The organism is Gardnerella sp. DNF01205 (genome assembly GCF_049244135.1).
Lineage (GTDB): Bacteria > Actinomycetota > Actinomycetes > Actinomycetales > Bifidobacteriaceae > Bifidobacterium > Bifidobacterium leopoldii.
Genome location: NZ_CP058378.1, coordinates 691,109 through 748,779 on the forward strand (window position 1 = coordinate 691,109; position 57,671 = coordinate 748,779).

The 57,671-nt window shown below is 39.6% G+C and carries 37 protein-coding genes and 1 pseudogene (1 of these 38 cut by a window edge); 26 read left to right on the top strand and 12 right to left on the bottom strand.

Features of this window, described 5'->3' with window-relative positions:
* The first annotated feature begins 122 nt into the window (after nucleotides 1-122).
* From HXT47_RS03080 to sstT, 4 genes are all read left to right on the top strand, one after another.
* Nucleotides 123-713 (top strand): hypothetical protein, encoded by a 591-nt coding sequence (locus tag HXT47_RS03080; RefSeq protein ID WP_004107190.1) that lies wholly within the window; start codon nucleotides 123-125, stop codon nucleotides 711-713.
* 312 nt (nucleotides 714-1,025) lie between these two features.
* Nucleotides 1,026-2,333, top strand: coding sequence for an MFS transporter (locus tag HXT47_RS03085; RefSeq protein WP_421789342.1), 1,308 nt, complete (start codon nucleotides 1,026-1,028; stop codon nucleotides 2,331-2,333).
* 182 nt (nucleotides 2,334-2,515) lie between these two features.
* The gene (locus HXT47_RS03090) at nucleotides 2,516-8,755 is read left to right on the top strand and encodes a GA module (protein ID WP_421789344.1); all 6,240 of its coding nucleotides are present in this window, start codon (nucleotides 2,516-2,518) and stop codon (nucleotides 8,753-8,755) included.
* Nucleotides 8,756-9,182: 427 nt separating this feature from the next.
* Entirely contained in the window at nucleotides 9,183-10,439 is a 1,257-nt protein-coding gene (gene sstT, locus HXT47_RS03095; protein WP_174191535.1) for a serine/threonine transporter SstT, read from the top strand.
* A 168-nt stretch (nucleotides 10,440-10,607) separates the two neighbouring features.
* Here the strand turns inward: sstT and epsC are convergent, their stop codons facing one another.
* Together epsC and cysK are read right to left on the bottom strand one after the other, a co-directional pair.
* Nucleotides 10,608-11,447 (bottom strand): serine O-acetyltransferase EpsC, encoded by an 840-nt coding sequence (gene epsC / locus HXT47_RS03100; RefSeq protein ID WP_004119974.1) that lies wholly within the window; start codon nucleotides 11,445-11,447, stop codon nucleotides 10,608-10,610.
* A gap of 117 nt (nucleotides 11,448-11,564) precedes the next feature.
* Nucleotides 11,565-12,496, bottom strand: a pseudogene (gene cysK, locus HXT47_RS03105) (cysteine synthase A).
* A gap of 941 nt (nucleotides 12,497-13,437) precedes the next feature.
* On the opposite strand from cysK, the gene HXT47_RS03110 reads away from it, so the two are divergent.
* The 6 genes from HXT47_RS03110 (at nucleotide 13,438) to HXT47_RS03135 (ending at nucleotide 20,636) form a co-directional block, all read left to right on the top strand.
* Entirely contained in the window at nucleotides 13,438-15,012 is a 1,575-nt protein-coding gene (locus HXT47_RS03110) for an InlB B-repeat-containing protein (RefSeq protein WP_421789346.1), read from the top strand.
* A gap of 490 nt (nucleotides 15,013-15,502) precedes the next feature.
* The gene (locus HXT47_RS03115) at nucleotides 15,503-15,925 is read left to right on the top strand and encodes a GNAT family N-acetyltransferase (RefSeq protein ID WP_004119964.1); all 423 of its coding nucleotides are present in this window, start codon (nucleotides 15,503-15,505) and stop codon (nucleotides 15,923-15,925) included.
* A 129-nt stretch (nucleotides 15,926-16,054) separates the two neighbouring features.
* On the top strand, nucleotides 16,055-16,864 hold the full coding sequence (locus HXT47_RS03120; RefSeq protein WP_112928592.1) for a nucleoside phosphorylase: 810 nt from the start codon (nucleotides 16,055-16,057) through the stop codon (nucleotides 16,862-16,864).
* Between the two features lie 290 nt (nucleotides 16,865-17,154).
* Nucleotides 17,155-18,921, top strand: coding sequence for an ABC transporter ATP-binding protein (locus HXT47_RS03125; protein ID WP_004119962.1), 1,767 nt, complete (start codon nucleotides 17,155-17,157; stop codon nucleotides 18,919-18,921).
* A gap of 270 nt (nucleotides 18,922-19,191) precedes the next feature.
* Nucleotides 19,192-19,782, top strand: coding sequence for a type IV toxin-antitoxin system AbiEi family antitoxin domain-containing protein (locus HXT47_RS03130; RefSeq protein WP_004119958.1), 591 nt, complete (start codon nucleotides 19,192-19,194; stop codon nucleotides 19,780-19,782).
* Entirely contained in the window at nucleotides 19,779-20,636 is an 858-nt protein-coding gene (locus HXT47_RS03135; protein WP_410299442.1) for a nucleotidyl transferase AbiEii/AbiGii toxin family protein, read from the top strand. The genes HXT47_RS03130 and HXT47_RS03135 overlap by 4 nt, the downstream gene beginning before the upstream one ends.
* Before the next feature lie 216 nt (nucleotides 20,637-20,852).
* On the opposite strand, the gene HXT47_RS03140 is transcribed toward HXT47_RS03135, so the two are convergent.
* Nucleotides 20,853-22,193, bottom strand: coding sequence for a Na+/H+ antiporter family protein (locus tag HXT47_RS03140; RefSeq protein WP_032842528.1), 1,341 nt, complete (start codon nucleotides 22,191-22,193; stop codon nucleotides 20,853-20,855).
* A gap of 526 nt (nucleotides 22,194-22,719) precedes the next feature.
* Here HXT47_RS03140 and HXT47_RS03145 point away from each other — a divergent pair.
* From HXT47_RS03145 to HXT47_RS03155, 3 genes are all read left to right on the top strand, one after another.
* Nucleotides 22,720-23,487 (top strand): ATP-binding cassette domain-containing protein, encoded by a 768-nt coding sequence (locus HXT47_RS03145; RefSeq protein ID WP_004119947.1) that lies wholly within the window; start codon nucleotides 22,720-22,722, stop codon nucleotides 23,485-23,487.
* On the top strand, nucleotides 23,477-25,555 hold the full coding sequence (locus HXT47_RS03150) for a YhgE/Pip family protein (RefSeq protein WP_421789348.1): 2,079 nt from the start codon (nucleotides 23,477-23,479) through the stop codon (nucleotides 25,553-25,555). The genes HXT47_RS03145 and HXT47_RS03150 overlap by 11 nt, the downstream gene beginning before the upstream one ends.
* A gap of 163 nt (nucleotides 25,556-25,718) precedes the next feature.
* A complete protein-coding gene (locus tag HXT47_RS03155; protein WP_421789350.1) occupies nucleotides 25,719-26,891 on the top strand; it encodes a hypothetical protein in 1,173 nt (390 codons plus the stop codon).
* 178 nt (nucleotides 26,892-27,069) lie between these two features.
* Here the strand turns inward: HXT47_RS03155 and HXT47_RS03160 are convergent, their stop codons facing one another.
* Nucleotides 27,070-28,200 carry a 4-hydroxybutyrate dehydrogenase gene (locus tag HXT47_RS03160; protein ID WP_421789352.1) on the bottom strand — a complete coding sequence of 377 codons (1,131 nt, stop codon included), beginning with the start codon at nucleotides 28,198-28,200 and terminating at the stop codon, nucleotides 27,070-27,072.
* A gap of 192 nt (nucleotides 28,201-28,392) precedes the next feature.
* The gene (nox, locus tag HXT47_RS03165) at nucleotides 28,393-29,733 is read right to left on the bottom strand and encodes a H2O-forming NADH oxidase (RefSeq protein WP_421789354.1); all 1,341 of its coding nucleotides are present in this window, start codon (nucleotides 29,731-29,733) and stop codon (nucleotides 28,393-28,395) included.
* Nucleotides 29,734-30,212: 479 nt separating this feature from the next.
* Between nox and HXT47_RS03170 the strand changes: the two genes are divergently transcribed.
* Nucleotides 30,213-32,420, top strand: coding sequence for a DEAD/DEAH box helicase (locus tag HXT47_RS03170; RefSeq protein WP_004107155.1), 2,208 nt, complete (start codon nucleotides 30,213-30,215; stop codon nucleotides 32,418-32,420).
* A gap of 11 nt (nucleotides 32,421-32,431) precedes the next feature.
* On the opposite strand, the gene HXT47_RS03175 is transcribed toward HXT47_RS03170, so the two are convergent.
* Complete coding sequence (locus tag HXT47_RS03175; protein ID WP_004119931.1) at nucleotides 32,432-32,875, bottom strand: toxin-antitoxin system HicB family antitoxin; 444 nt, start codon at nucleotides 32,873-32,875, stop codon at nucleotides 32,432-32,434.
* A gap of 153 nt (nucleotides 32,876-33,028) precedes the next feature.
* Between HXT47_RS03175 and HXT47_RS03180 the strand changes: the two genes are divergently transcribed.
* From HXT47_RS03180 to HXT47_RS03200, 5 genes are all read left to right on the top strand, one after another.
* Nucleotides 33,029-33,766: a hypothetical protein gene (locus HXT47_RS03180; protein ID WP_174164079.1), complete on the top strand. Its 738-nt coding sequence runs from the start codon at nucleotides 33,029-33,031 to the stop codon at nucleotides 33,764-33,766.
* Complete coding sequence (locus HXT47_RS03185) at nucleotides 33,756-36,359, top strand: HAD-IC family P-type ATPase (RefSeq protein ID WP_421789356.1); 2,604 nt, start codon at nucleotides 33,756-33,758, stop codon at nucleotides 36,357-36,359. Before HXT47_RS03180 ends, HXT47_RS03185 begins: the two co-directional genes overlap by 11 nt.
* Before the next feature lie 85 nt (nucleotides 36,360-36,444).
* Complete coding sequence (locus HXT47_RS03190; RefSeq protein WP_421789390.1) at nucleotides 36,445-37,977, top strand: L-serine ammonia-lyase; 1,533 nt, start codon at nucleotides 36,445-36,447, stop codon at nucleotides 37,975-37,977.
* A 280-nt stretch (nucleotides 37,978-38,257) separates the two neighbouring features.
* The gene (locus HXT47_RS03195; protein ID WP_004107148.1) at nucleotides 38,258-38,665 is read left to right on the top strand and encodes an FKBP-type peptidyl-prolyl cis-trans isomerase; all 408 of its coding nucleotides are present in this window, start codon (nucleotides 38,258-38,260) and stop codon (nucleotides 38,663-38,665) included.
* A gap of 71 nt (nucleotides 38,666-38,736) precedes the next feature.
* Complete coding sequence (locus HXT47_RS03200) at nucleotides 38,737-39,216, top strand: GreA/GreB family elongation factor (protein WP_004107146.1); 480 nt, start codon at nucleotides 38,737-38,739, stop codon at nucleotides 39,214-39,216.
* 228 nt (nucleotides 39,217-39,444) lie between these two features.
* On the opposite strand, the gene lexA is transcribed toward HXT47_RS03200, so the two are convergent.
* Nucleotides 39,445-40,119 carry a transcriptional repressor LexA gene (lexA, locus tag HXT47_RS03205; RefSeq protein ID WP_100066613.1) on the bottom strand — a complete coding sequence of 225 codons (675 nt, stop codon included), beginning with the start codon at nucleotides 40,117-40,119 and terminating at the stop codon, nucleotides 39,445-39,447.
* 217 nt (nucleotides 40,120-40,336) lie between these two features.
* On the opposite strand from lexA, the gene HXT47_RS03210 reads away from it, so the two are divergent.
* Both HXT47_RS03210 and nrdR read left to right on the top strand, forming a co-directional pair.
* A complete protein-coding gene (locus HXT47_RS03210) occupies nucleotides 40,337-40,714 on the top strand; it encodes a LysM peptidoglycan-binding domain-containing protein (protein ID WP_421789358.1) in 378 nt (125 codons plus the stop codon).
* Nucleotides 40,715-40,945: 231 nt separating this feature from the next.
* The gene (gene nrdR / locus HXT47_RS03215; RefSeq protein ID WP_004119918.1) at nucleotides 40,946-41,401 is read left to right on the top strand and encodes a transcriptional regulator NrdR; all 456 of its coding nucleotides are present in this window, start codon (nucleotides 40,946-40,948) and stop codon (nucleotides 41,399-41,401) included.
* A 61-nt stretch (nucleotides 41,402-41,462) separates the two neighbouring features.
* Here the strand turns inward: nrdR and HXT47_RS03220 are convergent, their stop codons facing one another.
* Nucleotides 41,463-43,739, bottom strand: a complete 2,277-nt coding sequence (locus tag HXT47_RS03220) for a HelD family protein (protein WP_004119900.1) — start codon at nucleotides 43,737-43,739, stop codon at nucleotides 41,463-41,465.
* Between the two features lie 112 nt (nucleotides 43,740-43,851).
* Nucleotides 43,852-44,778 carry a hypothetical protein gene (locus HXT47_RS03225; protein WP_004119897.1) on the bottom strand — a complete coding sequence of 309 codons (927 nt, stop codon included), beginning with the start codon at nucleotides 44,776-44,778 and terminating at the stop codon, nucleotides 43,852-43,854.
* 250 nt (nucleotides 44,779-45,028) lie between these two features.
* Here HXT47_RS03225 and HXT47_RS03230 point away from each other — a divergent pair, with 250 nt between their 5' ends.
* Nucleotides 45,029-46,486, top strand: a complete 1,458-nt coding sequence (locus HXT47_RS03230; protein ID WP_004107137.1) for an MFS transporter — start codon at nucleotides 45,029-45,031, stop codon at nucleotides 46,484-46,486.
* Between the two features lie 142 nt (nucleotides 46,487-46,628).
* Here the strand turns inward: HXT47_RS03230 and hrpA are convergent, their stop codons facing one another.
* Together hrpA and HXT47_RS03240 are read right to left on the bottom strand one after the other, a co-directional pair.
* Nucleotides 46,629-50,714 carry an ATP-dependent RNA helicase HrpA gene (hrpA, locus tag HXT47_RS03235; protein WP_421789360.1) on the bottom strand — a complete coding sequence of 1,362 codons (4,086 nt, stop codon included), beginning with the start codon at nucleotides 50,712-50,714 and terminating at the stop codon, nucleotides 46,629-46,631.
* A 65-nt stretch (nucleotides 50,715-50,779) separates the two neighbouring features.
* On the bottom strand, nucleotides 50,780-51,481 hold the full coding sequence (locus HXT47_RS03240) for a class I SAM-dependent methyltransferase (protein WP_421789362.1): 702 nt from the start codon (nucleotides 51,479-51,481) through the stop codon (nucleotides 50,780-50,782).
* 264 nt (nucleotides 51,482-51,745) lie between these two features.
* Between HXT47_RS03240 and hflX the strand changes: the two genes are divergently transcribed.
* The 4 genes from hflX (at nucleotide 51,746) to HXT47_RS03260 (ending at nucleotide 56,372) form a co-directional block, all read left to right on the top strand.
* Nucleotides 51,746-53,200 (top strand): GTPase HflX, encoded by a 1,455-nt coding sequence (hflX, locus tag HXT47_RS03245; RefSeq protein ID WP_421789392.1) that lies wholly within the window; start codon nucleotides 51,746-51,748, stop codon nucleotides 53,198-53,200.
* A 140-nt stretch (nucleotides 53,201-53,340) separates the two neighbouring features.
* Nucleotides 53,341-54,303, top strand: coding sequence for an L-lactate dehydrogenase (locus HXT47_RS03250; protein WP_004107125.1), 963 nt, complete (start codon nucleotides 53,341-53,343; stop codon nucleotides 54,301-54,303).
* A gap of 124 nt (nucleotides 54,304-54,427) precedes the next feature.
* Nucleotides 54,428-55,912: a sensor histidine kinase gene (locus HXT47_RS03255; protein WP_415686937.1), complete on the top strand. Its 1,485-nt coding sequence runs from the start codon at nucleotides 54,428-54,430 to the stop codon at nucleotides 55,910-55,912.
* A 187-nt stretch (nucleotides 55,913-56,099) separates the two neighbouring features.
* Nucleotides 56,100-56,372, top strand: coding sequence for a WhiB family transcriptional regulator (locus HXT47_RS03260; RefSeq protein WP_421789364.1), 273 nt, complete (start codon nucleotides 56,100-56,102; stop codon nucleotides 56,370-56,372).
* Between the two features lie 7 nt (nucleotides 56,373-56,379).
* On the opposite strand, the gene HXT47_RS03265 is transcribed toward HXT47_RS03260, so the two are convergent.
* A protein-coding gene (locus HXT47_RS03265) for an FtsK/SpoIIIE domain-containing protein (RefSeq protein WP_421789394.1) crosses the window boundary here: on the bottom strand, nucleotides 56,380-57,671 show its 3' portion. The gene runs 532 nt beyond the window's last position; 1,292 of the gene's 1,824 nt are visible here — the last part of the coding sequence; its start codon lies beyond the right edge, outside the window — the gene reads right to left on this strand; its stop codon occupies nucleotides 56,380-56,382.

The following is a 57,671-nucleotide window of genomic DNA, read 5'->3' on the forward strand; positions in this document are numbered from 1 at the left end:
AAGATGATTTGTACTACGAGATGAATGAATATTGGGCAGATGATAGTGAATAACAGAGTGAAGATTGAACATGATAATCGTAGCTGCAATTAGGTAAAGATTAAGTTGTAGAGGAGGCATAAATGAAGCATATCAAGCATTATGCTTTTTTGACTGTGGTAGTTTGCATTATGTCACTTATTTCAGGTTGTAAGAATCAAAATAGTTTTAGCGATAATAATAGAGAAGTAAAAACAGAAAATAAAAAGTCTGCAAGGAATGAAAAACACTCAGAAAATAATGAAGATGTTGACTGGAAAGAGGTAAGTAAAAATGGTGTTGATGAAACTTTGCTCATAAAAAACATAGATGAAAAGGTTCTCACATATGTGGCTAAACAATTACAAAATCTATGCGATGAGATTGGTGAAAAGGGGATCAAAGATAAATACCATTGGCTGACAGGACAATGGTATAACGATGTAATATATTCTAAACAATACAAGAGTGTTGTGTCGTTGGGTAAAAAAGCAATGAAACCATTGTTCCTAATAATATATAAAAGCAAAGAGGCTGGAATGTATGAATGGGTTTGTAGTAAAGCTTTAGATGAAATATCTGGTTTTGATTTCTCGGGATTAAACAATGGCGTAGGCTGGAGTAATTCTAAAGAATTTTTAAAGGCATTTACCGATAAAATTATTGAACAAAAAATTAGCAAACAAAAAAATTAACAACTCTCTGTTTACAATTGTCTTGGACGCCTACTAGACAAGGTGAGACTGAGTATTATCAAGTCTCTTATTTGTGATTGCTAGTGGAGAAACTTGTAGTAGTTTTAGGATGGTTTCTCAGGGCTTTAGATGCAAATTTTGCTTTTTTTTTAAACGAGAGTATAGTGTTATCAAATTTGTCAAATAAGCTATTGGATTTGTGTAGTTTGTAGTGAATTATTTAAGTTGGATAGCAATTTGCAAGTAATCATGCGAGTAGTTATGTAAGTTTGCATTATTTTGAAAAAGTTTTTTAGGGGAGAGTTAGTTGCTGTGAAGACGATTTTTAGCAAAGATAATATTTTTATTCGTATGAGATCTATTAGTCCGGCATTGCGATGGGCGCTTGTTGGCTTTTGTTTTTCTATGCTCGGCAATCAGGCGTATGAAGGCTCGGTTTTGCCTTCGATTATTATTGTTGGCTTGCCGGCTTGGGTGATTGGTTTTCGTAAGACTTTTATGACGGTTGCCGATTTTCTTTCGCCATGCTCTGGTTGGATTGTTGATAAGCTTGGCGGTTTTCGCGCTCTTGCTATGACTGAAGGCGTAGAAGGCGTGCTCAGTTTGCTGCCGCTTCTTATGCTTGGCTCTCCAGCTTGGAAGTGGTCGCTTGTAGCTCTTTCTTGCGCATTGTTGATTACCGGGCAAGTGATTGATATCGCTAGCGAAGTTTTCGAGGTTGATGCTGCCGGCGGCAATGACGGCATGATTGTAAACTACAGCGGCATTGTAAGCGTTTTGGCGAGTGTTACAGGAACCTTGCTCGGCTCTCCGCTTGGATCTTGGATTGCAAGCTGGTCAATTCCTGCGGTTTTGATTTTCTCGTCCGTGACTTCTTTTGCGGCTTGTGCTACGCGATTTATTATGAAACAAGATATTTCGCAAGCGTCTTGCGTAGAAGAGGAAGCGTCGCAAGATGTAGAGAATGAATCGCAAGAAAATCAAGAAAAGCAAACGGAACTGGAAAATAAAGCAGATTCCAAATCTGCAGATAATCAATCTACTATTAAGAAATCTGCGAATCCATCGCTCAAGAGTAAAATCATGCTTCTTGCCGGATCTCTTTTGGTTGCTTTTATTCCTGCATGCTCTGTTTCTTATATTCTTCTTGGTCTTGGTAAGCAATATGGCTCTAAATCCTTAACAATACTGTATATTTTCAGTGGCGTAGGAAGCGTGCTTGCGTCCGTTTTATATGCGCATTCGTCTCAAAAACTCGGTTTAAGAAAAATAGCGGTTTTAGGAATTGTTGTGAGCTTGCTTGCTTATTGCTTTATGTTTAGTAGTCTTTTGCCAATAATGTGGGTTGCATTCTTCCTTGAATCGATTGGTGGAATGTTGTTGGTGGAGCCGATTATTGTTGCGCGTCAGATTCTGTTCAAAGGAAGTGCGCTCGCTAAGTTTTCTGGTTGGGCGCGCCTTGCGTTTGCGATTGGTGCTACTACTGGATCTTGGATTGGATTTGCATTCTCGTCTACGTTCCAATGGCATCTGTTGCCTATACTTGCGCTGATTTTTACTGCCGGTTTGCTGGCTGTTTTACCACAGTTGCCAAATACCAGCTATGCGGCGCTCGCATGATTATTTGTAATATTTAATATTGAATATAGTTGTGACCTTAATCACATGGTAGTTTTTGCCTATATTACTTGAATTATTACGCGGGGGGGGTATCCTTTGCTCTGTTAACAAGCTCTTTTACAAGATGTGAGTTTATGTCTGCAGAGCGAGTTGAAGAGAAAATATACAAGTGAGGACTGCTAATGGTTAAGAAAACACAAGCTGCTAAAAACGCTTTACATGTGTCTAAGAATTACGCGTATTTGAAGCCGAGTACACTTCGTTCAATGGCGAAAGAGATAAGTGGAACTCGTTTAGAAGCATGTAAGTCGTATGCGGTTTCACGTTTACCGAAAATTGCTGTGACTGCAACATTGGCAAGCTTGCTTGCTTGTGGTGCTGGTTTGCCAACTCATCAAGCTTGGGCTAATGGTTTTAATCTTCCTGATGGTAGCTATAGGTATGCGAATCGCGATTCTTCTACGCAAGTACAGAAATACGTGGATATTAGCGCAGTTCCTTGTGATAAGAATAAGGAAACTGATAAAGACAAGGCTGATAGGGCAACATTCGGTCAGTACTATAAGGTTGAGTACCAGTTTAATTCTCATGCTGAATGGTGGGGTGGTCGACCATTCTGGTGGGCGAGTGTGCCTAAGGGTGTTGAGATTGTAAACGGTAAAGTTACTTTGTACAAAGATGAACAGTTGACTGGTGGTTCTGTTTCTCAACAGGCAGGTGCAACATATACAAAGGATGCTTGGAATCAGTCTGTAAGCCGTTTCTGGTTTGATAATAATAAAGAGCAAGGTGCTGAATTTAAGAGTAACTGGGAAAGAATGACCGGTGAAGCCGGTGGCTATGACAAATCTGGTAATACTCTCGGTACTTCTAGGGAATATAAGGACGCTACTAGTGCCTTGATTATTAACTGGGAGAGTAGAGGCAATAGAAAGTCTAAGATTAGCTTTGTTATTCAGTTGAAAGATAAAACGAAGCCTTTGAAATTTGCTGCAGGTGTGTACCAGGTGATGGGCAACTGGCATTACACTGCTGGTAAGGTTGCGCTTGCGCCGACGTTGCCAAGATACTCACAAGAGTTGGAACTTACTTATCCTACTACTAAAGTAGAGGTTGATTCTTCGAAATATGGCAAGAACCTCACACAAGACGAAAAGAATAATGTTCTTACAAAGCTGTGGGAAGCTAATAAGAGTAATGTCGATGTGCTGAAAAAGCTTAACGGTATGCCGGAAGCTCCTACGAAAGAGGCTTTCAAGAAGGCTGTAAAAGTCAATAACGATGGTAGCGCAACGGTAACATACAAAGATAACTCTACGGATACTATTTCTAAGGAGAATCTGACTAAGCGTTATATTCCTTTTGCTGATAAGGTGAAAATTAACTATCCTACCAATTTAACTCCTGTTAAAAATACTTCTCAATTAAGCAAGGAAGAGAAACAAGCTGTAAAGAATGCTATTTTAGCAGCTAATACTGGTAAGCATATTAAAGATTTGACTGTTGATGCTAGTGGCAATGCGACTATTACTTTCACTGATAAGATTGGCACTCCTTCAACTAAAAAGCTTGAAGGCAAGTATCTTGTAAAGAAGCAGCGTTCACTTGCGGATAAGTTTACGCCATACTATCCAGTTCCAATGGCAGTTGGAAATCCACAAGGGTTGACTGTGAATGAGCAGGCGGAACTTGTGAAGAAAGTTTATGAAGCAAATAAAAATAAAGCTGACTTCATAGATGCAATTGGTAAGCCTAACAATCTAGAAGAAGCTAAGAAATCTATTACAGTAGATAATAAAGGCAACGTAACCATCACTTATAAAGATAATACTGCTGATTTTCCATCTACTGATAAGCTCGATGGCAGCAAGCTGGTGTATCAAGCGAAGAAGCTTAATGAGACCACTTACATTACGCTTCCAGCTCGTACAGCTGTAAAAGATGCTAAGGCAATTCAAGCCAATGAACAGTCAACTATTAGGCAAGCCATCTTAACAGCCAATAGTGGTCTTCAAAGCAAACTAAAAGGCAGTAATGAAAATAGTGCTATCACATTTGATAATGATAAGCATACTATGACTGTTAAGTTTAATGATGATTCAACTTCTACCTTCGACTATTCTGAGTTGGTATATACCAAAGGTAATCCAGAAAAGCCAACGCTTAAAACTGGTGTAAGTAAGAGTGGATATAAATATAACATCACAAAAATTGCTATTAATGATAAGGATAAACCGCAGGATGCTGATTGGAATAATTTTGCCCGTAGGTTTATTCAAGATAACTGGCAAGCAAAATCAGGACAAACTGCAATAACAGATACCTTTATTAACAGTCAAAGTGATCTCTTGCCTATGTTTAGCTCTCCTGATCCTACATCTACAGGTGGTATGAAACTTTATGCTTACAAAGATAAGTGGGACGTTAAAAATGGTTCAGGTCTTACTCTGTCTAATGGTCGTAGTGGTGATGGAATACTCTCTATTTATCATGGTGACAATGGAATTGAAGTGAAGAAACTTAGTGGCTGGAATCCTGGGACAGTGTTTACTCTTACTAAGGACGACTGCTTTGTATCTAATGCTGCTGCTCCTAATCCTGAAGAGCTTAAAAAGGAAGCTGAGAATCTTATTGACAAGATTCTTCAGAAGCATGGCTTGAGTAAGGATGAGATTGATAAGTTCAAGAAAGATCATCAGAACGATATTAACAAGATCACTAAGCCAGAAGATGTAGACAAGATTATTAAGTCTGCTGATGAGCATGGTAAAGATGAGAAGAAAAAGAAAGATGCTCAGAAGCAGATTGAGAATGCTACTAGTGGCTTAGATGAGAAAACTAAAAAAGAGCTTGAAAAGAAGATTGGTAATGAGACTGATCCTGAAAAGATCCGTAAGGCAATAAACGAGTTCCAAAAGGATCAGGATCAAAAGAAACAGGAAGAGCATAATAAGCAGCAGCAACAAGCTGATCAGCAGGCTGAGCAAGAAAAGCAACAGCAGCAGCAGAAAGATGATGCGAAGGTTGATACTGATATACAAACTCAGAATCAGCAAGAGCAGCAAGACACAGGCAAGGCTGAAGAAGCTAAGAAGAAAGCTGAGCTTGAGAAGCAAAAGCAGGCTGCTATTGATGAAATTAGCAAGAATGACAAACTTAAGCCTGGGGACAAAGAGCAGTTTATTAAGCAAGTTAATGATGCTCAGGATACTAATGGTGTAAATAAAGCCAAGAATGATGCTACGTTAAAAGGCAATCAGAATCAGACTGCTGCTGATAGCAGTAATAACGATGGTCTTGATGCTGCTAAGCAAACTGCTAAGGATACTATCGGTAAGCTTACGAACCTTACTTCAGAGCAAAAGCAGAAGTATCAGGGTGAAATTGATAGCGCTAAAGATCTTGATAAAGTTGCAGAGATTCTCAACAATGCTGAGTTTGAGGATGCTAAAGCTGCAGCTAAGAAGAAGATTGCTGAGCTGAAGAAGAATGGTAGTCTTACTGAAGATGAAGCTAATGGTTTAACCGGTCGCATTGACAATGCTAAGGATTTGCGAGAAGTTGAAGGTATTCTTGAGGAAGCTGAGCTAAAGAAAGCTAAAAAGGATGCTAAATCTGAAGTAGATAAGCTCACCAATCTTAACAAAGCTCAGAAGGATGCGCTTAAAGCAGAGATTGATGATATTGAAACTGACCCGACCAATGAGAATATGAAGACTATTGAGAAGGTCAAGACCGCTATCACTGCTGTTGTTACTAAGGCTAAAGAGCTTGACGGCAAGATGAAGTCGCTCAAGGATCTTGTGACTCTTGTTAATGGCCAGAAGTCTACTCTTACAGCAAAGCCTGATTATAAAGATAATAAGAAGACTGCTTTTGATAGTGCGTTCACGAATGCATCTACTCTTGTTGATGCAACTAAGGGTATGAATGCTGATGGTGCCAAGGTTGATGAGATTAAGAAGGCATTAGAAAAGGCTGTTCAGGATCTCGGTGGCAAAACTGTTGATAAGTCTGCGCTGCAAACACTTATTAACAATGATGCTGATTTCAAGAAGACGATTGCTTATATTAATGCAGATCAGACTAAGAAAATTACTTACAATGAAGCTATTGCTGATGGTAATGCAGTGCTTACTGATACTAATGCAACTGCTGAGAAAGTAGCTCAAGCTGTTGATGCTATCAATTCTGCTAAAGCTGCTCTTGATGGCAAAGTCAATATAACTGGACTTGAGCAGAAAGTTGCTGAGGCTAAGAAGCTGAAGAAGTCGACTAACCCTCAATCTGCTGGCGATGCTAAGTATGAGAATGCTTCTGAAGCAAAGAAGCAAGCTGTTGATTCTGCTTTGCAACAGGCTGATTCTGCTCTTGCTGATGCTAAATCTACAGCAACTCAAAAACCTGGTGAGGCTGCTAAGACTCCTGAGCAGAAGCAGAAAGCTGTTAATGATGCATTAACTGCGCTTACTAAGGCTGTTAACGAACTTGACGGTAATGACAAGACTCAATTGGTAGCAAAACTCTCAGAAGCAAAAGGTAAGAAGAGTGATATTTCTTATAAGAATGCTTCTGCTGAGAAGCAATCTGCTCTTGACAATGCTATAGCTTCTGCAGAAGGCATTGTAAAGAAAGCGGGTGCAACAGCAGATGAGATTACTCGCGCTATCACTGCTCTTAAGAATGCTGTTACTGGTTTAGATGGTCATGATGCTTCTGGTTTGCAGGCGGCTGTGACTGCTGCTGAGTCGAAGAAGAAGACTGTTGCTTACACGAATGCTTCTGATACTAAGAAGACTGCGTTTGATCAGGCTTTGCAAACTGCTCAGACTATTCTTGCTAAGAAGGGTGCAACAGAGAAAGAAATTTCTGATGCTGCTACTGCTCTTAAGAATGCTTCTAATGCTCTTAATGGAACTGTAGATACGTCTAAGTTGCAGGCTGAAATTAACAAAGCTGATTCTTTGAAGAAGTCCGTACAGTATACGAATGCTGTTCAGGATAAGAAATCTGAGTATGATACTGCTCTTACGAATGCTGAGTCTGCTCTTGCTGATGCGAAGAATGCTCAATCAATGAATAATCCTGAGCAGAAGCAGCAAGCTGTTAATGATGCGCTACAGCAACTTCAAACCGCAGCTGCTGCACTAAATGGTGTTGATATTGCTGATTTGCAAGCTGAGATTGCTCTTGAGAATAGTGTGAAAGAATCTGTAAAATACGCGTATGATACTGCTGAAAAGCAGCAAACATATAATAAGGCTTTGCAAGATGCGAAGGAGCTTATATCTAAGCTAGCTGATCCTGCTGGTAAGGGCGTGGAAGTTGCTGCTAAGTCTCAAGCAGATCGTCAAGCTCTTGTTAATACTGCGTTAAAGAATCTTAAGAATGCTAAAGATGCTTTGAATGGTGTTAATAAGACGGTATTGCAAGCTGAAGTTGATGATGATTCTCACTTTAGCAAGTCATTTGCCTACTTGCTTGGTGAAGCTCCTGATTTGGATGTATATAAGAAGGCGTTGGCTGAAGCTAAACGTGTGCTTGCTGATCCTAATGCTACCCAGGCTCAAGTTGATGCTGCGTTGAAGGATCTTCAGACTGCAAAGAACAGTATTGCGAATAAGTATAACGGTGCTGGAACCGGCAATATTGGTTCTGGTTCTGGAACAGGCAATGCCGGAACAGGTAATGCCGGAACAGGTAATGCCGGAACAGGTAATGCTGGAACTGGTAATGCTGGAACCGGCAATACAGGAACTGGTGATACTGGTTCTGGTTCTGAAGCTGGTCATGGTGTGAATGATAATGCGCCTACTACTGTGGATAAGGGTGAGTTGAATGTTCAGATTCAGGGTGCTGAGTCTGATTTGCAGCCTGGAAATGCTGGTAACGGTAACGCTGGTGCTGGTGCTAATACTGGTAATGCTGCCAACGTAGCTGGTAAAGCTGGTGCTGGCGTAAACTCGGGTAATGCAGGTAACGCTGCTAACACCAATGCTGCCAACGCTAACGCTAATAATGCTAATGGCGTAAATTCTGCTGTTGTGAATGCTGCTGTTGAGAATAATCCGGCTGTGAAGCAGGCGGATGCTCAAGTTGCTAAGGCTCAGGCTGCTCTTGATGCTGCTTTGGCTGAGGCTAAGAAGGTTGCTGCTGATCCTAACGCTACTCAGGCTCAGGTTGATGCTGCGGTTCAGAATCTTTCTGCTGCTCGTAAGGCTTTGGCTGCTGCTAAGGCTCATGCGGCTGATGTTCGTGCTTCTGTGCGTGCTCAGGTGTTGAAGAGTGGTAGTGTTGCTCAGCTTAGTAAGACTGGTAGTGACGTGTCTGTGTTTGGCTTGTTTGCTGCAACTCTTAGTGCTGCTGGTGCTGCGCTTTTCTCGGCTAAGCGTCGTGGTACTTCTCGTCATAGTAATAAGTAGGATATTTGCTAGCTGGTCTGGTTATTGCAGATCAGCTAGTTTTAGAGCTGCTTAATGTTTGCTTAATTGTATTCAGTAAGTTTGCTGAGTATTGGGTTAATTAGCATAATGAAGTTAATGTAAAATGTGCCTCACTTTGCGTCTTTCTTTACTACGCAAAGTGAGGAATTTTGCTATTTTAGTTTGCGATTACACGGGAAGTTATTGTTGCTTACTATATTTTAAGAGTTATCTTGCTTACAAAGCACTTATTGAAGCGTTTAGTCACTGAGTTGCTAAGTTATTGAAATATCGAAACATTAAAGCTTAACGATTTGCATATATATGCATCCTTATGTATAATCTTTAAAAAATAAAATCTTGCAAGTGCTAATACACGTAAAAGAGTATAAAACATTCTGCACAAATTACTATACAGGAGACTCTCATGCACAAGATTGTTCAAAAATGGAATAACATTGACCTTATTTTACGCATTGTAATTGGTCTTTTTCTCGGTGCTGCGCTTGGTATTTTTGTGCCAGCTCACGTCTATGTGCTAGATCTTATGGGAAAACTTTTCGTCAGTGCGCTTAAATCTGTTGCGCCAATTTTAGTATTTTGCCTAGTTATTGGTGCGCTTGCGCAAGCAAAAAGTGTTGGCAATATGAAATTGGTAATAGGGCTGTACGCGCTATCTACGTTTACTGCAAGCCTTGTAGCCGTATGTGCTGCTATGATTTTCCCTGTTGATTTTACTTTTGCTCATGTTGCAGCAGCCTCTTCGCCGTCTCCTCAAGGAATTGGTGAGGTGCTTAATTCACTTGTGCTAAATATTGTTGTTAATCCTGTAGACGCTCTCGTTAAAGGTAACTTTATTGGTATCCTCTTCTGGGCGATTGCTTTCGGCGTTGCTCTGCGATTAGCCGAGCCTTCTACAAAAGCATTTTTCGATAACGTTTCATCTGCTATTGGAAAAATTGTCCACTGGATTATTAACGCAGCACCTTTTGGCATTATGGGTCTTGTTTATACAACAGTTGCAAGTAACGGTCTTCGTATTTTTAGCGAGTATGGTTTCGTTATTGCTTTGTTAGTAGGCACTATGGCTGTTACTGCTTTGATTATTAATCCTATTTTGGTTTTCGTACTTACGCGTAAGAATCCGTATCCTCTTGTTTTTAGGACTTTGCGTGATTCTGGTGTTACAGCGTTCTTCATGCGTTCTTCTGCTGCGAACATTCCTGTGAATATGAATTTGTGCGAAAAGCTTGGATTTAACAAAGACAATTACTCTGTTTCAATACCGCTTGGTTCAACTATTAATATGAGCGGAGCTGCTATAACTATTTCTATCATGTCTTTGTGCGCTGCTCACACGCTTGGTATTCGCGTTGATATTCCAACGGCTGTGATTCTTTCTGTGCTTTCTGCAGTTTCTGCTGCAGGCGCATCTGGTGTAGCTGGTGGTTCGCTTTTGCTTATACCTCTTGCATGCTCGTCGTTTGGTATTTCAAACGATATCGCTATGCAAGTAGTTGCTATTGGTCTTATTATTGGTGTTATTCAGGATTCTTGCGAAACCGCACTTAACTCTTCCACAGATGTTCTCTTTACTGCGGTTGGTGAATATCGTATGTGGCAGCGTGCAGGTATTAAGTTTAAAATGGGCAGGGATCACGAGACTGTGCAACTTAAAAAGTAGCTGTTCTAGCTGTTGCTAGTTTTTGCTAAGTATTCTTGCTAGTGCGCGTTCTTACGTTTTTACGTTTTATGAGCGTGCACTTTTATTATATTTGGATGTTTATTGTAAATGAATCTAACGGATGTTCAAATAAAATAGTAGAAGTGGAATCAGTATTTTTAGCGCGCATTAGACTTTAGGGAAGTGGTAGGTTGTGTTTGCAGGAATGCTGCGGTTGATCCACGCGTTTGCTGCGATTATACTTCCGCTTCCTATTGTGGTTTCTCCGCCTAAGATTGTTGCGTTTGCGTAAATTACAACATTATTCCCAATATTTGGATGTCGCTTTCCACCTTTTATAGGATTTCCGTTCTCGTCTAGCGCAAAACTTTTTGCACCCAGCGTTACTCCTTGATAAAGCTTAACATGTTCGCCGATTACAGTTGTTTCGCCGATTACAATGCCAGTTCCGTGATCAATGCAAAAATATGCACCAATTTTTGCTCCTGGATGAATGTCAATTCCGGTTTTTCTATGAGCATATTCGCTCATAAGTCTAGGAATTAGTGGCACGTTAAGCTCGTAGAGTGCGTGAGCTGTGCGGTGAATAAGCATTGCGTAAAAACCTGGGTATGCGAGCGTGACTTCTACTTTGCTTGTGCAAGCAGGATCGCCTTCATATATTGCTTGAATATCTGTTAAAAGTAACTTTTTAATTGCAGGAAGTTTATGTATGAATTGATTGCAAGTTTCTTGAATTTTAATTGAGTTGCTTGTATAGGATTGAAGTTCGTGGAATATAATGCGTTCTATAGTGTCTAACGCGTTTGAAGTAACGGTATTCAAAGTAGCATTGAGTTGCGCAGTATCGTTACTTACATTGCGTGCATGCAACTCAGGCAAAAGTAACACCTGAGTTGCATGTATGAGCGCAATAATATTGTGATAGTTAGGTATGAATGTAGCTTGCCTTATGTCAGAATCATGAATTGAGTTGAGTTTGTTTATAAGGTCAAGATGCTCATTCATACATTAATCTCCAGTATTTTTTTGTTTTCTTTATTTTCTCGTTTTAATTACTAATTAATATTTGCACATATTATTTAATCAAAACTTGCGTGTTTATAGTAGTGCTACTAAATACAGTTAGTTTTCAAATAATGCAGTAGACAAGTATCTATCACCTGAATCTGGAAGTATTGCAACGATGGTTTTGCTTGCATTTTCTTCTCTTTTTGCTTCTTGGATTGCTGTCCAAACTGCAGCTCCAGACGAAATGCCTACGAGCACGCCTTCTTTTTGCTTATAAGCTTGCCGCTTTCAATTGCGTTTTCATTTGTTACATGAACAATACGATCGTAAATGTTTTGGTTGAGCACATCTGGCACGAATCCTGCACCGATTCCTTGAATCTTGTGCGCTCCTGGCTTGCCGCCTGCGAGCACAGGGGAGTCGGCTGGTTCTACTGCAATTACTTCAAGCTGCGGATTTTGCTCTTTTAAATATGTTCCTGTACCAGTAATTGTGCCGCCTGTTCCAACACCAGCAATGAGCATATCTACGTTTCCATCAGTGTCTTGCCAAATTTCTGGGCCGGTTGTGTTGTAGTGCGCGTGCACATTTGCTTGATTGGTAAACTGTCCTGGAGTCCACGCGTTTGGAGTGTTTTCAACGATTTCTTTCGCTTTTGCAATAGCGCCTTTCATTCCTTCTGTAGCAGGTGTGAGCACGAGTTCTGCCCCGTATGCTTTCATAAGTTTTCGGCGTTCAATAGACATGCTTTCTGGCATTACAATAATGCTTTTGTATCCTTTTGTTTGTGTAATCATTGCAAGACCAATGCCAGTGTTTCCAGAAGTTGGCTCAACAATTACTGAGCCTGGCTTAATTGTGCCTGTGGTTTCTGCTTCTTCAATCATCTGCTTTGCGATGCGGTCTTTTACGGAACCTGCTGGGTTGAAGTATTCGAGTTTTACGAGGATTTTTGCTGCTAGATTGTACTCTTTTTCAATGTGAGTAAGCTCCAGAAGTGGAGTGTGACCTACGAGTTCTTGCACGGACTTGTAGATGTTAGACATAATATTTCCCCTTACTTGTTTGTCTTGTTTAATTTAATTTGTTTAATTTTGTTTATTTTTAATTTTTAAAAAATAATTTTTTATTAATAAAGAGACTGTTGTTTATTAGTTGTTTCTAAAAATGCCATTTATCTGTTTAATATCTAATCCGTATTAAATTGTTATCTTTTCAACGTTTTATATTCGAATTTTGGCATAAAAAAAGAAACAGCGCGCTGTTTCTTAAATCGTAATTTGCTGTGTTCTAACGTAAATGCTTTTAACACAGGCTAGATGTTATGCACAGTTAGTGCTTGAAAACATCATTTCGATTAAGAAATGCGCAACAGCATACGTTACAACAACAATTTGTCATCATATTTGTATGATACATGTGCACTCCTTTACTCGTCGAAATGGTGATAAGTGGAAACTATAGCGAATGGATTTGCGTTTGTCAAACTTAATTTAAGTTCGCTAATCTTAATTTGTGCTTTATGATCCTATTTTATGTTTGCCAAACTTAATTTTAAGAAATTATATGTTACTTTCATGTATCTTCGTTATTGCTGCTTTTGAGAGTTGGTTGTTTAGCAGATTTGATAGTTTATTTGTGAGTTATCTTATACTGGAATTTGCTAAGTTTGTTTGTTATAATTGGCATGTTAGTTCGGTGACGGAAGTTGACAAACTGAGATCATGAAAAATATAATCCTCGACAGACAGACAGACAGACAGACAGACAGACAGACAGACAGACAGACAGACAGCGTGATGCTGTCTTTTTCGTAACATAATTTTTATCGTCTCACCACTCTATACATTGTTTATTTTGTATTGAAATAGGTTAGTGGTTCTGCATATTTACACGCATTTTTGGTTTTGCGTTTGCGCTATATAAATTTTCGAAATTTAATAAAAATTATTGTTACGATAATAGTTAGTTTGGCTGGAAATAAAAAATGAATAATAAAATAATAAAAAAAGTTATTAGTCTAGCAGTTGCTTTTGTAGCTACGATTGGACTTTTTGCTGGAACAGTGACAGCTCAGGCTGCTGGAGTGAATAATGCGAATAAGCAGCCGCTTCACATATCTATGAATTATGCAGAAACATTAGGAAAAGGTCATACAACACCTGGAGCACTTGGACAGCTTAGCTCTGACATGGAACGTATGTGGAAAGAACTTCCTATAACAGTTATCGATGGGCAAGGGCATGAACTTGAAGTTAAGAAAGAATTAAATGGTCACTGTGAACGTACTGTTGGCAATTTTGCAAACGGCGAAAAAGTAACAATTAAAGTTGATACTTCAAAGCTTCCTGATGACTATCATCTTTCCTGGGAGTCTGATTACACGTATCCTAAACCAATTAAAAATTATTCTCAGTTCCAAGTAGTTGTTGATAGTAGTATGCCTGTACGTATTTCTTTAGCTAAAATGAAGGTGAAATTTGACCTACAGGGAGGCAATATCAATGGTAATACCAAGAGTATTGTGAAATTTGTCAATAAGAATAACGGTGTTGATTTCCCATCTGATCCAACAAAAGATGATTTGGTGTTTGGCGGCTGGTTTACCGAGTTACCTAATACTGAATCTTATAAGAAACTTGGGATTGTAGGCAAACGCTACTACTGGAATAGCAAATCGCTGTTTTCTGATTATAGTTGCGACTGGATGAGTTATAACGACACTAATACAGACCCATTGTATGACGGCGTATTTTTACTTCGCGCACAGTGGAATGCGAAAGTTTCGTTTAATGCTAATGGTGGCACTTTTATTGACGGTAAAACTGAGAAAAGTGGTGCAATACGGCAAGGTAAGAGTATTAAAATGTTAGCTGCTCCTACGCGCGAAGATTATCAGTTCTTAAACTGGGTGGATGCTGCTGGTAAAACCTACAAGCCTGGTGAAGAATATACTTTGAATGCTAATACTGTGTTTACTGCCAAGTGGAAGCAGATTCGAAGCACGGTTACATTTAAGGATGGCGATAAGACTCAAACGGTAAAGGTGGAAACTGGTAAGGCTATTGATATGGATGTGTTAAAAGATCAGTCAATGCCTAAGAATCCAACTAAAGATGGCTACACGTTTAAAGAGTGGAATACTAAGGCGGATGGTAAAGGTACTGCGTTTACTGGTAAAACCATAGTAAATAGTGATACGACTGTATATGCCATCTTTACGAAGAATCTGAAACCAGCACCTACTCCAGATCCAATTTTGCCTGCACCTTTTGAGCCTGAATCAGGGATGGAGAATCCATTGTCAGTTCCTGAATCTCAAACTCCGGAGACTAAACAAGAGCTATCTCATGCGCCTAAGTCGGAGCATGAACATAATACAGCGCATGAATATGTGAAATCTCCTGTTGTTGAGCATAAGACTGAAAAGCATGTTCCAGATATGCCTAAAACTGGTGAGTCAGCTTCAGTTGTTGCGTTGATTTCTGCTTTAGGTTTTGCTATTGCTGGTTTCGCTGTTGTGCGATTGAGGAGAGTGTTTGAAGCAAAATCCGTAAGATAACTAGTGTTTACTTGCGTAAGTTGAAGTTTTACGCGCTTTTATAAGGCTTCGTAAAGTCTTATAAAGTAAATGAGGCGGCCTTGACTAGTTGATAGTTAAGGCCGTTTTGTTTACTGACACTTGTTTTTGTTTACTTATATAGCTGATAAGTAAACAAATTCGGGGAAGTGCTCTTGTTTTTATTTACTTGTGTACCCTCTAAATAAACAAATTCGGTGAGAAGCTCGCTAGTTAGATCTCTTACGAAACTCACGTTGGAGGTTCACAGTACTTCCAATCCAAGTGAGTTTTTGTATTGAAGGGAATTGAAATCCCAATGATTTCAATCTCGGTCAAAGCGCTATAGTAGTACACGAATGCACGGGTTGTCTTTGGTGCATTAAAGTCCTATGTTAAAAGAAGAGATAGGTGACTTGATATACTGAGCGATTACGCTAGAAAATTTAGGGTTTCAACGTTGATTGCACAGTATTCGGGGGTGTTATTGTCAATGAATTTAGCAGATGTTCAAATAAAAGAGTATGAAAAGTATAATAGCAAAGATATTTTAAGGTTGTATGATTCCGTTGGTTGGTCTGCGTACACAGATGATTTAGTTGCTTTGGAAAATGGTTTTAACAATTCGCTCAAGGTTTTAGCTGCATATAAAAGTGATGAGCTAGTTGGCATTGTTAGAGCTGTTGGCGACGGATATACGGTTGTTCTTATCCAGGATATCCTTGTTTTGCCTAAGCATCAAAGGCAGGGGATAGGGTCTGCTTTGTTAAAGGCGATTGTGGATTGTTATCCTAATGTTCGTCAAATTCAATTGACTACGGATTGTACTGAAAAAACTATTGCTTTTTATAAGTCAGCTGGCTTTATTGAGTTAGCAGAAATCGATTGCTGCGGTTTTATAAAAGACAGGACATGATGCAGAAAATATGATTCTCTAGTGGCCATTAAGTGCGAATTTGCAGCAATTGACCATTTTGTGATCTTTGCGTATTAATGTGTGTATTTGTATATAGGATTGAATGGTTTGTAAGATGGAGTTGATTATATGACAGAATATAATTTACCAATTTTAGAGTATGATTCCGATAAAAGTGCAGTTTTAATGCCAAAACACGATAATATTTCTGTTCAGCTTCCATCTAAAGCGGTTTTTGCTTTCTTAGGCGATGAAATTGATCAGTATGCTTTAAGTAGGAAAGCTATAATTGTAGCAAATTTTGAATCTGCAACTAAAAAATATCCGATATATGTTTTGGAAGAAAAAGTAGGAGATACAGTAAGAGAAAATACAAACAGCGCAGTAGAAGAAGAAACGCAAAAAATCTGCTTAGTACAGGCCCCGGTTGGCGCTCCGGCCGCTGTTCAGATCTTAGATTGGTTGATTTCTTACGGTGTTAGTGAAGTTGTTAGTGCTGGTTCTTGCGGATCGCTAGTTGATTATGCGGAAAACGTTTTTCTGGTTCCGTATAAAGCTTTAAGGGATGAGGGGACTTCTTATCATTATTTGCCTCCAAGTCGTTATGTTGATGTTTCAGAGCGTTCGAGGCATGCTATTTTGCAAACTTTGCAGGCGCATAATTTGCCTTATCATGAAGTTAAGACGTGGACTACGGATGGATTTTTCCGTGAAACTAAGACGAAAGTTGCTAACCGTAAGCAGGAGGGATGCGCGGTTGTTGAAATGGAGTGTTCTGCTTTAGCAGCTTGTGCGCAAATGCGCGAGATTGTTTGGGGTGAGATTCTTTATACTGCAGATACTTTGCATGATGTTGAAAATTATGATGAGCGCAATTGGGGTGGGGATTCTAAAGCGTATGCTCTTGAGCTTTGTATTGAAGCAGTGTTGCGCATTTGACACGTTTACGCTGATATCACGTATAAAACCATCGTTCTAATTTGATTTTTTTTTAACTCTATGCTTATTATTTCTAACAAGCATTACATGTAAGTGTGTTTAACCATTTATAGGTGTTGTCAAGTAGATAAGCATGAACAATCAGGATAAGTATGATAGTGTAGCTTTCAACGTTTTGTAGCGGGCGAATCGGCAAAACAGAAGCGAAAATGCTAGCTACGAAAATGCTATTAGATAGGAAATAGTAGAAATATCGAAAATAGCTATAAAGGAAGTGAGAGGTAGCGAGAATGAACAAAACTGACAATACAGCAAATCAGCAATCGTCCGCGAATCAGCAATCATCCAAACTGCATCCCGACGTAAAAAATTACGTAAAACTATTTTTCAAAGAAAACAAACTTGTAGCTTTTCTTTCGATGATAGTTTTTATTTCCTTGTCTATGATTTACACTGCTATTTCTTGGATTTTGCAAATTATTTTCGACTATATGGCAGGTAAAGGATCCTACTCTTTAACTACTATTTTGCTGCTTGTCGTTTCCTTTATGCTGGCAATCTCCCTGATTTTCGCGTTGAAGCGCAGTTCGTACCCTCGCTTTCTTGAAAAAGCAATGAATCAGTATAAAGAGTCTGTTATCAAGAAGCTTTTACAGAAGAGTTATAGTGATTTTTCGCTCGCGAATTCCGGCACGTATCTTTCTGTACTTACTAATGATTGCGAGCGTATTCAAGAAAAGTATTTGAAGAAGATTTTTGACTTTGTTCAAGACGTTCTTATGCTTGTAAGCTCTCTGGCTCTTATGATTTACTATAGTCCATTGCTCACTGTTATTGCTCTTATTATTTCTGTGCTTCCTATGGTGTGCTCGATCCTTACAGCTAGCGGAATTGCCACTCGAGAGGAGCAGGTTTCTAAGTCGAATGAGTCTTACACAGCTTTGACGAAGGATGTTTTGAATGGAGTTTCGGTTATTAAGAGTTTTAAGGCGGAGCAGGAGGTGATTAACCGTTATCAGAATCAGTCGATGGAGCTTGAGCATACGAAGAATCTTCGCGAAAAAACGATGACTACTGTTTCTGCTCTTGGAACGATTTCGAGCCTTGCAACTCAGCTTGGCGTGATGCTTGTTGGCGCTTGGATGGTTAATGCTCATGTTGGTGTTATTACTGCTGGAATGGTGTTAGCTTTCACCAATTTGATGAATGGTGTACTTCAGCCTATTGCAAGTCTTCCGCAAATGCTCGGCGAGATGAAGGGCGCTAAGAAGCTGATTAGCAAGATGGCCGATTATATGAGTAACGTTAAGGAAGATTCTGGCGAGATCATTGACGATTCTGTTAAAAACGTTGTTTTGCGCAATGTTTCGTACGCTTATGATGCGGATCATAAAGTCTTGAAAAATGTAAATCTAACTTTGCAAACTGGAAAATCTTACGCGATAGTAGGACCTTCTGGTGCTGGTAAGAGTAGTTTGATTAATCTGCTTATGGGCTACTACAAGGATTATGAAGGTAGTGTGAAGCTGGATAATCACGAGCTTAGTGATGTGAGCAAGAGTTCGCTTTACGATAAGACGACTCTTATGCAGCAGTCTGTGTTTATGTTTGATGCTTCGATTTTAGATAATATTACGCTTTTTAAGCCATTCCCTGATGTGGAAGTGGATCGTGTGATTCACTTGGCTGGTTTGGATGATTTGATTGCTGCTAAAGGCAAGGATTATCAGTGCGGCGAGAATGGTAGTCATCTTTCTGGCGGCGAAAAGCAGCGTATTGCTATTGCGCGAAGCCTGCTTAAAAGGTCCGAGATTCTGCTGGTTGATGAGGCTACGAGCGCGTTAGATAACGAGACAAGTGCGAACGTAACGCAGTCTATTTTGAATTTGCAAGGAATTCTTCGACTCGTGGTAACTCACCGCTTGGATGCCAATTCGCTTAAGCAATATGATGAGATTCTTGTGATGAAAAGCGGCGAGCTTATTGAGCGCGGAAGCTTTGAGGAGCTTATGAATCAAAAGGCTTACTTCTACTCGCTTTACACTGTGTCTATGTGAGGATGTTAATCTGGCTTGGGCTTGGCTTTCGTTTGGCTTGCGCTGAGCAATTTTAAGCTCAGTAGAGACACTGGTGCAGATTGCGTACTGCGCGATGTCTCTGTTTGGCACTAGTGGCCATTAGGTGCAAAATTGCGTTGTTTGGCTACTTTGTGATTGGTTAAATGTGGTTTGACTATTTACACTTTACGATTTGCTTGCGCATTTGATACGTTTATGCTGATATAATATATGAAATCAGTGTAAACGTATCATTAAGTAGGTGGGCAAATGTTAAAGGATCAATTGTGCAATTACATAGAGAAAAAGCAAGTTTTAAGCATTGATAGTGTCATCAAAGAACTTGGAATTAGCCCGTCTAGTGTTTATCGATTTATTAAAGATGAGAGCTTAGAACGCGTATCAAAAGGTGTTTACGTTAAGAGCAATTTGTGGAATGATGAAATGAATTTATTGTCAAAGCGCACATCTGTTGCTGTTTTTTCACATGAATCTGCCCTTCTTCTACATAATTTGACTGATAGAGAACCTTCTTCTTTAACAGTGACTGTTCCGTCAACTTATAATGCAAGTAGTCTAATTAAGACTGGTGTTAGGGTGTTTTATATAAAACCAGATTTTTTAGGAATTGGTAAGACGAATCTTATGTCGCTTGAAGGTAATCTTGTGCCTTCTTATGATTTAGAGCGCACAATTTGCGATATTTTGCGTTCTCGTTCTCAAATAGATGCACAGGTGGTATTTGGTGCGTTAAAAGCTTATGTTAAAAGAAAGGATAAGCGACTTGATATACTAAGCGATTACGCTAAAAAATTTAGGATTTCAAAGTTGATTTCACAATATTTGGGGGTGTTGTTATGAGAATGAAGGATGCTAATCAGCTTAAAGCAAAAATAAAGAATGTTGCACTCCAAAAGGGTGTAGATCCTCGCGTGCTAATGCGCGTATATATGATGGAGCGTTTTTTAGATCGTGTTTCTCGCTCGCGGTATAAAGACAATTTTGTTCTAAAAGGTGGAATGCTGATTTCTTATCTTGTTGGCGTAAATCTTCGTACAACAATGGATATTGATACAACTATGCAAAATATTTCTCTTAGTGAAGATGATGTGCGTATTTTTATATCAGATGTAATATCTATCAATATCGATGATGGTGTTAAATTTACGCTACAAACGCTTGATTCTATTATGCAAGAATCTGACTATCCAGGGGTTCGAGCTAGCCTAATTGCAGATTTTGATGGTACAAAAACTCCTGTTAAAATCGATATTTCAACTGGACATGCTATTACTCCATCTGCTATGGAAGCAGAATTGCCTTTAATGTTCTCAGAATCTATCTCTTTATTGACTTATCCAATTGCAACGATTTTAGCAGAAAAGTTGCAAACAATTCTTGTGAGGGAAGAATTTAACACGAGAATGCGAGATTTTTATGATTTGCATGCTCTTAGAGTGTCTCAAGGAGATAATGTCTTTAAGAAAGAAGAGATTGCTAAAGCTTTTTACGCTACTTCTCAAACGAGAAACACCCTTTATTTACTGAGTAACGTGAATGAAATTTTCGATAGGATTAAAGATAGTGAAGTGATGAGAATAAAGTGGAAGGATTACCAAAGGAAAGCACCTTGGGCTAAAAGTCTTTCTTGGGAAGAAATAATGCAAGATATGAATTTCTTTTTGATGTTCTTTCATAATGAGGTTGTAGCTTAAGTTATTTTATTATTTGAATGGCTTTTATTAAATCATCGGGAGACGTGCGATAGTGGCCAATCGTTGCGAATTTGCAGCGATTAGCTACTTTGCGATTGGTTGATTGGTGGTTAAAAATAAACGCCAGGGAGTTTATTCAACTCGACTGGCGTTTATTAGTCATTTGTGTTATTCGCTAGTTGCGTTTTTACTTGCTGTGTTTGCCAAAATAATCTGCTAAATAAACTGTGATATTACAATGCCGGCAGCCATAAGCGGAATATTGAAAATAAGGAATGTTGGAACGCAAGTATCCCAAATATGACTGTGCTGACCGTCTGCGTTTAAGCCGGAAGTAGGTCCAAGTGTGGTATCGGAAGCAGGGGAGCCTGCGTCGCCAAGAGCTGCAGCAGAAGACATAAGAAGAATCGTTGCAGGAGTGCTGAAACCAATGCTCTGGCACAGTGGCACGAACAAAACCGCAAGAATAGGAACCGTGCCAAACGAAGTACCAATGCCCATAGTCACAAGCAAACCAATAAGCGTAATAACAAATGCAGCAACAAGTTTGTTTTGTCCCATAGAAGCTACACCAAAGTTTACAAGCTCCTCAACTCCGCCTGTCGCTTGGATCACGTTAGCATATCCGCCCGCAATGAGCATCACAAACGCAATAAGACCCATGAGTTTTACGCCGCCAGTAAGCTGATTGTCAATGTCATTCCACTTTATTGCTCCAAAAATAATCATAGTTGCAAGACCTGCAATAGACGAAAGCGAAAGATCCTTACTAATAACTTGCACTACTACAACAACAATAATTGCGAGAATAGTCACATAATGGCGTAAATTAAGAGGTCCGACAACGGCGTCGGCGGCACGAGTGTCAGTTTCTGTAGTTTTGTATTCGCGAGGTTTCCTGTAGAGCACAAACACTGCAAAAAGTAGTGATGCAAACATCGCAAGACCTAAATACCAGTTCACAGCACTAACGTCTGCAACACTAACCTTCATGCCATTTTTAGAAAGATTTGTAGCAATAACAGTTTGGAAAATAAGACCAAAGCCAAATGGAATAGCAATATACGGAACTTCAAGACCAAAAGCAGTGCAGCATGCTGCAGCTCGACGGTCAAGCTTCATCTTATTCATAACTCTCAAAATAGGCGGAATAAGAATAGGAATATAAGCAATATGAACCGGCACAATATTTTGAGACATGCATGCAATAATAGTTAGTACCGCAAGTAGAGCGTACTTTTTCATGCCAATAATTGAGCTAATTTTTTTAGAAATAATTTGAGCTAAGCCTGTTGCAGTAATTGCTTCCGCAAAAGTTCCAAGCAAAATGTAAGCGAGAGCGGTTTGTGCGTTGGTGGAGAAACCGTCGCAAAGCAAAGCCATAATTGTGTGATTTCCGTCACCGAAAAGAGGAAGATGACCAGCAATGCCACCTGCAATGCAAGCTACTATCATTGATAGCAAAACATTAAGTTTTGCAAGACTAAGCGCGCATAGCACTACAACCGACACAATAACCGGATTAAATATAATATTTAAAATTTGCAAACCTAGCATGCCGTTCACCCCTTTAAATGCTTGAATTTTAATATATTGTTTGAAGCAATACGTTTTATTTCGTATTGCTTACGCTTGTATTTTTGCATATGTATTCTCACATATGTATTTCTTACATTTAGTAATTAAGGACAATATAGCATGGAAGTGTTTACAACATGTTTCTTAATTAAAGATGAAATATAAACAATTCAACAGAAAGATTGAAGTAGCTTAACAATTGTTTACCCAAAAGAGTACCCTAAGGTATCAGTGGTGAAGAATTAAGAATAATCACCAAATGTCCGGTTTTGCACCGTTTTATGCAGCATTGCAACGTGAGTTTATCGCTAAAAATAGCGATAAAGCAATGTGAAAAGTAAAAATTGTTTTGCTAATTGCGAAAATCTAAAAATAAACAACAAACACAAACAACAAAATTAAAAATTGAAAATTGGTTATTTAGAGTAAGGAGGAATGCCTGGCGCTCTAAGCAAAATTTAGATACTGCGTTGTGTCTAAGCAATAAGCGTCAAACATACAAATTATGCAAGAGGAACAAACGTTTTTAGAAGCTAAAGAATTAGGGTTAAAAAGATTTAGAAGATCGCCATTTTGGGATGTGTCGCTAAAAGTTGCACCTCATCAAATCGTTGCAATTTCAGGCGAACATGGTTCTGGAAAATCAGCTTTGCTGCTTGCATTATCTGGTTATATGAAATTCACTAATGGAATTCTTACTATTGCGGACGTAACTCTTCCTAATGATTTCCAAGAATCTCGACAATACGTTGGTTTGGGATTATTTAGCGGAATTAACGAATTTTATAAAACGCAAACAATAGAAGAAGTTCTTATGAGCGAGTTGAAACTAGCAGCGCGCTCGCCTCTATTTTTGAAGCAATACAAAAATGATGTTAAAAACCGTGAAGCTTTACAGCAGTACGCTTACAACGTGTTAGCTCAATGGAAAGTATTTTCTCCTCACGAAACAGCAATAGGAGAGTTGACTCCGTGCGAGCGCATGCGTTTGGCAATTGCGCTTGCTTTGTTAAAAAAGCCGTGGCTGCTATTTGTTGATGGAATTGAAACGGAGCTTACTAGCGAGCAAAGCGAATACCTATTTTCCGATATTCGCGCGTATGTTAGTAAAAATTACTGCTCTTGCCTTGTTGGAGTTTTGCAAAGTGAGTTAGAAAAGCAAGCTGATCAAGTCTTAAGACTAAGCCCAAATCATGGGGAATCAGAAAATTCTCATATTGATTCACAGCTTGGTATAAGTGAAGCAAATGGTGGTGAAAACAATGCGCGTTAATACTCTTTCTCTTGCATTTCGAGAGCTTAACAATACGTTGAAAGGAAAAGCTCGAAAGCTTGTTATTGGAACCGTAGCTTTGATTCCACTTTTATACGGATCGCTTTATTTGTGGGCATTTACTAATCCTTATAAGACTTTGAATACTGTTCCTGTAGCTGTTGTTGTTGAAGACAATGGTGCTGTGATTAACGGCAAAATGCGTAACATTGGAAACGAAATCAAAACTCGCTTAAAGAATCAAAAAGATGGTAGTGAGGGATTCCAATGGAATTTTGTAAATAGTGCTGAAGCGAATAAGGGGCTTAAAAATGGCAACTATTTTATGGTAGCAACCATTCCAGCTTCCTTCAGTAAGTGCATTGCTTCTGCGCAATATGAAACTCCTACTAAAGCAAAACTTCACGTAAAGTACGATCAGGCAAGTAATATGCTGGCTTCGCAAATTGGTAAAACTGCTTTCCATACTATGCGTAGCGAAATCAGCGAGGCGATTGCTCAAGAGTATTGGGAGAACATGTTTGCGAAAGTTAATTCTGCTTCTGATTCTCTTGGTGACGCAGTAAATGGTGCTGGTGCTTTGCATGAAGGCTCAAAATCTTTGCAAAATGGAGTAAATAAGCTTGCAGATGGATCTAGTCAACTTTCACAATCTTTGCGAAAACTTCAAGGCGGATTAAGTGAGCTTCAAAAAGGAGCGAATACTCTTTCTAAAGCAAATACTCGAAGTAAAGCAGGGGCGCAATATCTTGCTCAAAAAACGCAAGATTTAGCAAACGGAGCTCAACAATTAAGCAAAGGAACTCAAAAACTATCGGCAGCAACAAGCGAATTTTACGATGGTGCGCAAAAGCTTTCTGCTTCTAGTAGTGAATTAGAGGAACGCGTTAAGGCTGGAAATGCTGAAACAAAAGCACAAATTATGGGTCTTCTTATGAAAGCGCAAGATCCTAGAGTTACTAAGGAAGACGTGCTCGCTAGTTTGCAAGGTTTAGCTGGAGGATTAAGTGAGAATTCTGATCTTCTAGAAACAAATCTTTCTGCTTTAAGCGCTGGAGCAGACAAGCTTTCTGCTGGAAGTTTGCAAATAAAGGGCGGAGCTGACGCAATATCTCAAGGTGTTGAAGCTGTTAATACTGGCTCAAATAAGCTTGCTGCTGGAGCGAATAGTCTTGCTGAAGGTTTGGCTCAAGTAAGTAACGGTAGCGAGAAACTAAATAATGGTGTGAATGCAGCTGCACAAGGTTCAGCGAAAATAGTGAACGGTTCTGATCAGCTTAATTCCGGAGCTAAGAAGCTATCGGATAATACTCCAAAGCTGGTTGAAGGCGCAAAAAAGTTGCATGACGGGCTTAAGAATTCTCAAAAGTCTGGAAAAATCAACAATATCGTGCAAAAAAGTAAGATGATGAGCGCGCCGGTTTCCTTGGAAGAACACGAGTATTCTCACGTTGAAAATTACGGAACAGGTTTCGCTCCTTACTTTATTTCCATCGGACTTTGGGTCGGTGCTCTTATGGCAACCTTTGTTTTGAGAGTTATGGATAGGCGAGCGATACTAAATGGCATGAATCCGCTTAAGAGTGCGCTTATTAGCTTAACGCCGTTTGTGATTATGGGCGTTGTACAAGCTGTAATTCTTATGGGCGTAGTGCACGTTGTGTTAAAGTTGCAAATTGACAACGTTCTTGCGTTCTACGGTCTTGGAATTATTGCATCCATAATGTTTATGGCAATAATGCAAATGATTATGGTGGTGTTCCACATACCAGGGCGAATAGTTGCAATTGTGCTGCTTATGTTGCAAATCACAAGCTCTGCAGGAACATTCCCAGTTCAAATGACGCCGGCATTCTTTAGAGCTGTTCACCCATATTTGCCAATGACGTACTCGATTATGGGGTTGCGTCAAGCAATGGCTGGAAAGAACAGTGGCGAAATAGTTTTCGGCATTGAAATGCTTGTGCTTTTCGGCGTGATTGCGATTGCTATAACAAGCATCGTTGCGCGCATGAAGCGTACTGTAACGATGTTTGATTTGCATCCTGTGATAACGCTTGAGGCGTAAGCGTCGTTTATCTAATACTAACCTGCGTAAGAGTGAATAGCTTTTGCGCAGGCTTTTTATATTTAAGTAGCCTAAATTTATGCAGTTTCCAAACATTACAACGTAGTATTAGAATATTTAACTTGCTTGCTTACAATTAGTTAAAGTTTGAGAAGGGGTAGTTATGCCTAATGGAATTGCGGTGAAGCTAAAAAAATTTATTGCTTTAGCACTTTCGCTGTTTCTTTTTATGCCATTATGTTCAGGATGCTCAAATCAAAATGGCGCAAATACAGAAGCTGTTAATAGTGCAAAAAAAGTTAATGTTATTAATGCAAAAGTAGCAGCTTTATATAAAAAAGTTTTAGCAAACGCTGATAAATATAACTTTAATGAAGCTGATTCAGAAATTGATACTAGCAAAAGTAAGTATTCTTACGCGTTAGTCAATATGAGCGATAGGGATATTCCGGAGCTTATTCTTCGGAAAAATTATAAATATGTGTCACGTTCGAAGGTTTTTGCTGCAAATAAAGATTACAGTGACGTTGTTTCTTCAAATGATTTAATTTGCGATGGCGTTGGAGATATTGGCGGTTTTAGGGCTTCGTTATCGCAATACGCAGACAGCAATTCATTAAGCTATGTTGAGTGGTCTTCTGGAACAGGGGATACTGAGGCTTACAAGGTTACTATGAATATTGCTGATAGTAATCCTCTTAAAAAAGAAAAATACTGGTCTGGAATAATCACTGATCTTCCTAAACAGAATACAAAAAATATTAATTTTGTCAGTACAGATGACACTACGCTTCTCGATAATTTGGCAAAAACTGAAGATAATACTTATAAGAAAACCGTAAGCAATAAAGGCGGCGACTCTAATTCAGAAGATAAGGATTCTAAGAAGTCTGGCGAGAATGCAAGTAAGAAAGCTGATTCTAAGAGATCCGCTAGTGGCGAATCTTTAGACAGCAAGATTAAAGTTGAAAAAGCAAGCGGAAGGCAAGTAGTTTCCGGAACTGTGAAGGTTTTGTCGTACAACCAGGTTCTTGAAGCGCAAAATATTCAAGATCCTAATCCTGGATCAGATACTAATCAAACTTTCATGATTCTTATTCTGGATAATAAAACCAGCGTTACTTTGCATCACGGCGGCGATATGGGTAATCCGCCTCATCCTAGCGATGCAACCATGATGGCGATTGATGATGGCAGTCAGGCTAAACAAATCATGGAGAAGTACGTTAATAAGAAAGTGTATATAAGCTTTACAGTAAACGATGGAGTTTTCCCTTCGGATACTGGATTGCCTTTAGGCGAGCCTCGTTTGTTTAGTCTTAAAGTTATTGAATAGCTATTGGATAGTTATTGTTCAATTATGAATAGTTGCAATAGTTGCTACAAATAAAATAAAGACCCCACATTTATTTGTGGGGTCTTTTGTTATTTTGCTTTTGTTTTACTCTGAAAAACTAGTAAAACGTAATTAAAGTCAACAAATTCCAGAAAGTAAGTTTGCTAGAAATTTGTTTTTAGAAAGTAGATGCGTAGACTTCGGCAATTGCAGATTCGTTCATATGCATATAGGAGTTCTTCAAAAGTCGCTGCTGCTCTTTAACAACGCTTGAAGCCCAACTTTGAATCATATCCTCGGTCATGCCATACTCGTGAAGCTTGTGCTTAGGAAGAATCGTGTTAAGCACTTCGTCAAGCTTGTCTAATACGTCCGCTTTTTGGCATTCAAGAATATTTGCCATGAAGCCGAAAAGCTTAGAAAGCTCAGTGTTTTCTGTGTTATTCTCGTTTGCGTCGTGCTTAGCATAGTATCGCAAAACGCTTGTAAGAAGCGCAGCATTCGTCTCGCCGTGAGCCACGTGGAAAGTGCCGCCAAGCGGATAAGCCATCGCGTGAACGCAACCGCAGCCAGCATTACCAAACGCAATGCCAGCGTAAAGACTTGCCGAAACCAAATCGCTTACAACTTGACTTTTTGTACTGCTGCCTTCCTTTACAACTCGCATATAACTTTGCAAAATAAGTCCGCAAGCCTTGTAGCTAAACATTTTTGTAAGCTCTGTTGCAATAGGAGAAAGTGCGGACTCAATCGAATGTGTAAGAGCGTCAATAGAGCTGGTTGCAAAAACGTAATCCGGTAGGCTCTTTAACAATTCCGGAATAAGAACCGCGTCCGTAGCGTAGCAAGCATCGTTTGCCAAACCTTTCTTGGTATTGCGCTTAGTAAGCGAGAACACGGCAACGTTCGTAACTTCAGAACCGGTTCCGCAAGTAGTTGGCACAAGAATAAGATCAGCGCCTTTTTGTGCAGGAATTTTGCCGTCGACCAAGTCTTCAAGCGGGCTAGTTTGTTTCAACGCACAAACCTTCGAAATATCCAAAACAGTGCCGCCACCAATGCCAATCACGCGCTTTGGAGTTGTGTGAATGTCGCTAACGATTGCATCAACCATTGCATCGCTCGGCTCACCCTTGCCGTATTTCTCTTGGAAAATAACGTCGCAATCAAGATTCAAATCACCAAAATAAGGCTCCCAAATGTATTGGTTTGTAATAACCAAATCACCCTTGCCGAGCTTGAATTCTTGCGCAAAGTCGCGTGCCTGCTCGAACTTATGAATAGTTGGTTTAATAGAAAGCTGCTTCATCCTAGACTCCTTTGTTTTAATCTGCATGTCTTACGCTAATATGCGCGTCGTGTGCGCGCTTTTGTGCGCGGATGATTAAAAAACCAAGCAACTGCTCCATTATAGAACAGATTGCTTGGTTTAATAAATGCGATTTAAGCTAATAGCAGAAGCTAATCGCAGAGATTAATCATCAAAGATTACAGATATTAATCATCCCTTCAACAAAGCAGTGTAAGCAGCCATCGTAATGTAGTTGTATGGCTGGTTGAAGTGAGGCATGAAGAAGATGTCGCACAAAGCAAGTTCCTTAATTGTGACTTTCTTCTGAATAGCCAGCGAGAACAGGTGAATTGCGGCAGACATATCGTAGTTAGAAGCCAATTGGCAACCAACAATAACCTTCGTATCCTTCTTGTAAACGATGCGAATCTTCACCTTTGGATTCTCAACTTCCATAAACGCAGGCTTTTGAGTATCCTCAAAATCAACGTAATCAACATCCATGCCCTCTTTTTGAGCGGCAGTTAAGCTCAAGCCGGTGCAAACAAGCTTGTAATCGTAGATCATCATTGCGCTAGAGCCTTGCACGCCCTCGGTTTCTACAGGAGTTCCGCAAACGTTGTGGCCTGCAATCAAGCCGCTTCGAACTGCGTTAGTAGCGAGCGCAATGTAGTTTACGCGGTCTCGAGCGTTGTCGTAGATTGTAGCGCAGTCGCCGATTGCGTACACGTCTGGATCGGAAGTTTGCTGCTTCTTGTCAACGAGGAAAGCGCCGTTAGCATACTGCTTTAAGTGATCTTTTCCGAGCGCAACGTTTGGGTGGAAGCCAATAGCGCAAATCACCATGTCTGCATCGTAAGTGCCTTTGCTTGTTTTAACAGCCTTGACTTCAGTGTCTCCAACAATTTCTTCAACAGTTTGACCAAGTTCAAACTTAATGCCTTTATCTTCCATAATTTGCTTCAAATTATCGGAAAACTCTGGGTCAAAGTAGCCGTTAAGAATATGGTCTTCCATGTCAATAAGAGTTACGTTCTTGCCAAGGCGCTTAAAAGCTTCTGCGAGTTCCACGCCAATGTAGCCTCCGCCAAGAACCACGACGTTACGGAAATCGCGCTCTTGAAGCTTAGCGATAACAGTTTGAGCGTTCTGGAAAAGCTTTACCATTTGCACGTTTTCCAAGTCGATGCCCTTAATGCGAGGCTTGTTTGGAAGGCTGCCGGTAGCAAGAACCAGCTTGTCGTAAGAATCGTGAATAACAGTGCCGTCTTTAAGCTCGACTGTTACTTCTTTCTTTGCGTAATCAATGTCTAAAACTTTACTTTCAAGATTTACCTTAGCGCCTTTTTTAACGAAATCTTCTGGCTTCTGATAGAACAGTCCGTCGCTGCTTTGAATTTGCTTGCCAATCCACAAAGCCATGCCGCAACCAAGGAAGGAAATATTACTATTCTGATCGTAAATGGTAAGCTCGTTTCCTGGGTAGCTCAAAATGGTGTTAGCGCAGGCAGTGCCGGCGTGATTTGCGCCAATCTGAATGATCTTCGTCATCGGTAATCTCTTTTCGTCGTTGAATCTAGTTTTAATTTTGTTTATTTCTGTTGAATTCTGCTGAAATTAATTTAATTCAGTTAATTTAATTTCGCTAAATTCTGTTGAAATTATTGTATGTGCTTCAACTGCTTTGTTTAATTCACGCTGCGGCGCGAATGCACATCCAATGCATAATACTATTACACGAATGCGAGTCTTACCAATTTTGATTTTGTGCGTGTTGTGGGGGGAGTTGTGTGGTTATTTCACAATCTGACTATCACTAATCTTTTCGCGAACATGAATTACATAGTAGAATCCTGAAGTTTGTATACAGTTTATATACAGTGACATTCACATATGTACAGTTTTTTGTGATGCGTTTTAATGTTTTGATAAAGTGAGAGTTATATGAAGGGGTATTGAAGTTGTGCTGCAAGTAATTGCGGATGATTGCTAGTAGAATAAGTTAAAATTCTGCAGATTTAAGGAGAAACATGAGAAGAGAATTTTCGTTTTCAGATGCTAGGAATCTGATAAGGCTGCATAAAAATTTGCAATACAATCTTGTTTCTTTAAATAATAAACAAGATGAGGCTAGGGTGCTTCTTGAGCATGTTGCACAAAAATATATATCTAATCAAGCTATCAGAATGGCAAAAAATGTTTCGATTGTAGAAGTTAATCGTGAGAAAAAAGGTATAAGAGTATCAATTCTTAAGAATGCTGGTTTTAATAATTTTGCTGATGTATTTAAAGCATCAGTGTATGAATTATCGGCTATTAGAGGTATTAGCGAGAATGGTGCAATTGAAATAAAAAGAGTTGTCGATGAAACTGTAGAAGAATTAAAAAAGAGAGTTAAACTGAAGCTTAGTTTAAGCAATAAAAGCAAGGATGTAGAAGATATCATTCGCTTTGCTTTTCTTTATAGGTATACTAATCAGTTTACGAAGGTTAGTAATAATTTAGCTGATAAGTATTTTCCAGTTATAGAGTCAGCTGTCGAACAAGCTAAACCAGCAAAAGGGTTTTTGAGATGGGCTTTTGCGTCAGATGAAAATAGACAGCGCGCAATTGAAGCTTGTAGGTTGCTTAGTGATATATTAACTGGTGAGTATGGTCAACAAGCTCATCAGTCTGTAGAAAATTTAGATAAGATACGCAATTTTAGCTGTGATCCGTGGGATGAATTACGGAAGAATCCGATTCAATGTGCGAATGTTATTGAAGATCTTGTTCCGGGGCTATTGGGAAGTGTTGACGATTTTTATGGTTTACCTGAAGGGCTTGCTGGCGAAGTTAAGAAACAGCCTATATTGTCAGATGGTTTATCATGTCAGCTTAGACGATACCAACAATTGGGTGTGAAATATATCCTTCACCAAAAAAGAGTGTTGCTTGGTGATGAAATGGGACTTGGTAAAACTGTTCAAGCTATTGCTTCAATGGTTTCTTTAAGAAATGAAGGTGGTACTCACTTCATTGTTATATGTCCTGCAAGCATTATTGTGAATTGGTGCAAGGAAATTAAAAGATTTAGTAATTTAAGAGTAGTTAAGGTGCATGGTTCTCAAAGAGATAGAGAATTTGCGTTACAAGATTGGATGAGTAATGGTGGTGTTGCTGTTACAACTTATGAAATGACATCATATTTTAACCTACCAGATAATTTTGAATTCTCAATGATTACTGTAGATGAAGCTCACTATATAAAAAATCCAGAAACAAAACGCTATCAGAATACAAAATTAATTCTTAATCATGCTAACAATATTCTTTTTATGACAGGCACTGCTCTTGAAAATAAAGTTAGTGAAATGGTGAAACTTATAAAATTATTGCAACCGGATATTGCTGCCGAAATTGTTGGTACCAGAAGTTTCGTTCTTTCAGATCTTTTTAAAGAGAAAATAGCTCCTGTTTATTACCGTAGAAAACGAGAAGATGTTTTATTTGAACTTCCTGAGTTAATTGAGAATAAATCTTGGTGTCAGCTTAATGCAGAAGAAGAATCTGAATACGAAAAAGCTTTGATGAGTGGTAATTTCCATGCTATTAGGCGAGTTTCGTGGAATGTTGATGATATGCGTAACTCAAGTAAGGCAAAACTATTAAAAGAAATAGTTGAAGAAGCAGAACTAGAGGAGAGAAAAGTACTTATTTTTTCTTTCTATTTGGATACTTTGCATAAAGTAGTTGATGCGTTCTCAAACAAGTGCATTGGTTTGATAAATGGTTCAGTTTCACCAGAAAAAAGAATAAAGATTATTGAAGAATTTGATAATGCACCAGCTGGAAGTGTGTTGGTGTCTCAAATCATGTCTGGTGGTACCGGTCTTAATATTCAATCCGCCAGTGTGGTAGTTATATGTGAGCCACAGCTTAAGCCCTCTACTGAGAATCAAGCAATTTCCAGAGCATATCGTATGGGTCAATCTAGGGATGTGATTGTCTATCATCTTTTAGCTGAAAAAACTATTGATGAAGGAATTACAAAAGTCCTTGAAAATAAACAGGAAATCTTTAATAGATTTGCTGATGAATCTGTTGCGGCTCAAAAAGTTGAAATTGATGAGAAAACATTAGGAAAACTCGTTGATGATGAAGTTAATCGTATTAGTAAGAGCAAAGATAATGTAAAAAATGTTTCCGAAGAAATCGAAAGTAAGGTCGAAAATAATACTAAGAATGAATTAGTATAAGTATTTATTTTCTACGCTCGCTCAAGCACGCGTTCAATAGCGTTATTTTGCGAAAGAAGATACACGCAATACTGGTTCATGCTTATGCCTTCGGCTTGAGATTGCTCAGCCAACTGCCTGTGTAATTCTTTAGGAAGACGTAACTTGAATTGTCCGGAATAGTCATTTAATTCAGTGCGAGACGGCTCTTTTATGTTGATTTTGCTTTCAAGTGCTGCTTCAATCCAAGCGTGCTTAGCGTCTTGCGCATTTGCTGCTGCTTCTTGTTCGGAGTCTCCTGAACTTATGCATCCGGGCAAATCAGGGTAGTAGGACACAAATCCACCTTCATCCGGATCTTTCACAATTTCCAGCTTATACGGTAGTGACATGTAGTAGCTGAGTGTTTTATTTGTTAGTGTTTTGGCGTTGTTTTTATGAGTGATATTTTTGCTAGCTTTATTTGTTTTAGTCATATTTGATTTCATATTATGCTGATTTTTAAAAGTTTTATAAAAGTATAAGTGGTGTTATATGTGGTGTCAATGTGTTAATGTATTACAATTTGTAGAATTGCATGAAATACCCCAAAACCACCACTTATGTTGAAGGTGTGGTATAAAAGTCTTATGTTTTCTAAACGAGCTATTACCATTTTTGCGACTACTGTCGTAACTGCTTTAGCGCTGGGTGCGTTGAGTGCTTGCGAGCCGCAGGGTAAAGCTGTGGGGAATACTGGTCGCGTTGGAGACATAATTCACGACGGTGTGGATATTGACGATATTCATCTACTTGTAATTGGTTCAAAATTAGCTGCGCTTGATGACGAAGTTATGAAGCATTGTAAAACGTCAAAATTGAGTGCCTCTTATGTGCCGCTATCCAATGTTGCTAATCCTAACGAAGCTGCTCAGCAAGCTATTCGCGCTGCAAGCGAGCAGCCTGTTTCATTAATACTTATAGACGCGCTCGACGTAACAGGCGTTGACGACCTGCATAATGCTAATAATCAACCTAATATAAAAGAGAATAACAAGCTTAATAACAGCACTCGCAATAAACAAAACGAAAGCAAAGCATGGATTTCTGCGCTGCAATACGCGCGTTATGCTGGAGTGCCAGTTGCGTTAATAAATCCTGTAAAAGCGCCAAAAGACGCAACTTTATACGCCGCTACTTTGTATTTTGATGGCGATGGAAGTGAAATCGGCAAAAATATTCATGAATCTGATTTATCAAAAAATAGCGAATCTTTAAACAATAAAAGCAAGAAATCAAAATTTGAGCGTTCGTCTTTGCTAAGCATTGTTCGAGCAATAATTGACAATACGCCACACAGCAGGGAAGTGATTATAAATGACAAGTAATAAACAAAATGCAATAGCGTCTACAGAAAACGCTAATAATAAAGCTATTGCGGCGCTTCCTAAAGTAGAAGTTGATGGATTGAGTGACGAAGAGGTTGCAGAGGCTGTTTCTCGCGGAGACGTGAATATTACTTCTAAGCAGACTTCTCGTTCTTTAATGGATATTGTGCGCGCGAACGTGTTTACATTGTTTAACGCGATTATTTTCACAGCAATGGTTGTCGTGCTTGCAACTGGTTCGTGGAAGGATGCTGTTTTTGGTGTAGTAATTCTGGTAAACACTGGAATTGGCATTGTGACTGAATTAAAAGCAAAGCGCACTTTGGATAGGCTTTCTATATTGATTGCCGCTCGCGCAATGGTGCGTAGAGGCGGAGAAAATATTGAGATTGCGCACAAAGATATTGTGCTTGGGGATGTTTTGTGGCTCAGAGCCGGCGAGCAGGTTCCAGCAGACGTAGAAGTGCTGGAATCGTGGGGATTGGAAATGGACGAGTCCATGCTCACAGGCGAATCTGCTACAGTTCGAAAAGCCCAAGGTGACGACGTTTATTCCGGATCTACTGCAGTTTCTGGAATGGCTTTAACGCGTGTTACTGCCGTAGGTGAGCACAGTTATGCTGCAAAATTGGCTGCGCAAGCGAAGGTTTATACCAAAACAATTTCCGACTTAAGTCGTGGAATTAATACGATTTTGAAGTATATGACGATGGTTGTGGTGCCTTTGTGTGTGCTGCTTGTGTGGTCGCAAATGCACAAGGTTGGCGGATTTGTTGAAGCTTGGCAGACTGGTGCTTGGAGGGGAGCTGTTGTCTCTGCTGTTGCAGGCGTTGTTGGCATGATTCCAGAAGGATTGGTTCTTCTTACTTCGCTTAATTTTGCGGTGGCTGCTATGCGACTTGCGCGTAAGCAAACGTTAGTTCAGGAGTTGGAATCTGTAGAAACTTTAGCGCGCGTAGACTGCTTGAACCTAGACAAAACTGGCACTATAACCGATGGTGGTATTGCATTCGTTGGTGTAGAAAATCTAGATAATAGTAGTGTAAAAATATCTTTACAGACCAGCTTGCAAACTAATCAAGCTTTATTTGATTTATCCAATGAAGAAAATCCTAACGCAACAGGCGTTGCAATTATGCAAGGGCTTGATGCTCAAGGAGTTGCAGCTAGCGCGCATGTATCTAATCGTCTTCCATTCTCGTCTGCTAGAAAATGGAGCGCTGTGCAATATGTGCAAAGTAGTGGAGAGCGTGCAACTTGGTATATGGGTGCTCCGGAAGTGTTGCTAAGTGCGATTAATTATGCAAATTCTAATGAACTTTTAGCGAAAGTTAATTCTTATGCTGAGCAAGGCGAGCGCGTGCTGCTTCTTGCAAAAGTAAGTAGCGTTGAAAGTAACGAGGTAAATAGCGTAACAGAAACAGATAAAACTTTTGGCAATTCTCCTACTATTTGTGCAAATGCTCAGCCTGTTGCTTTAGTTCGCTGCTCTGAGCGTATTCGTGAAGACGCTCGTAAAACTCTTTCATGGTTCCGTGAGCAGGGTGTGCGGTGCCGCGTAATTTCAGGAGATAATCCTAGAACTGTTGCGGCTGTTGCTGCAAAAGTTGGCTTAACAGGAGATCGCAAGCCTGTTGCAATGGACGCTAGAAAACTGCCAGAAGATATTAACGAATTGGCTAAAGTGCTTGAAAATGTGGATGTGCTTGGACGTGTGCTTCCTCATCAAAAGAAAGCGATTGTTCAGGCGCTTCACACTCAAGGTCATGTGGTCGCTATGACTGGTGACGGCGTGAACGATACTTTGGCTCTTAAAGAAGCTGATTTGGGCGTTGCTATGGGCAATGCTGCTCCTGCTGCAAAAGCTGTAGCTCAAGTGGTTCTTGTCGATTCACGATTCTCGCATTTGCCTGATGTTGTTGCTCGCGGTAGACAAGTGATGGCAAATATGGAACGTGTGGCTGGCTTGTTCCTTGTAAAAACTGTTTATTCTGCGCTTATTTCTGCAGGAGTTGTGCTTCTAGCGTTGCACTTCCCGTATTTGCCTCGTCACATTACTTATATTGGTTCTTTAACTATTGGTATTCCAGCATTTTTGCTCGCTCTGGCGCCTAATACTCGTCGATATATTCCAGGATTCTTGAAGCGAGTTGTTCGTTTTGCTGTTCCTAGCGGATTTGCTATAGCTGCTTCTGTGCTCGCTACTGCTGTTATAGCTCCGCGAGTTTTGGGATTAAATCTTGACGATGTTGTTGCAAATAATTTGATAGCATCTCGTTTTATTGTTTCAAACGTGCAAGCTTTGGCAACTACTCGCAGTATTTGTTCCGTAATCGTATTTGTTCTCGGCATACTCGTGCTTGCAAGCGTCGCCAAGCCTTTGTGCTCGTGGAGAGGAATTATGGTTGCGCTATTTGCTGCAGCTGGAGTTGCTGGAGCTTTTATACCGTTTACTGCAAAGTTCTTCGAAATTCACGTGCCGACTGCAGGAAGTGCGTTTACGGTAATGCTTATAGCTGTTGTGTTAGCTGTAATCTTATGGTTTGCGTGTGTGAGTTTAGCAAACTTGTTATCTAAACAAAGTAAGAAGTGAACAATCTAACATATTTCTCATGTAATTAGTGTGTCGACGTGAGCTTAATAATGCTTACAATAGATACGTGTTTAGTATTTTAGAGATGTTTTCAGTTGGAGTTGGTCCTAGTTCTTCACATACAGTAGGTCCTATGCGAGCTGCATGCTCGTTTGTTTCATCGCTTAAAAAAAGTGGTAGTCTTGCAAACGTTGCGCATGTAAGTGTGACTCTTTACGGATCGTTGTCTTTGACAGGTCTTGGTCATGGTACTGATCGTGCTTGCGTTGCAGGTCTTGAAGGAAATCTTCCAGATAATGTAGACACTGATCATATGCTTACTATTCGTCAGGAATGCAAAAAAACTGGCACTTTAACGCTCGCAGGTGAACATACTATTGCTTTTGATTACGATAAGGACGTAATTTTTGAAAAATGGATGCGAATGGTTGTTCATCCTAATGGAATGCGTTTTGTTGCAACTGATTCTGACGGAAATAAAATCGATGAGCAAGTTTGGTATTCAATTGGCGGCGGATTTATTCGTCAAGGGTGTGCAGATGATGCAATGGTTGGCTTGCATGAGCGTGTTACTGAGCAGGATGAAAATAATGCCAATAAGAATGGTGTAAGCGAGAATAATAGCGAAAGTAATAACGAGAATAATAGCGAAAGTAATAACGGAAATAGTAGCGATAATGCTGCAAACTCCTCAAATCAAACAAAAGATTCCACTGTACCTTATCCTTTTACTTCATGCGACGAGCTTATAAATATTTGCCGAGAAAAGCATATGTCAATAAGCGATGTTGTGTGGCAAAACGAGCTTGCATTGCATGAAGGTGATGCCGACTACGTGCGCAACTATTTGCTGCATGTTTGGAAAGTTATGAGTAAATGTGTAGAAAACGGATGCAACTCAAAGCAACCGATTTTGCCAGGGGGTCTTGATGTGCCTCGTAGAGCTCCTCACATGTATGAGCGCTTAGCTGCAAATTCAGACATGCTTCGCAACAATCGTCGTCGTTCGGATGCTGCTTTAGAAAGTTCAGACTCTGCGTGGGTTAATCTTTTTGCGCTCGCTGTTAGTGAAGAGAATGCTGGTGGTGGGCGTATTGTTACTGCTCCAACGAATGGTTCTGCAGGAATTATTCCTGCAGTATTGCAGTATTATTGGCGATTTGTTGATTCTGCTGATGAAGATGGAGTTGTGCGATTCTTGCTTGCTGCAGGTGCTGTTGGTTACTTATTTAAGCGAAATGCTTCAATTTCTGGAGCTGAAGTTGGTTGCCAAGGAGAGGTTGGTTCTGCCTGTTCAATGGCTGCTGCAGGATTGTGCGAAGTGTTGGGAGGAACCCCGGAACAGGTTGAAAATGCTGCAGAAATCGGTATAGAACACCATTTGGGATTAACTTGCGATCCTGTAGGCGGTTTGGTACAAATTCCTTGTATTGAACGCAATGCTATGGCTGCAAATACTGCAATTAATGCCGTTCGAATGGCAATGCTTGGAGATGGCTCGCACATGGTAAGCCTTGACAAAGCGATTAAGACTATGAAAGAAACTGGTCATGACATGATGTCTAAATATCGCGAAACCTCAAAAGGTGGGCTAGCTGTAAACGTTGTTGAGTGCTAATTTGCTAATATTTTTGCATTAATTCGCTAATGTTTTGAGATTAATTTTTGCTAAGTTATACACAATGCGTATATTTCATGTACATACGTAACGTTTCAGTGCTAATCTAGGACAGGTTAATCTAGGAAGTGTTAGTCTAAACTGCATTTATTCGAATGTGCATTTACTTAAATGTACTATTTAAAATGCGCTGCTTTAGTAATGCAGGATGGTTAAAAGCTGTCTGTGTAGATGTTATACTGTTCAGATTATACTGTTTGGAGTTTGTAAAGGAGGAAATATGGCACAAGATATGCCAGAAGTGATTGCAGAATTTGGCACTACGCCAACGGTGACGTTCCCTGAATCTGAACCGCCAGCAGGTCTTAAAGTTGTTGAATTAGTTGAAGGTAATGGTCCTGTAGTTCGTGCCGGTGACACTGTAACTGTGAATTATCATGGAGTGGTTTGGGGCAGCGACAAGCCATTTGATTCAAGCTTTGCTCGTCATACTCCAGCTAGTTTTGGTATTGGTGTCGGTCAAGTGATTCAGGGCTGGGATCGCACTGTTCCAGGTCATAATGTTGGATCTCGTTTGTTGATTTCTATCCCTCCAGAGTATGGTTATGGCTCTCGTGGCATACCGCAAGCCGGTATTGGTGGCGGAGACACTTTGGTATTTGTTGTTGATATTATTTCAACTCGTTGATAGAAGAGCGTGAATTTTATTTGCGCGCGAATAGTTTTTATTTTTAGAGATTGTTGGATAAGGAGGTAGCAATGGCTGAAGAAAAAACTATTTTACTTACGCAGGAAGCGTATGACAAGCTAAAAGAAGAGTTAGCGCATCGTGAAGGTGAGTATCGAGAAGAAATCACTGAGCGTATTGCTGCAGCTCGTGCTGAAGGCGATTTGTCTGAAAATGGTGGTTATCAGGCTGCTCGCGAGGAGCAAGGAAAGAATGAAGGTCGCATTAATGAGCTTATTGTGAAGCTTCGTAATGCGAAGATTCTTGAAGCTCCGAAGGATGGCACTGTTGGCAATGGTTCTTTGGTTACTCTTGAGCTAGCAGGTCGAGAAATGACTTATGTTCTTGGTTCTCGCGATATTGCTGTAGCTACAGATTATGACGTTATTAGCCCGGAATCTCCAATTGGAGCGGCTATTATGGGTGCTCATACTGGTGATACTGTTAGCTATGCGGCTCCAAATGGACGTGAAATTTCAGTGACAATTAAGGATTCACATCCACTTGCGTAAGTAAGTATTAATCTCCCCACCTAGTTCGTTTGTGAATAGGTGGGGAGATTTTTTTAGGGTTTGGGTTTTAAGTTTTAGGGTTTTAAGTTTCAAGTTTTGCGTTTTGCATTTTATAACTTGTTTTTTATGGTTTGCAATTTATGTTCTCTGCTGCTTTAGCTCTATGAGCTAATGACAACTTACAACTTATTGTGTTAAATTCTATTGTTTGTTCAGTAGTTATATTTGTTAGATTTTTCGCAATACTGTAACAACTTTTCCCATAATAGTTGCGTGTGATCCGTCAATAGGAGAGTACGCCGGATTATGTGGAATAAGCCATACGTGACCATGGTCATTTCTGAAAGTTTTAACAGTTGCTTCGTTATCTAGCAGTGCTGCAACAATGTCTCCATTTACAGCCTCATGCTGCTCTCTAACTACTACATAATCGCCATCGCAAATAGCGGCGTCAATCATCGAATCGCCGTGTACTTCAAGCATAAAAAGATTTCCTGTACCTGTAAGACGTTCTGGCAATCGCATTACATCTTCAATATGCTGTTCTGCTGTTATTGGAGCTCCTGCTGCGATTCTTCCCACTAGAGGAACATCTCTAGAATTTATAACAGAATCAGATTCGTATGCGCTAATATTGGCAACTCTTGAAGAATTTTTATTAATTTTGTTATTTGAATTGTTTTCAACAATTGAATTATCAAGAATTTCAATAGCGCGACCTTTATTTGCATTAATTCGCAAAATCCCTTTATCTTCAAGTGTTCGCAATTGATGTTTCACAGAAGATGGGCTTCTAAGTCCAACTGCTTCTCCGATTTCGCGGAAAGAAGGAGGGAATCCATGAATTTTTATATTGTTTTGGATGGCATTGATAATATTGCGTTGGCGGTCAGTAAGTGACATTGCGTTAATATCGCTAGCATTAATGCCGTTGTTATCATTATTTGTGCCATCGTTATTCATGGTGCTCCTTTCGCTTTTACTATTTTAACGCACTTTCTTAGAAAAATCAAACATCTGTTCGACACGCCGTTGCAACTATCGAACAAATGTGTCATTATTAATACACCTGTTCGATAGAACAAATGTTCAGTCGATTAAGGAAGGAGAAAGGACAGTTATGAGTACATCATTAATTAGAAATGGCAGGGAAGCTAGAGTAGGTATACAAGAAAATACTTATTTGATTCGTAAACGCTGCGTTTCTAATAAGCATGCGCGCAAAACTAGAGTTTTTCGTGTAGCTGTACTTTTGATGACAGCAATAACATTCTGTACATTGTTTATGCCAAAGACTGCTGTTTCTGCGATACCTGAAAGAGTTGTTACATATACAGTTCGTCCTGGAGATACGTTATGGAATTATGCTGCTACTATTACTCCTAAAAACGGTGATATATCAGATAATGTAGAGCGTTTAATGGCTTTAAATCATCTTTCTTCTGAAGATTTGGTAATCGGACAGTCTATTAATGTTCCATTAAATGATGCTCAATAGTTGATTGAGTGCAAATAGTATGAAATTGGGGGAATATGAGAAGGGAAAATATTACTATATTTGAAATTGAAACTGATGAGATAAGTTTTACTGAAAATGATGATGTAATATTCAGTGTGTTTTATGGAGTATTTCGGATTATGGACAATAAAATCGTATAATATTCGGAAATATTTGAATAAAGTGAATAATATTATGTAGTTTTTCGCTATTTTTTAGTATGCTGAATATATGCATTGTCCTTTTTGTAAAAATTCTGATACGAAAGTTATAGATACTCGTATCAGCGAAGATGGTTACTCTATTCGCCGTAGACGTGAATGCCAAGTTTGTGGTAATCGATTTACTACAGTAGAAACAACTCAGTTGCTTGTAATGAAGCGTTCAGGCTCTATTGAACCTTTTGATCGAGCAAAAGTTGTTGCCGGTGTTAGCAAAGCATGTCAAGGACGCCCTATTAATGCTGAGGCATTAAAGACGATTGGTATGCGAGTAGAAGCTGATTTGCGAGCACGAGGTTTAGCGCAAGTTACATCTGAAGAAGTTGGCAAAGCTATTCTTAAGCCATTGCGTGAATTAGATGAAGTTGCATATCTTCGTTTTGCAAGTGTGTACCAAAACTTCACGGGTCTTGAAGATTTTGAACATGCCATTGAAGATTTGAAGCGCAGTAAAACAGAAGAATAATAATTTTATCGATTATTGTTACAGAATATCTATTCCCTGCGCTTTTGCATTATTTTGAGTTCTATTTCTCAAAATTTGCGTCATCTTTAGTGCGTATTATATGCAATTTTTGAGTTGGCCTAGTCATTGCAACATATAGATTGGCTGCAGCAGCTAGTCTAGATGCTGCTTCCTGTTCAATTTGAGAAGGTTGCAACACTATGACAGCGTCATATTCAAGACCTTTTACTTCCTCAGCTGTGCAAACGCTGCATTGGCAATCATCGGCATTTTGTTTGTTTAACTGATTCCATAATTTTTCAGGTAATGCATGTTCTAATGCTTGGTTTACAACCTTTTTAGCATGGCTAACCATGCTGTTAGGAGTAATGATTGCAATACGACCACTACCATCATCAGAGACAAATTTTTCGAATAGTTTTGTACAAGATTCTGCAAGTGCAGTATCGAGTTCATCTTGTGATTCAACCGTTTGTGATACAAGTGAATCAGGTACTGAGCGAACTGCATGAACAGTAGAAATGTATAATCCTGAATCTGTTGCAACCTTGCTTGCTGCTTCAGAAACTTCACTAGGATTTCGATAATTAATTGTTAACTCGTAAAGATCCCAATTTGGTTCTCCAAATAGAGAATTCATATTCTTCTGCCATCTGTGAGTTCCTCCGAGCGCAGAAGTCTGTGCAACATCGCCAACAATAGTAAAGGAGCGTGAAGGACAACGACGAATAAGCATTCTCCAATCCATTGCTGTGAGCTCTTGAGCTTCATCGACAACTACGTGACCATATGTCCACTCGCGGTCAGAAGCTGCTTTACGGGCAAGCATTCCTGCATCGTCGCCTTGCAGATTATCAAGAAGCATATCGGCGGTTACTATGCCATTTCCAATACCAGCTTGTGCTAGAGTGTCAGCTGCAAATTGCTGTTCTTCAAGTTTTTTTGCTTGTGCTGCAGATCTTTGAGCGTCAAGTTTTGGATCAGGACCAAGCAATTCCATAGCTTCATCAAGTAATGGAATATCAGAACGAGTAAGCGGGCTGCCTTTTGGTCTAGTAAGTGAGTTGATATCTTCGTTGCTTAACCAAGGTGCGTATGTGCGTAATTTGTCAGGTTTAGCAAAAAGTTGGTCAATAAGCCATTCTCCAGTCATAGGTAACCATGCAAGATTTAAAGTAATGCGCAGTTTATCGTCAAGACGAAGTTGAGAAGTTATATCGTTTAATTCAACTTGATCTGGAACATAATCAAGCTTTTCCAAATAACGATTTTTCAATATGCTGAGCACAGTTTTTATAAAAGTATTTCGCGCCTGGTTATGCGGCTGGTGAGTCCGTTGAGCATCTGATTGAGCTATCTCAATATCTTCTTTTAGAAGAGGAATACTAAATCCTCCAACATGAATTGTTGGAAGATTTTTAGGAACGCGAATACGAGCGGCAATTGCATTCGCAATAACTGTTCGCATACGATACATTCCTTTTAATTTTGCTGCGTATGGAGAATCTTCAGCTGTAGCACAAATTCCAGGAATTAAGTCGGAAATAGTTCTACTTACTACACCTGTTTCACCAAGAGAAGGGAGTACTTGATCAATATAACGCAAGAATGCCGAACTTGGACCAACAATAAGAACTCCTGAACGCTCAAGTTTGCGCCTGTGAGTGTATAACAAATAGGCTGCTCTGTGCAAAGCAACAGCTGTTTTTCCTGTGCCAGGACCTCCCTGTACAACAATAGTGTGATCAAGAGGAGCGCGAATAATTCGATCTTGTTCTGCTTGAATAGTGGCAACAATATCAGTCATTTTGCCGGTTCTGCGAGAACCTAAAGATGCGAGCAGTGCTCCTTCGCCAGTAAGAGTACCTTGTTGTGAAGCTTTTCCTATTTCATCAGAATGTATGTCAAGTACTTCATCTTCAACACCAATAACGTCTCTGAAACGGAGTGTAATATGACGACGCATAACAATATCGCCATGATGCGAAGGGGTTGCCTCATAAAAAGGTCGTGCAGCTTCAGCGCGCCAATCTGTAAGAATAGGATCATGGTTTTCGCTAAGCAAACCAATGCGACCAATGTATCGCCTAATGCCTTCTGTGTTATCAAGCCTTCCAAAAACAAGACGATCCTCAACAGCTCGTAATTGTGTAAGACGATCTTCGTACATGGTTGCGAATGAGTCGCGCTCTGTGCGCTGTGTTGGTGAACCGTGCGAACCTGACGCGCGCACAGCGTCTAAGCGTGCGCGAATAGTATTACGCAAATCGTCTAGACGGCTATAAGCTCGGTCAACAGCTTGTTGTTCTTCACCAAGTTGTGAGGAATAGGTAGACATACGCATCCATTCTTCGTAAAATACCGCAACCAATTGTGCCAAAAATTAGGCATTTAAGTATATCTCGACGCTTATACACCAAAATTGTATTTCTATGTTGATCTAACGAATATTATTTGCGAGGATCTCCGAACCATGCAGAGTAAATCAATGAAAAATTGCGATTTCCATATGCTGAGCACGAATTTCCTTCGCCGTATCCAGCTTTTAACGATTCTATATTTGGCTGATAAGGAGTATAGATATAAAGCAATGCAGTAGCCTTATTTTCGATATAAACATTGCTAGATCCGCATGATTTATTTGGCGAATATTGAATTGTGTTAATCGTGTTAGGGTGGTAGTTATATTGATCGTTATGAAGAAGATAATATCTATATCTTCTTGCGGAACCAATTACTTGTTTAAAGAATCCTGCAAAACGTGGGTTGCAATGAGAATCATCTGGACAATCTAATCCCATAGCTGATTTGTATTGGAAATCGCTAGGATCAGTGTCTGTTACAAGATGTTGTTCTTTTTGCAGCATTGTAAGTAATACTTGTTGACTGATATGACATGCTTTTGCTGATTTGTATATTATGTCTGCAGAAGATTCTTTGCTTACACCTTGATACTTTGAACATAGTGAATCGGCAGGAATAGTGTGAGTATTAAAGTACGCATTTTTTAAGCAATTTTTACCAGTGCATTTTGCTCCTTTTTTGCGTATAAAATTGCGTACTTCATCTTTACTCATTGCGTTATCGTCAAAAAATTGAGAATCAGAAATAATATTGCCTGGATTAAAATCAAAGCGTGACACAAGTTGTTCTTGTTTGTTGCGAAGATCAGAAACAGTCTGTTCCCAACGTATCCACTGAACAACAGGAATGATAATAGCAATGCCTATGACAGCAATAATAATGTTTCGTAAAATTTTATTGGAGTAAAACTTATGCTTTAAAGAACTGTTGTTTTTATTGTGATGAGCACCACTATTATGTTCACTATTTAGGTTGACATGAATAGAATCATGTTTCTTTCTTCTCTGCACCATGTTTCCTCCTACTTAGCTTGTTACATTATAAGTGATATGCGAATCATTTTATTATTGTGATTATTTTTTAAAATTGTTCCCAATTTTTATTGTTGATTGTAACTATCAAACTGTAGAATTATCCGATTGAGTAGCTACGCGCGAAGAATTTGTTGCGATTAACTTTAGATTGTTAGGGCAGATTGATTTATTTGCAGTAGTTTTCTGCACAAATGTTGGAATTATTAGGATGTGGCAGGAGAGTAAGATAATGATGATTGGAACTAAACGAATTGATTGTTCTTCTATGGATCCTTATGATGACCCAGAAATGCGCAATAAGGTTGCTGTTCGTGCGTTAATACTACTGCTTATTACATTTATTATTAGCACGTTGTGCTTGCAAGGTTTCAACCTTGTTTATAAACAAGTTGGTATAGATGTGAAAGCTGTTGATCAAGCGCCTCTTATAACAGGTTTACCTGGCATTATTTTAGGAATCGTATGCTTTATTTACGGTTCTTTAGGCGACTTTGTGTCATTAAAAAAGCTAGTAACCATTGGATTAACATCTTTGTTTATAGGCTCAGTTTTTGGATTTGTAGCTAATTCTTGTTTTGAGCCAAATTTGTGGACAGTTATTGCTGCTCGTATTATGCAAACAACTGGTGAACAAGTAGCAGGTTCATCATTCTTAGTAATTGCAACAAAATATTTGCGAAATGATTTGAAAGTTATCTTCTTCGGATTATTTACAGCATCGTACCAGCTTTCTGCATGTATTGGAGTGTTTTCAGCAGGATTGTTAAGCTCTATTGCTTGGCAATATTTATTCTTAATTCCAGCATTAACTATTCTAATATTGCCGGCATTATTGCATTATTTACCAACAAAAAACGGCAATGGTAAAAAAATTGATGTTGTTGGTTTTACAGTCTTTGGATTTGCTGTTGCATCTCTTACATTGTTCATTTCATACAGAAACTTGTTGATGCTTATTTCAGCAATTATATTGTTTATAATTTTTGGTATTTACATTAGTAAAGCTAAAGAGCCATTCGTTACGCCAGCTTTCTTCAAGAATATTCGTTGGCTTTCTGGCATAATTTTGATGGGCATAATATACTTCACGAATTATTGCATAAGTCCACTGTTCAATAGAGTTGGAAAAACTTTGTATAATATGACTACTTCACAAGTAGCTTCTTATTTAGTTTGGGCTTTTATTGTTGCTGCAATATTCGGTTCATGCTCAGGCTTAATAATTAGTCGTATAGGAAGAAAAACAGGTTTATTATTAGCAATATTGTTTATACTTTGCGGATGGATTGGTATTGCAGTATTAATAAATTCTGGATTCTTGGCTATAGCTTTGTGTGCATGCATTTATTATGCAGGTTGTGGAATGGTGTATTCTCCACTGGCCTCAACAATTCTTTCATCTCTTCCAGTTGAAGAATCTGGCAGAGGGTGCGGAATGAATGATTTAGCTATTAGTGTTTCTGCGTCTGTTGGTGTAGTAATTTTTGACGGAATATTAGATAAAAACATGTTGAGTGGGGATTCTATAACCGGTGCTTCTGGTATTTCGTCTGGATTTGCAAACATATCTCTTATGTGTGCTGCTGTTGCATTATTAGGAATTATCGTATTTACATTCAGAAACTTTATCACTAAAGAAAGCAATGCAATCGAAGTAGACGAAGATCAAGAACAAGACCAAAAATAATAGTGAAAGCAAAAGCAATAGAATTATAATTGGCAATAACTTAGCAACTGTGCAAATAAAGTTTGTTTGCAACGTTATGAGCAATATTGTTTACAACATTGCAAGCGCTAAGAAAAATATATGCATATATGCGAAACAGTTTTCACCTTCCGTCAATCATCTTTCGCATGCGTTGTATGCTAATCGGATATGCAGTTCCCAATTCTTGCGCCCAAAGAGACACATAGAATTCTTCGCACATCCAACGTAATTTCTCAGCGATCATTTGCGACTCGTCATGAGCGGGTCCCGCTGGGATTTTCTGAGTGTCTTCTTGAGTTTTTATTACAAGCTTATGTGCTTCATCTGCTTGCCAAGCCCAACGTACGTCACGGTTTTTATCTGCTTTAGCTTTAGTAAGACGAATCACGTCTGCATGCAAGTAGCGTTCAATACGAGGTAGAGAATCAGATGGAGTTTTGGCAATAAATCCTTCGTATACAAGACTTGCAGTGTGTTCTCGGATTGATTGCAACACTGAAAGCAACGGTAAATCAGCCTTGCCGGAAACAGCTTTACTTGATTCTGCTTGACGCTTCAATATTGCGATCACATCGTGTGCAACAGCATAAACAGTGTCTTCATATACTTCAGATACGTTTGCAACAGTTTCGCGTAATAAATTGTCGTCAGTAATATTATCCGTGTTCGCAATTAGTCGTTTTACTGCAGCCATTTGCAAGTCTTCTGCTAAAGCATTAGAAGTTGAATAAGGTGCAGCTGCGAGCATTAAAGCTTCAGAACCAAGCCAGCGAGAAGTAATACGCTTATTGTCTAAATGCAGCATATTCAATGCGCTTTGCCAAACCATTTGTGCGCGTGAAAGGTTTGTAGCACCAGATTTGTGTAATAAATCTGCTCGTTCAATTACATGACCAGCTTGTGCTGCTTTATTTGCTTTGATATTTACAACTTCTCGTGCAGATTCTTGTGCTTCTTTCGCAAAACGCTGTTGCAATGCAATTAATGATTTGTCTGTTCCAAGAAGAGTAGGTTTTACGTGATTAGAGTACTTGTTGCGACCTGCAAGTTTATTGCGACTTTCGTTAGCTTTTCTCTCTTCAACACTAAACGTCATGCGCAAGTATGGCGAAAGTCTGCTTATTTGCTCGTCATCGAAAACTTCAGGATGTATTTGCGCGCCAACTACACAAATTGCAGCTTTAGTGAAAACTTCTCTAAAATCTTGCCATTCGCTTTTTATATTGCTTTCTGTTTCTCCAGTCCCAGGAAGCTCGTCGTAATGTTCGTCAATCCAAGCGCGAATTTTTTGAGCAGTGTCAGGAGCTGGAACAAACTGTACTCGTAGAGCTTTAGGCAAAGATTTAATCATGCCAATAATAAGCTCATCAAGCAAACCTGGAACATTCCAAGTAAATTCTTCAGGAGTTAAACGCGAAAGTACGTAAAGCGGCACATGCACTGTTACGCCGTCCAAAGGATTAGCCGGATCATACACATAACTTAAACGCAACCTTATAATCTGACCGTCTGTACCAACTGTATTCCAATGGTCAGGATAATCAGCTAAATCAGTGCTTTGCGTAGTTTGTAAACGTTCAACTTCATCGGGATTAAAGTCTAACTTGTGCGGATCTTCTTCGCGGTTATCTTTCCACCATTTTGCAAGAGCTGCAATAGTAGTTGCTTCTTGAGGAATGTGAGTGTCGTAAAAAGTAAATAAATCTTCGTCGTTTACAGTTTCGCTTATTTGGCGAGTGCGATTTGCTTGATTATCTGCATCTTCAAGCACATTGTGATTATTTAAAATAAACTCATCGTGTGCAAAACGCTGTTGCACATCTGCCTCAACTAAGCCTTGACGAATCATAATCATTCGAGCTTCGTAAGGATTAACTCTAGCCCATTGAACTGTGCGATCTTGAACAATAGGCAATCCGTATAGTAATACCTTAGATTTTGCTACAGCAGCACCTTTAGAAGCGCTCCAATGAGCGTCTGAATACGTGATTCTAGTAAGATTTTTAGCAAGAGGCTCAGCCCAAGCAGGATCGATTTGTGCGCAATATCTTGCCCAAAGTCTAGATGTTTCAACTAATTGCGTACACATAACCCATGAAGGAGTTGTTTTAGAAACAGATGAAGCCGGGAATATTGCGAATCTTCCTCCGCGCGCGCCTTGATAGTCGTTTTTAGCCATTTTTTGAGCGCGTTTCATAGCGCGAATTTTTGCTGATCCATGCAAATTAGCAAAATCTGAAGCTTTCGGTTCACGCACTACTTGCATTCCCAACATAGAAAGTAATCCTGCAAGCATCGACGAGTGTATTCCTTGCGAATCCCAAGAGCAGCACAAGCTATGAGCAGCCTGCTGATTATTAGGAAGTTGACGAATTTCCAAAGATGGCCTTTTAGATGGAATAGGCTCGCCAACTTTATAATGTAATTCTTTACACAAGTCTTGAAGTTGATTAACTAAATCTTTCCACTGTTTTAAACGCAAAAAGTGGAAGAATTCCGCTTTGCAAAGTTTGCGAAGAGCATTATTGCTCATATTTCCGTCTGCTTGGAAAATATAATCCCAAATATTTAAAGCAGTTAAGAAATCGCTTGTTTCATCGGCATAACGATTATGAAGTTTATCTGCTTCTTCACGCTGTTCTTCAGGGCGCTCGCGAGGATCTTGCAAACTCAAAAACGCAACAATTACCAGCACAGCAGCAAGAGTATTCGGAGTGGTTTTACGAGCTGCTTCAACAATCATGCGTCCTAAACGAATGTCAATAGGCAATTTCGAAAGCTCGCGTCCAATATGAGTTAAAGTAATGAAACCTGATTTTCTGCTTATTGCGCCAAGCTCGTTAAGCTCATTAAAGCCGTCGCTTACTGCTTTCATATCAGGAGGGTCAATAAAACCGAAATTCGTAATATCTTCGCCAGTTTTAGCAACGCCTACTGAAAGCATGTGTAATACTACTGCTCCAAGCGAAGTGCGCAGAATCTCAGGATCGGTAAAACGAGGTCGAGTTTCGTAATCTTCGCGCGAGTAAAGTCTAATAGCAATTCCGTCCGCGATTCGTCCGCATCGTCCAGAACGCTGATCTGCGCTCGCTTGAGAAATCGGCTCTATAGGAAGCCTTTGCACTTTTGCAGACTTAGAATATCTGCTAATTCTCGCAAAACCAGGATCGACAACGTATCGAATCCCAGGAACAGTAAGCGAAGTTTCAGCAACGTTCGTAGCAATAACAATGCGTTGATGAGAGTGATGTTCAAATACGCGATGCTGATCTTTTGCAGAAAGACGCGCAAAAAGCGGCACTATTTCAATAGCATCCGCTCGTTTCATATCACTTGCTCGAGTGCCAAAATATGAGCGTAATCCTGCTTCAAACTCTCGAATATCGCGCTCGCCGGAAGCGAAAACCATAATGTCGCGCGCGCCTTGCTCGTGGCTTGAATGAATAACTAATTGAGCGCATGCGCGAGTTACTGCAGATGTCATATCTTCATCTGTAATATCGTCTCGATTGCTTTCGTTAGATTGGCTTTCTGCGACAGTTTCCTCATCCATTGTTATGTCTGCAAAGCCGGGGACATGTCGCATAAGTGAAGGCGCGGAGCCAAGTGGCTCATAAAGCACTCGAACAGGGTACGTGCGTCCAGAAACTTCAATAACAGGAACTTTTATGCGTAAAGCTTGTTCGAAATGTTCACGGAATTTTGCAGAATCTATTGTTGCCGAAGTAATAATCAGCTTCAAATCGCGTCTTTGCGGAAGTAAAGTTGTTAAATACCCTAGCAAAAAGTCAATGTTAAGACTGCGTTCGTGAGCTTCGTCAATAATAATCGTGTCGTATTTAGTAAGAAGAGGATCTCGCTGAATTTGCGCAAGTAAAATACCGTCAGTAACAATTCGAAGCTTTGTTTTAGGTGAACTTTCGTCGGTAAATCGCACTTGGTAGCCGATTTCTTCACCCAGTTTTACTTCCATTTCGCTTGCGATTCGCTCAGCAACAGTGCGTGCAGCTAAACGGCGAGGCTGAGTGTGTACGATTTGCTTACCTCTTCCGCCTCTTCCAAGTTCAAGCGCCATTTTTGGGATTTGCGTAGTTTTGCCGGAGCCGGTTTGTCCGGAAACAATCACGACTTGTGAAGACTTAATTGCTTCTATTATTTCGTCGTGTGCTGCGCAAATAGGAAGCTCAACAGGGTAGTCGAATTTCATAGTGTATATTTCTTTTCGTAAATTTTTTACTTTTTTGGTACTTCTTTAGTGCTTTTAGTATTTCTTTAGTGCTTACTTTTTAGTACTTCTATAATTCGGTATCCTTTAGAGCTTGCATATTTTTCAACGTTGTAGTTTTCGCCAAGATTTTCAGCAAGCCAAGGAATAAGTGAGTCTGAGCCAAGATTTTTTTGCACAACTAAGTAAGCTGCTCCTCCCACTTTTAAACGCGGAATCCAAGTCATCAAAATGTCGTGCAACATTTCTTTTCCAACGCGAATTGGTGGATTGGACCATATGAGATCAAAATTATTAAATTCCAAAGTATTATTTTCTTTTAAAGCGTCATCTACTAAAGAAATGCGAATATGCTTTAAGCCAGCGTTTTTTGCGTTTAGTTCAGTAAGCTCTAGCGCTCGCTCATTTACATCTACAGCTACAATTTCAGCTTCTGGAGATTCTAAGCCCATTGCAATGCTTATAGGACCCCATCCGCATCCAATATCAAGGAATTTGCCATTTTCTGGTGGTTTTGGAGCATGTTTTAGTAGCACAGACGTGCCTAGATCAAGCTTAGAAGCGCTGAATACTCCGTTTGAGACTTGTATAACAGTTTCATGATTTCTCAAAGTTACATGTAACGTTCTTCGCTCATCGCAAGATGATGGTGTTGCAGAAAAGTATTGTTCGCCACTGATTTTTTGCGTTTTTTCTGATTTTGGTGATTTGGTTTTATCGTATTGTTTAAATTGTTGATGACTTTCCATGATCTCGCTCAAAAATACCGTATTTCGCCTATAAATTTAAATTTATTAATATACTTTTTACTATTGTATCTTTATTTACATATCATACATATAGGTTGTGTTCATATATTGTCGTCTCAAGTCACCATAATAAGACAAACGTTGTAAAACGCTATTTACAATGAAATAGAGGAGGGACAGTTGGTGGATAGTAATGTGGTATCCGGGCGAGATGATGTGCTTAATTCAAACGATCTTTCCTCCCTCGAAAATGATTCTAATAATATGAATGAGCATAATCTCACCAATAATGCAGTGCTTTATGCTCATTCGGATGTGCTTCTAGACACTACTTCTGACAGTGAAAAGCATGATGAAGCTTGGCAGGAGCGTGAGTCTCGTAATGCTTTAAAGCGTGTAGCTGGTCTTGGTGAATTACAAGATGTTACCGAGGTTGAGTATAGAAAGCTTCGTCTTGAGCGCGTTGTGCTAGTAGGAGTGTGGTCTAGCGCAAAAGGAACTCTTGCTCAAGCTGAAGAATCGTTGCGTGAGCTTGCAGCGTTGGCGCAGACTGCTGGTGCTGTTGTTTGCGATGGCATGTTGCAACAACGATATAGACCAGATGCTGCAACTTATGTTGGTTCAGGTAAAGCGCGTGAGCTTGCAGCAGTAGTTGCTCAACATGATGCAGATACGATTATTGTTGACGATGATTTACCACCTAGCCAGCGTAGAGCTTTAGAAGATGCAACCAAAGTTAAGGTTGTCGATCGCACTGCTGTTATTTTGGATATTTTTGCTCAGCATGCTACAAGCCGTGAAGGTAAAGCTCAAGTTGAGCTTGCTCAATTGCAATATATGCTTCCGCGATTAAGAGGCTGGGGTGCTGCTCTTTCTAGGCAGGCTGGTGGTAGAGCTGCAGGCGATGCTGGTATTGGTTCTAGAGGTCCTGGCGAAACTAAAATCGAAATGGATCGTCGAGCTATTCGAAATCGTATTTCTAAACTTCGCCACGATATTGCAAATATGGCACCTGCGCGCGATGTAAAACGTGGTTCTCGTAGACGACAAGATATTCCAACTGTAGCTGTTGTTGGATATACGAATGCTGGCAAGTCGTCTATTATAAATCGCCTTACTGGTTCACAAGAATTAGTAGAAAATGCACTGTTTGCAACTCTTGATACTGCAGTACGTCGTTCTCAAACTCAAGATGGTAGAAGCTATACTTTGGTAGATACTGTTGGTTTTGTTCGCAGACTTCCAACTCAATTAGTTGAAGCATTTAAATCCACTTTGGAAGAAGTTGGACAAGCAGATGTTATTTTGCATGTAGTTGACGGTTCGCATCCAGATCCTATTTCGCAAATTAATGCAGTAAACGAAGTTCTCGCTAATATTTCTGGTGTAGAAGATATACCTCAAATTATGGCATTGAATAAATCAGACATGATGAGTGATGCTGCGCGAGAACGTTTTTCTTCTCTCTATCCTGATGCCGTTATTGTTTCTGCATTTAGTGGCGAAAATTTGCAAATATTGCGCAATCGTTTAGAAGAATTGTTACCGTCTCCTCGTGTTCGTGTAGATGTAACTTTGCCGTACGAGTTTGGTGGATTATTATCAAAAGTTCGTGAAAATGGTGTAGTTGAAAAAGCAGAATATGTAGATTCTGGGGTTGAACTTATTGCTTGGGTTGGACCATCGTTAGCTGCAAAACTTATGAAAGCAGCGTTGTAATAATAAATTCCGGTGGTGCGATTAGAGTAAAGGTGTTCATACCAAAAGCTCTTAATGTGAGAGCAGCCCTTAGTAATGCATAAATTAAGTATTTTTATGCGAGTAGGGTTTAATAGGTTGCCGAAAAGAGGTTTTTGCTCATGGTGAGTTCGCAGGTTAAGCCAACTAAGCTTGCAATTATTGGTGCCGGTGCAGTCGGATCTACTCTCGCTTTCGCTGCTGCTCAGCGTGGTGTTGCGCGTGAGATTGTGCTTGAAGATATTGCTAAGGAACGTGTTGAAGCTGAAGTTTTGGATATGCAGCATGGTTCTAGCTTCTATCCTGCAGTTTCTATTGCCGGTTCTGACGATGTAGAAATTTGCCGTGATGCTGACATGGTTGTGATTACTGCTGGCGCTCGCCAGAAGCCAGGTCAGACTCGTTTGGAGCTCGCAGGTGCAACTATCAACATCATGAAGTCAATCATTCCAAACGTTGTGAAGGTTGCTCCTAACGCAATTTACATGTTGATTACTAATCCTGTTGATGTTGTTACGCACGTTTCTATGAAGCTTTCTGGTCTTCCAGCAAACCAAATGTTTGGTTCTGGTACCAACCTTGATTCCGCTCGTCTTCGTTTCTTGATCGCTCAGCACACTGGCGTTAATGTTAAGAACGTTCACGCATACATTGCTGGCGAACACGGTGACTCTGAAGTTCCTCTGTGGGCTTCTGCAACCATCGGTGGTGTTCCAATGTGCGATTGGAACGCTCTTCCAGGTCATGAGCCACTTGATGCTGCTAAGCGTGAAGAGATCCATCAGGAAGTTGTTAACGCTGCTTACAAGATTATCAACGGTAAGGGTGCAACAAACTACGCTATTGCTATGTCTGGTGTAGATATTGTTGAGGCTGTTCTTCGCGACACTAACCGCATTCTTCCAGTGTCTTCTTTGCTTGATGACTTCCACGGCATTTCTGATGTGTGCATGTCTGTGCCAACATTGCTTAATCGCAATGGTGTAAACTCTCGTCTAAACACTCCAGTTTCTGATCGTGAGTTGGCTGCTTTGAAGCGTTCTGCTGAAACTTTGCGCGAAACTGCTGCTAAGTTTGGCTTCTAGTTTTAAAGAATAATTTATAAATTATTAAACCGCTTCTTCTCTTAATTGAGGAGGAGCGGTTTTCTTGTTCAAAACAACAACATGCATCGCAGAATTTTCTGTGAGTTCGATATATTATTACATTATGGCTGATTTTTCTAACATTCTTGCTACTCGTCCTGATTTTAATGACAGTGATCGTGAGTGGCTTCACCATTTGGTGGCAGATTGGCAGGTTATTGCAGATTTGAGTTTCGCAGATTTGCTGCTGATTATTCAAAATGGTGACGGTGATTATGTTGTTGCTGAACAATGTCGTCCTTCAACAGCTATTACTTTGCGTACTGATGATTTGTTAGGTAAAAAATTAGATGATTCTTTAGTGCCTGAGCTTAATGAGGCGATGAAATCTGAGACAAGTTTCCACTCTTCAACCTTACGCTCTATTGGTAGAGCTACCGTGTGCTACGTTTATGCTCCAGTTCGTCATAGGGGTAAAACTCTCGGATTGGTTATGCGCGAAACTAATTTGGCAACGCGTGAATCTAATGGTCGTTATGAAACCGAAAGCATTAATGCTGGTAAAACTTTATTTGACATGATTCCTCGTGAACAATTCCCATATCATGAATCTGTATTAAATCAGCGACATAATGCTCGAGTATCCGATGGTTTTATTGTGCTAGAAGACGATGGAATAGTTCGTTATGCTTCTCCTAATGCCATTAGTTGTTTCCGCAGACTTGGCGGATTAAACACTATGCAAGGTGAATATTTAAGCGAATTTGGCACTAGACTGTTGCATACGAACGACAATGTTCCTGAAAGTTTACCTCTTGTATTAACTGGAAAAGCTGATGTGGATTGCGAACTTGAAGCGAACCATTCTATAGTTTCTATGCGCTCTTTGCCTCTGTGGGGGCCAAATAATCGTGTTGGAGCAGTAGTGTTATGCCGTGATGTTACTGAAGTTTTGCGGCGTGAGCAAGAATTGCGCACTAAGAATGCCACTATTTCTGAAATACACCATCGTGTAAAAAACAATTTACAGGCTGTTTCTGCTCTTTTGCGTTTGCAAGCTCGCAAAACAAAATCTATTGAAGTTAGAAAAGAACTTGAAGAAGCTCAACGTCGTGTGCAAACTATAGCACTAGTTCATGAAGGCTTAAGCCAAACTGCTGACGAAATTGTTGATTTTGACAAAGTTATTTCGAGTTTGTTGAAGATGTCAATTGAGTTGGCATCTCAGAATCAAAATATTGATATTGATTTTGTTGGAAAATTTGGCAGATTAGCAGCTCAGGATGCTACACCATTGTCTCTTGTTTTAACTGAGCTAGTGACGAATGCAGTTGAACATGGTTTTGAAGGTCGTGAAAAAGGTCATATTCGTATTGCAGTTGGTAGAGGCGGAGACAATCTTAATATTGTCGTTGAAGATGATGGAGATGGCATAGATAGTGAGTCTTCTCATGGAATGGCTAAACCATCTGGGTCTGGTCTTGGAACGCAAATCATAAACACATTTGTCACTAACGATTTTGGTGGCACAGTTCGTTGGTCTCCTCGAAGAGAGGGCGGAACTAGGGTAGTGTTAGACATTAAATTGCGCGTATCTGGTATTGAGTAGCTTTACGTAAAAATTGTTTTCCAACATGCATTAAATGATATAAATTTAATGTAAAAAGTATAGGAAAAATTAAAATTGCTAATAAAGATGCAAAATGCCTTGAAAAAACTTTCTTTTCATGATTTCCTTACATTCAGGGGAACTTCTAAAGCTCACCGTTGTAGGTAAGAAATGAGGATAATAATTCATGAACAACTCGTTTGATTGGCGCACAACAGCAGCATGTAGTGACAAAGATCCTGAACTGTTCTTTCCCCTTGGAAGTGCTGGTACAGCACTTCAACAGCTTGAAGAAGCAAAAGCAGTATGTCGCTCATGTGACGTTGCAACAGAGTGCTTAAGATGCGCATTAGAAACTAACCAAGACTATGGTGTTTGGGGAGGACTAAGCGAGGATGAGCGTAGAACTCTAAAGCGTAGAGCAATGCGCGTACGTAAAAGTCAAGATGAGTCACTATGAATAAATTTTATTCTACGTGCGCTATTTGAGTTAAACTTGCTGATCCTGGAGTGATTAAAACACATCGTCCTGGAAGTTGATAGTCTTCAATATCAAAACTTTTAGATAAAGCAGAAGGTATTCCAAGCATTGTATCTGTGCCAATATCTCCTGTTGGAAATATTATCCTCACTGGCGCTTGCTCAGGTAAACGTAAGTAGCGAGAAGTGCTAGTGCTCATAATAACTGGGCATTGTTTACTATTTAATCTTTTTTGAAAAGCAATAGCAGTTTGTTTAGTATTTAGCGGATCAAGCAATTCATCCGCATCGTCAATAATAATTGGCGTATTTTCGTTGTAAATGTTATTAATGTTTTGCTCGCATAGTGATTTTCCTGAATATATTGGCAGGTTTAAAGTTTTAGAAATTATTTTTAATATTGTTGTTTTGCCTTGTTTTCTACTACCAATAACAGCTATATTCCCAAGGTGAATTGGCAATAGAGCAGGATATAAGTGTATGGTATCGTCTTGCAAACCAATAATAATATTCTTAGTATTAAATTCTTGAGTACGTAAACTTTGAGATATTTTTTGCTCCGAATTTTTATATTTGTAATTATTTGAATACTCTGCAAGTTGTTTTGATGAAAGAATCGACGGCAATGGTTTGCTAAATAATTCTGGAGAATGATCATGATGGCAGAATCTACCAGCTAGCTGTATTGCTCGTACTAAATGTGCAGGATTGCTGCTTTGAGCACATCGCAAAGATGCTACTCCTTCTCCAATATTGTAATATGCGGCTCCTGGTGTATTTGGGCTTATTTTAGCTGCATGCGCTGTTCCTAATAATTCTTGCGATTGCATTCCGTCTCTAACTCTTAAGCAAATATTAATAGAAATATTAGCTTTCATATCTGCGCTTACTTGTGCGAGTGGATTTTGAGTTCCAGCAATAATATGCATTCCCAAAGATCTGCCTACTGATGCAATTCGTATAAGACGAGGCATGTAGTCGGGAAGTTGATCTTTTAAAGCATGAAATTCGTCAATAACAATAAGCAATGAAGGCTCAGCTGGAGTTACTTGTGCAATATTATTACACCCATGATGAGCTACTAGTCTTTCTCGTCTATCTAGTTCTAGTTCGAGACCTTTTAGAGCGCGTATTGCGTGTTTAAGATTTAAATCTCCTACGTTTCCCATAGCATGTGGGAGTTTAGATAGTATGTCAAAAGTTGCTCCTCCTTTAAAATCCATAAAAACAAACCGTAGCTGCTGTGGGCCGTATTGAAAAGCCAAAGCTAAACACCAAG

Excerpts from the sequence above, each read along its gene's own strand:
- HXT47_RS03080 (WP_004107190.1), top strand. The coding sequence starts at position 123 with ATGAAGCATATCAAGCATTATGCTTTTTTGACTGTGGTAGTTTGCATT.
- HXT47_RS03090 (WP_421789344.1), top strand. The coding sequence starts at position 2,516 with ATGGTTAAGAAAACACAAGCTGCTAAAAACGCTTTACATGTGTCTAAG.
- sstT (WP_174191535.1), top strand. The coding sequence starts at position 9,183 with ATGCACAAGATTGTTCAAAAATGGAATAACATTGACCTTATTTTACGC.
- epsC (WP_004119974.1), bottom strand. The coding sequence starts at position 11,447 with ATGAATGAGCATCTTGACCTTATAAACAAACTCAACTCAATTCATGAT.
- HXT47_RS03110 (WP_421789346.1), top strand. The coding sequence starts at position 13,438 with ATGAATAATAAAATAATAAAAAAAGTTATTAGTCTAGCAGTTGCTTTT.
- HXT47_RS03115 (WP_004119964.1), top strand. The coding sequence starts at position 15,503 with ATGAATTTAGCAGATGTTCAAATAAAAGAGTATGAAAAGTATAATAGC.
- HXT47_RS03120 (WP_112928592.1), top strand. The coding sequence starts at position 16,055 with ATGACAGAATATAATTTACCAATTTTAGAGTATGATTCCGATAAAAGT.
- HXT47_RS03125 (WP_004119962.1), top strand. The coding sequence starts at position 17,155 with ATGAACAAAACTGACAATACAGCAAATCAGCAATCGTCCGCGAATCAG.
- HXT47_RS03130 (WP_004119958.1), top strand. The coding sequence starts at position 19,192 with ATGTTAAAGGATCAATTGTGCAATTACATAGAGAAAAAGCAAGTTTTA.
- HXT47_RS03135 (WP_410299442.1), top strand. The coding sequence starts at position 19,779 with ATGAGAATGAAGGATGCTAATCAGCTTAAAGCAAAAATAAAGAATGTT.
- HXT47_RS03140 (WP_032842528.1), bottom strand. The coding sequence starts at position 22,193 with ATGCTAGGTTTGCAAATTTTAAATATTATATTTAATCCGGTTATTGTG.
- HXT47_RS03145 (WP_004119947.1), top strand. The coding sequence starts at position 22,720 with ATGCAAGAGGAACAAACGTTTTTAGAAGCTAAAGAATTAGGGTTAAAA.
- HXT47_RS03150 (WP_421789348.1), top strand. The coding sequence starts at position 23,477 with ATGCGCGTTAATACTCTTTCTCTTGCATTTCGAGAGCTTAACAATACG.
- HXT47_RS03155 (WP_421789350.1), top strand. The coding sequence starts at position 25,719 with ATGCCTAATGGAATTGCGGTGAAGCTAAAAAAATTTATTGCTTTAGCA.
- HXT47_RS03160 (WP_421789352.1), bottom strand. The coding sequence starts at position 28,200 with ATGAAGCAGCTTTCTATTAAACCAACTATTCATAAGTTCGAGCAGGCA.
- nox (WP_421789354.1), bottom strand. The coding sequence starts at position 29,733 with ATGACGAAGATCATTCAGATTGGCGCAAATCACGCCGGCACTGCCTGC.
- HXT47_RS03170 (WP_004107155.1), top strand. The coding sequence starts at position 30,213 with ATGAGAAGAGAATTTTCGTTTTCAGATGCTAGGAATCTGATAAGGCTG.
- HXT47_RS03175 (WP_004119931.1), bottom strand. The coding sequence starts at position 32,875 with ATGACTAAAACAAATAAAGCTAGCAAAAATATCACTCATAAAAACAAC.
- HXT47_RS03180 (WP_174164079.1), top strand. The coding sequence starts at position 33,029 with ATGTTTTCTAAACGAGCTATTACCATTTTTGCGACTACTGTCGTAACT.
- HXT47_RS03185 (WP_421789356.1), top strand. The coding sequence starts at position 33,756 with ATGACAAGTAATAAACAAAATGCAATAGCGTCTACAGAAAACGCTAAT.
- HXT47_RS03190 (WP_421789390.1), top strand. The coding sequence starts at position 36,445 with ATGTTTTCAGTTGGAGTTGGTCCTAGTTCTTCACATACAGTAGGTCCT.
- HXT47_RS03195 (WP_004107148.1), top strand. The coding sequence starts at position 38,258 with ATGGCACAAGATATGCCAGAAGTGATTGCAGAATTTGGCACTACGCCA.
- HXT47_RS03200 (WP_004107146.1), top strand. The coding sequence starts at position 38,737 with ATGGCTGAAGAAAAAACTATTTTACTTACGCAGGAAGCGTATGACAAG.
- lexA (WP_100066613.1), bottom strand. The coding sequence starts at position 40,119 with ATGTCACTTACTGACCGCCAACGCAATATTATCAATGCCATCCAAAAC.
- HXT47_RS03210 (WP_421789358.1), top strand. The coding sequence starts at position 40,337 with ATGAGTACATCATTAATTAGAAATGGCAGGGAAGCTAGAGTAGGTATA.
- nrdR (WP_004119918.1), top strand. The coding sequence starts at position 40,946 with ATGCATTGTCCTTTTTGTAAAAATTCTGATACGAAAGTTATAGATACT.
- HXT47_RS03220 (WP_004119900.1), bottom strand. The coding sequence starts at position 43,739 with ATGTCTACCTATTCCTCACAACTTGGTGAAGAACAACAAGCTGTTGAC.
- HXT47_RS03225 (WP_004119897.1), bottom strand. The coding sequence starts at position 44,778 with ATGGTGCAGAGAAGAAAGAAACATGATTCTATTCATGTCAACCTAAAT.
- HXT47_RS03230 (WP_004107137.1), top strand. The coding sequence starts at position 45,029 with ATGATGATTGGAACTAAACGAATTGATTGTTCTTCTATGGATCCTTAT.
- hrpA (WP_421789360.1), bottom strand. The coding sequence starts at position 50,714 with ATGAAATTCGACTACCCTGTTGAGCTTCCTATTTGCGCAGCACACGAC.
- HXT47_RS03240 (WP_421789362.1), bottom strand. The coding sequence starts at position 51,481 with ATGGAAAGTCATCAACAATTTAAACAATACGATAAAACCAAATCACCA.
- hflX (WP_421789392.1), top strand. The coding sequence starts at position 51,746 with ATGAATGAGCATAATCTCACCAATAATGCAGTGCTTTATGCTCATTCG.
- HXT47_RS03250 (WP_004107125.1), top strand. The coding sequence starts at position 53,341 with ATGGTGAGTTCGCAGGTTAAGCCAACTAAGCTTGCAATTATTGGTGCC.
- HXT47_RS03255 (WP_415686937.1), top strand. The coding sequence starts at position 54,428 with ATGGCTGATTTTTCTAACATTCTTGCTACTCGTCCTGATTTTAATGAC.
- HXT47_RS03260 (WP_421789364.1), top strand. The coding sequence starts at position 56,100 with ATGAACAACTCGTTTGATTGGCGCACAACAGCAGCATGTAGTGACAAA.